The organism is Lederbergia sp. NSJ-179, assembly GCF_022867885.1.
Taxonomy (GTDB): domain Bacteria; phylum Bacillota; class Bacilli; order Bacillales; family Bacillaceae_C; genus Lederbergia.
On record NZ_JALIFP010000004.1, the window covers coordinates 57,672 to 115,342 of the forward strand.

The 57,671-nt window shown below is 38.9% G+C and carries 49 protein-coding genes, 1 tRNA gene and 1 pseudogene (2 of these 51 cut by a window edge); 48 read left to right on the forward strand and 3 right to left on the reverse strand.

The genetic code is table 11. The features are described 5' to 3' along the window. From pnpS to MUB24_RS04690, 22 genes are all read left to right on the forward strand, one after another. Positions 1–39: the 3' portion of a two-component system histidine kinase PnpS gene (gene pnpS / locus MUB24_RS04585; protein ID WP_244701855.1), read on the forward strand. The gene continues 1,743 nt to the left of window position 1, outside the view; 39 of the gene's 1,782 nt are visible here — the last part of the coding sequence; its start codon lies beyond the left edge, outside the window; its stop codon occupies positions 37–39. A gap of 515 nt (positions 40–554) precedes the next feature. Continuing rightward, positions 555–1,475 carry a phosphate ABC transporter substrate-binding protein gene (locus MUB24_RS04590; RefSeq protein WP_244701857.1) on the forward strand — a complete coding sequence of 307 codons (921 nt, stop codon included), beginning with the start codon at positions 555–557 and terminating at the stop codon, positions 1,473–1,475. 173 nt (positions 1,476–1,648) lie between these two features. Further along, on the forward strand, positions 1,649–2,512 hold the full coding sequence (gene pstC / locus MUB24_RS04595; RefSeq protein WP_244702075.1) for a phosphate ABC transporter permease subunit PstC: 864 nt from the start codon (positions 1,649–1,651) through the stop codon (positions 2,510–2,512). Continuing rightward, positions 2,509–3,393: a phosphate ABC transporter permease PstA gene (gene pstA / locus MUB24_RS04600; RefSeq protein ID WP_244701859.1), complete on the forward strand. Its 885-nt coding sequence runs from the start codon at positions 2,509–2,511 to the stop codon at positions 3,391–3,393. Before pstC ends, pstA begins: the two co-directional genes overlap by 4 nt. A gap of 14 nt (positions 3,394–3,407) precedes the next feature. After that, on the forward strand, positions 3,408–4,232 hold the full coding sequence (pstB, locus tag MUB24_RS04605; RefSeq protein WP_244701861.1) for a phosphate ABC transporter ATP-binding protein PstB: 825 nt from the start codon (positions 3,408–3,410) through the stop codon (positions 4,230–4,232). 35 nt (positions 4,233–4,267) lie between these two features. Beyond that, positions 4,268–5,032, forward strand: a complete 765-nt coding sequence (gene pstB, locus MUB24_RS04610; protein WP_313898424.1) for a phosphate ABC transporter ATP-binding protein PstB — start codon at positions 4,268–4,270, stop codon at positions 5,030–5,032. Between the two features lie 131 nt (positions 5,033–5,163). Continuing rightward, entirely contained in the window at positions 5,164–5,415 is a 252-nt protein-coding gene (locus tag MUB24_RS04615) for a CsbA family protein (RefSeq protein WP_244701865.1), read from the forward strand. Between the two features lie 167 nt (positions 5,416–5,582). Continuing rightward, a complete protein-coding gene (uvrB, locus tag MUB24_RS04620; protein WP_244701868.1) occupies positions 5,583–7,550 on the forward strand; it encodes an excinuclease ABC subunit UvrB in 1,968 nt (655 codons plus the stop codon). A 7-nt stretch (positions 7,551–7,557) separates the two neighbouring features. Continuing rightward, positions 7,558–10,437 (forward strand): excinuclease ABC subunit UvrA, encoded by a 2,880-nt coding sequence (gene uvrA, locus MUB24_RS04625; RefSeq protein ID WP_244701871.1) that lies wholly within the window; start codon positions 7,558–7,560, stop codon positions 10,435–10,437. Positions 10,438–10,536: 99 nt separating this feature from the next. Beyond that, a complete protein-coding gene (locus MUB24_RS04630) occupies positions 10,537–11,712 on the forward strand; it encodes a DUF4097 family beta strand repeat-containing protein (protein ID WP_244701874.1) in 1,176 nt (391 codons plus the stop codon). Between the two features lies 1 nt (position 11,713). Continuing rightward, positions 11,714–12,070 carry a phage holin family protein gene (locus MUB24_RS04635; RefSeq protein WP_244701876.1) on the forward strand — a complete coding sequence of 119 codons (357 nt, stop codon included), beginning with the start codon at positions 11,714–11,716 and terminating at the stop codon, positions 12,068–12,070. Positions 12,071–12,221: 151 nt separating this feature from the next. Then, complete coding sequence (hprK, locus tag MUB24_RS04640) at positions 12,222–13,163, forward strand: HPr(Ser) kinase/phosphatase (RefSeq protein WP_244701879.1); 942 nt, start codon at positions 12,222–12,224, stop codon at positions 13,161–13,163. Positions 13,164–13,213: 50 nt separating this feature from the next. Then, positions 13,214–14,020 carry a prolipoprotein diacylglyceryl transferase gene (gene lgt / locus MUB24_RS04645; protein ID WP_244701881.1) on the forward strand — a complete coding sequence of 269 codons (807 nt, stop codon included), beginning with the start codon at positions 13,214–13,216 and terminating at the stop codon, positions 14,018–14,020. Positions 14,021–14,051: 31 nt separating this feature from the next. Further along, positions 14,052–14,705 carry a pyrophosphatase PpaX gene (gene ppaX, locus MUB24_RS04650; RefSeq protein ID WP_244701884.1) on the forward strand — a complete coding sequence of 218 codons (654 nt, stop codon included), beginning with the start codon at positions 14,052–14,054 and terminating at the stop codon, positions 14,703–14,705. Next, positions 14,702–15,250 (forward strand): acyltransferase, encoded by a 549-nt coding sequence (locus MUB24_RS04655; RefSeq protein ID WP_244701886.1) that lies wholly within the window; start codon positions 14,702–14,704, stop codon positions 15,248–15,250. Before ppaX ends, MUB24_RS04655 begins: the two co-directional genes overlap by 4 nt. A 144-nt stretch (positions 15,251–15,394) precedes the next feature. After that, on the forward strand, positions 15,395–16,912 hold the full coding sequence (locus MUB24_RS04660; protein ID WP_244701889.1) for a tetratricopeptide repeat protein: 1,518 nt from the start codon (positions 15,395–15,397) through the stop codon (positions 16,910–16,912). Between the two features lie 102 nt (positions 16,913–17,014). Continuing rightward, positions 17,015–17,965: a thioredoxin-disulfide reductase gene (gene trxB / locus MUB24_RS04665; RefSeq protein ID WP_244701892.1), complete on the forward strand. Its 951-nt coding sequence runs from the start codon at positions 17,015–17,017 to the stop codon at positions 17,963–17,965. A 348-nt stretch (positions 17,966–18,313) separates the two neighbouring features. Further along, on the forward strand, positions 18,314–19,207 hold the full coding sequence (gene rapZ / locus MUB24_RS04670) for an RNase adapter RapZ (protein ID WP_244701894.1): 894 nt from the start codon (positions 18,314–18,316) through the stop codon (positions 19,205–19,207). Then, positions 19,204–20,181 (forward strand): gluconeogenesis factor YvcK family protein, encoded by a 978-nt coding sequence (locus MUB24_RS04675; RefSeq protein WP_244701897.1) that lies wholly within the window; start codon positions 19,204–19,206, stop codon positions 20,179–20,181. Before rapZ ends, MUB24_RS04675 begins: the two co-directional genes overlap by 4 nt. 34 nt (positions 20,182–20,215) lie before the next feature. Continuing rightward, positions 20,216–21,169 carry a DNA-binding protein WhiA gene (whiA, locus tag MUB24_RS04680; protein ID WP_244701898.1) on the forward strand — a complete coding sequence of 318 codons (954 nt, stop codon included), beginning with the start codon at positions 20,216–20,218 and terminating at the stop codon, positions 21,167–21,169. A gap of 19 nt (positions 21,170–21,188) precedes the next feature. Further along, positions 21,189–21,446, forward strand: a complete 258-nt coding sequence (locus MUB24_RS04685) for an HPr family phosphocarrier protein (protein WP_244701900.1) — start codon at positions 21,189–21,191, stop codon at positions 21,444–21,446. 120 nt (positions 21,447–21,566) lie between these two features. Further along, positions 21,567–23,285, forward strand: a complete 1,719-nt coding sequence (locus MUB24_RS04690) for an ABC transporter ATP-binding protein (protein ID WP_244701902.1) — start codon at positions 21,567–21,569, stop codon at positions 23,283–23,285. A 150-nt stretch (positions 23,286–23,435) separates the two neighbouring features. Here the strand turns inward: MUB24_RS04690 and clpP are convergent. After that, positions 23,436–24,050: pseudogene (gene clpP, locus MUB24_RS04695) on the reverse strand (ATP-dependent Clp endopeptidase proteolytic subunit ClpP); the annotation flags it as partial. A gap of 222 nt (positions 24,051–24,272) precedes the next feature. On the opposite strand from clpP, the gene MUB24_RS04700 reads away from it, so the two are divergent. Next, positions 24,273–24,344: transfer RNA gene (locus tag MUB24_RS04700), tRNA-Arg, on the forward strand. Between the two features lie 328 nt (positions 24,345–24,672). On the opposite strand, the gene MUB24_RS04705 is transcribed toward MUB24_RS04700, so the two are convergent. Continuing rightward, complete coding sequence (locus tag MUB24_RS04705) at positions 24,673–26,070, reverse strand: TcaA 3rd/4th domain-containing protein (RefSeq protein WP_244701908.1); 1,398 nt, start codon at positions 26,068–26,070, stop codon at positions 24,673–24,675. A 617-nt stretch (positions 26,071–26,687) separates the two neighbouring features. Between MUB24_RS04705 and MUB24_RS04710 the strand changes: the two genes are divergently transcribed. The 21 genes from MUB24_RS04710 to eno all read left to right on the forward strand — a co-directional run bounded on the left by MUB24_RS04710 (position 26,688) and on the right by eno (position 49,477). Then, a complete protein-coding gene (locus tag MUB24_RS04710; protein WP_244701911.1) occupies positions 26,688–27,812 on the forward strand; it encodes an AAA family ATPase in 1,125 nt (374 codons plus the stop codon). After that, a complete protein-coding gene (locus tag MUB24_RS04715) occupies positions 27,802–29,061 on the forward strand; it encodes a TadA family conjugal transfer-associated ATPase (RefSeq protein WP_244702077.1) in 1,260 nt (419 codons plus the stop codon). The genes MUB24_RS04710 and MUB24_RS04715 overlap by 11 nt, the downstream gene beginning before the upstream one ends. A gap of 12 nt (positions 29,062–29,073) precedes the next feature. Next, on the forward strand, positions 29,074–30,015 hold the full coding sequence (locus MUB24_RS04720) for a type II secretion system F family protein (protein WP_244701914.1): 942 nt from the start codon (positions 29,074–29,076) through the stop codon (positions 30,013–30,015). A gap of 6 nt (positions 30,016–30,021) precedes the next feature. Then, positions 30,022–30,885, forward strand: coding sequence for a type II secretion system F family protein (locus MUB24_RS04725; protein WP_244701917.1), 864 nt, complete (start codon positions 30,022–30,024; stop codon positions 30,883–30,885). Positions 30,886–30,930: 45 nt separating this feature from the next. Then, positions 30,931–31,119 carry a Flp1 family type IVb pilin gene (locus tag MUB24_RS04730; RefSeq protein WP_244701920.1) on the forward strand — a complete coding sequence of 63 codons (189 nt, stop codon included), beginning with the start codon at positions 30,931–30,933 and terminating at the stop codon, positions 31,117–31,119. Between the two features lie 18 nt (positions 31,120–31,137). Next, on the forward strand, positions 31,138–31,752 hold the full coding sequence (locus tag MUB24_RS04735) for a TadE/TadG family type IV pilus assembly protein (protein WP_244701922.1): 615 nt from the start codon (positions 31,138–31,140) through the stop codon (positions 31,750–31,752). Between the two features lie 45 nt (positions 31,753–31,797). Further along, positions 31,798–34,017, forward strand: a complete 2,220-nt coding sequence (locus MUB24_RS04740; protein ID WP_244701925.1) for a DUF5702 domain-containing protein — start codon at positions 31,798–31,800, stop codon at positions 34,015–34,017. An 18-nt stretch (positions 34,018–34,035) separates the two neighbouring features. Further along, positions 34,036–34,710 (forward strand): DUF4352 domain-containing protein, encoded by a 675-nt coding sequence (locus tag MUB24_RS04745; RefSeq protein WP_244701927.1) that lies wholly within the window; start codon positions 34,036–34,038, stop codon positions 34,708–34,710. Positions 34,711–34,861: 151 nt separating this feature from the next. After that, on the forward strand, positions 34,862–35,431 hold the full coding sequence (locus tag MUB24_RS04750) for a TadE/TadG family type IV pilus assembly protein (RefSeq protein ID WP_244701929.1): 570 nt from the start codon (positions 34,862–34,864) through the stop codon (positions 35,429–35,431). Positions 35,432–35,445: 14 nt separating this feature from the next. Further along, on the forward strand, positions 35,446–35,970 hold the full coding sequence (locus MUB24_RS04755; RefSeq protein ID WP_244701931.1) for an A24 family peptidase: 525 nt from the start codon (positions 35,446–35,448) through the stop codon (positions 35,968–35,970). A gap of 54 nt (positions 35,971–36,024) precedes the next feature. Further along, a complete protein-coding gene (locus MUB24_RS04760; RefSeq protein ID WP_244701933.1) occupies positions 36,025–37,701 on the forward strand; it encodes a DUF6382 domain-containing protein in 1,677 nt (558 codons plus the stop codon). A gap of 6 nt (positions 37,702–37,707) precedes the next feature. Further along, a complete protein-coding gene (locus MUB24_RS04765; protein WP_244701935.1) occupies positions 37,708–38,643 on the forward strand; it encodes a PP2C family protein-serine/threonine phosphatase in 936 nt (311 codons plus the stop codon). Positions 38,644–38,655: 12 nt separating this feature from the next. Beyond that, the gene (locus tag MUB24_RS04770; RefSeq protein WP_244701937.1) at positions 38,656–39,576 is read left to right on the forward strand and encodes a serine/threonine protein kinase; all 921 of its coding nucleotides are present in this window, start codon (positions 38,656–38,658) and stop codon (positions 39,574–39,576) included. Positions 39,577–39,610: 34 nt separating this feature from the next. Next, a complete protein-coding gene (locus MUB24_RS04775; RefSeq protein WP_244701940.1) occupies positions 39,611–41,095 on the forward strand; it encodes a type VII secretion protein EssB/YukC in 1,485 nt (494 codons plus the stop codon). Between the two features lie 149 nt (positions 41,096–41,244). Beyond that, positions 41,245–41,487 (forward strand): glutaredoxin family protein, encoded by a 243-nt coding sequence (locus MUB24_RS04780; RefSeq protein ID WP_244701943.1) that lies wholly within the window; start codon positions 41,245–41,247, stop codon positions 41,485–41,487. 202 nt (positions 41,488–41,689) lie between these two features. Next, positions 41,690–42,721 carry a sugar-binding transcriptional regulator gene (locus MUB24_RS04785; RefSeq protein WP_244701945.1) on the forward strand — a complete coding sequence of 344 codons (1,032 nt, stop codon included), beginning with the start codon at positions 41,690–41,692 and terminating at the stop codon, positions 42,719–42,721. A 281-nt stretch (positions 42,722–43,002) separates the two neighbouring features. Beyond that, complete coding sequence (gene gap / locus MUB24_RS04790; RefSeq protein ID WP_244701948.1) at positions 43,003–44,010, forward strand: type I glyceraldehyde-3-phosphate dehydrogenase; 1,008 nt, start codon at positions 43,003–43,005, stop codon at positions 44,008–44,010. A 312-nt stretch (positions 44,011–44,322) separates the two neighbouring features. Continuing rightward, positions 44,323–45,507 (forward strand): phosphoglycerate kinase, encoded by a 1,185-nt coding sequence (locus MUB24_RS04795; protein WP_244701951.1) that lies wholly within the window; start codon positions 44,323–44,325, stop codon positions 45,505–45,507. 348 nt (positions 45,508–45,855) lie between these two features. Further along, positions 45,856–46,617, forward strand: a complete 762-nt coding sequence (gene tpiA, locus MUB24_RS04800) for a triose-phosphate isomerase (RefSeq protein WP_244701953.1) — start codon at positions 45,856–45,858, stop codon at positions 46,615–46,617. Then, positions 46,610–48,151 (forward strand): 2,3-bisphosphoglycerate-independent phosphoglycerate mutase, encoded by a 1,542-nt coding sequence (gpmI, locus tag MUB24_RS04805; RefSeq protein ID WP_244701955.1) that lies wholly within the window; start codon positions 46,610–46,612, stop codon positions 48,149–48,151. The genes tpiA and gpmI overlap by 8 nt, the downstream gene beginning before the upstream one ends. Before the next feature lie 39 nt (positions 48,152–48,190). Next, a complete protein-coding gene (eno, locus tag MUB24_RS04810) occupies positions 48,191–49,477 on the forward strand; it encodes a phosphopyruvate hydratase (protein ID WP_244701957.1) in 1,287 nt (428 codons plus the stop codon). A gap of 859 nt (positions 49,478–50,336) precedes the next feature. On the opposite strand, the gene MUB24_RS04815 is transcribed toward eno, so the two are convergent. Then, complete coding sequence (locus MUB24_RS04815; RefSeq protein WP_244701959.1) at positions 50,337–50,993, reverse strand: class I SAM-dependent methyltransferase; 657 nt, start codon at positions 50,991–50,993, stop codon at positions 50,337–50,339. Positions 50,994–51,738: 745 nt separating this feature from the next. Between MUB24_RS04815 and MUB24_RS04820 the strand changes: the two genes are divergently transcribed. The 4 genes from MUB24_RS04820 to MUB24_RS04835 form a co-directional block, all read left to right on the forward strand. After that, positions 51,739–52,602 carry an ABC transporter permease gene (locus tag MUB24_RS04820; protein ID WP_244702079.1) on the forward strand — a complete coding sequence of 288 codons (864 nt, stop codon included), beginning with the start codon at positions 51,739–51,741 and terminating at the stop codon, positions 52,600–52,602. Continuing rightward, on the forward strand, positions 52,602–53,471 hold the full coding sequence (locus MUB24_RS04825) for a carbohydrate ABC transporter permease (protein WP_244701961.1): 870 nt from the start codon (positions 52,602–52,604) through the stop codon (positions 53,469–53,471). The genes MUB24_RS04820 and MUB24_RS04825 overlap by 1 nt, the downstream gene beginning before the upstream one ends. A 43-nt stretch (positions 53,472–53,514) precedes the next feature. Then, positions 53,515–55,044, forward strand: coding sequence for an extracellular solute-binding protein (locus tag MUB24_RS04830; protein ID WP_244702081.1), 1,530 nt, complete (start codon positions 53,515–53,517; stop codon positions 55,042–55,044). Positions 55,045–55,504: 460 nt separating this feature from the next. Continuing rightward, positions 55,505–57,671: the 5' portion of a fibronectin type III domain-containing protein gene (locus tag MUB24_RS04835; RefSeq protein ID WP_244701963.1), read on the forward strand. It continues 1,097 nt past the right edge of the window; 2,167 of the gene's 3,264 nt are visible here — the first part of the coding sequence; its start codon is at positions 55,505–55,507; its stop codon lies off the right edge, out of view.

Sequence of the window (57,671 nt, forward strand, 5' to 3'; positions counted from 1 at the left end):
TTTACCGTGACATTGCCGAAATATCAAGAGAAAAATTAATCGAAAAAACCCGCTCCCAAGAGGAAGCGGGTTTTTTGGCAATCTGTGTGTATCTTTTGCTGAACTTCCGAAGTGAATTGCTGAACTTCTGAGGTGAATTGCTGAACTTCCGAGGTGGATTGCTGAACTTCCGAAGTGAATTGCTGAACTTCTGAGGTGAATTGCTGAACTTCCGAGGTGGATTGCTGAACTTCCGAAGTGAATTGCTGAACTTCTGAGGTGAATTGCTGAACTTCCGAGGTGGATTGCTGAACTTCCGAAGTGAATTGCTGAACTTCTGAGGTGAATTGCTGAACTTCCGAAGTGAATTGCTGAACTTCCGAGGTGAATTGCTGAACTTCTGGGATGAATTGCTGAACCTCGCACTCTTACGCTGTCCCGACATTTTTCTTTACAAAGTTCAATCAAAGCTTTACATATTCTTCACATTCTTTTTATAGGGGCTTAAAATCAATCGTTTATTGTATAGATAAGCAATCGATGATTGCAATATAAAAAAAAGGTGGCTCATATTCATGAAAAAGAAGTGGTTGGCGATAACTGGATGTATGTTTTTATTCGCGCTCCTCTTAACAGCATGTGGTAATACACAGGCAGGTTCTAAAGAAGCAGGTAAAGAAGCGAATAAGGAAGTGTCTTCAAATAACGAGGAGCTAACAGGATCGATTACAGTTGTTGGTTCAAGTGCGATGCAACCTTTAATTGAAGCCGCTGCTCAACAATTTATGCAAAAACACCCCAAAGTTGTTGTGAATGTACAAGGGGGCGGGAGTGGCACAGGATTAAGTAAAATTAGTGAAGGCGCAGTGGATATCGGCAACTCTGATGTATTTGCGGAAGAAAAGGAAGGAATTCCGGCAGAGCAATTAGACGACTATAAAGTGGCCGTTGTCGGTATGGCCCCAGTTGTCCATGCAAAAGTTGGTGTTCAAGATATCACACAAGCTGAATTAATCGATATATTTACAGGAAAGATAAAGAATTGGAAAGAGCTTGGAGGAACGGATCAAGAAATTGTTGTTATCAACCGTCCAAAAGGTTCTGGAACGCGGGCAACTTTTGAAAAGTTTGCTTTAAATGGACAAGAAGCAATGGAAGCACAGGAACAAGATTCTTCCGGTACGGTACGAAATATCGTAAGTGAAACTCCTGGGGCAATTAGCTATCTAGCCTTTTCCTATATTGACGATTCCGTCACTGCTTTAAAAATCGATGGGGGAGAACCAACCGATAAACAAGTGGCGACAAATGATTGGAAAGTTTGGGCTTACCAACATATGTATACGAATGGAGAAGCAACAGGCGTTACAAAAGAGTTCATAGATTACATTCTTTCAAAAGAAGTCCAAACTACTTTACTACCAAAAATGGGTTATCTTCCTGTCACAAACATGAAAGTAGATCGAGGAGCAAACGGAGAATTAAGTGAATTGTAATGTTTAAAATAGAAAAGCATCGAGAGAGGGGTAAAAAACGACTAGGACATTACCTCTTTTTCATTGTTTGAGAGAATGGGTTTTATGATAAAGGAGTGTTCGACTTGTCACAACTAGAAAATGACGGACTAATCGACATCAGGCAACCGAACAAGAAACAGCGGTTGGAGAAAATGGGGAAGGGGCTTACCCTTTTAACAGTAGGACTTACCCTAATTCTTACCATTTTAATTCTATCGCTTGTCATCTCAAAAGGACTCGCTATCTTCTTATTTAACCAAGGGGGCATACTAGAGTTTTTATTCGGGAAAAAGTGGAACCCTGGTACAGTAAGTGAAATAGGGAGACCGATCATTGGCGCTTTGCCGATGATCACAGGATCATTTACAGTGACCATCTTATCAGCCTTCTTTTGTACACCGATTGCGGTTGGGGCCGCCGTTTTTATGACAGAAATTTCCCCGAAATGGGGTAAAAGAATCCTACAACCAGTTCTGGAGTTACTTGTGGGTATTCCATCGGTTGTCTATGGATTTATCGGTCTTTCGATTGTTGTGCCGTTTTTAAGAGAAACCTTTTCAGGCAGTGGATTTGGAATTGCGGCTGGAACGATCGTTTTATCCATCATGATTTTGCCAACGATGACAAGTTTGTCGGTTGACGCTCTCGCCTCTGTTCCAAAGTCCTTGCGGGAAGCCTCCTATGCATTAGGAGCAACACGCTGGCAAACGATTTATCGTGTACTTTTAAAAACAGCCAGAACAGGTTTATTAACAGCGATGATTTTTGGGATGGCGCGTGCTTTTGGAGAGGCATTAGCCGTTCAAATGGTGATCGGAAATTCACCTGTCATGCCTACCTCTCTTCTGGAGCCTGCCTCTACATTAACGAGCATTTTAACGATGGGAATGGGGTATACCGTATTAGGTCAAACAGAGAATAATGCCTTATGGTCCTTGGCTTTAGTACTCATGTTTATGTCTTTCCTATTTATTTTCATTATTCGGCGATTAGGAAGGAGGAATCCGTCAGTATGACAGCGAAACGAGCGGATCGAATCGCAACCATCCTATTTTATGGGATTGCCTTTTTCATTATAGGCCTGCTTCTCAGTATGATTGGTTATCTATTTTTCCAAGGAATTCCGAAACTTAGTTGGAATTTCATTACTTCCCCACCGCAGATCTTTCAAGCTGGTGGCGGGATTGGACCACAATTATTTAATTCTTTTTATCTTTTATTCTTAACAATGGTGATCACCATTCCAATCTCTTTAGGGGCGGGGATTTATCTATCGGAATATGCACCGACCAATAAGTTTACAGATATTCTACGAACAATGATTGAAGTACTTTCATCTCTTCCATCGATTGTAGTTGGTTTGTTCGGTTTTTTGTTCTTTGTAATCTATATGGGATGGGGTTTTTCCATTCTTTCAGGTGCTTTGGTCTTATCTGTCTTTAATTTGCCTTTGATGGTTCGAGTTGTGGAGGATTCACTCAAATCCGTGTCACAACAACAAAGGGAAGCTGGATTGGCTTTAGGTGTTTCTCGTTGGGAAACGATCACTATGGTTATTTTGCCAGCCGCTCTACCCGGGATGATCACAGGCGTTATTTTAGTAGCAGGCCGAGTGTTTGGTGAGGCAGCAGCGTTAATTTATACGGCAGGGATGAGTTCTCCCGCACTTGACTTTTCGAATTGGAATCCATTTTCACCTACTTCCCCCCTCCACCCATTAAGGCCAGCAGAAACATTGGCTGTTCATATTTGGAAAATAAATGGAGAAGGGATTATGCCAGATGCCGCAGCTATTTCTAGTGGAGCTTCAGCCCTATTATTAATTGCTATATTTGTATTTAACATACTAGCACGATGGGTCGGACATTTCGTCTATAAAAGAATGACAACAACATAGAAAGGAGTATTTACATGGCCATAGCAAAAGAAAGGGTGCATGTGGAACAACCGGCAACATCTAACCATCTCATTCTCTTTCCGGCTCGTTCGATTTTAGAAACAGAAGGGGTCCATGTTTCCTACGGCACGAAACCAGCTATTCAAAATATTAGTTTGACCTTTCCACATCAAGCGATCACGGCATTAATTGGTCCGTCAGGCTGCGGGAAATCAACCTTTTTACGTTCTCTCAATCGGATGAATGACGAAATCAATCATTGTCAAGTAAAGGGAAAGATTGCCTATCGGGGGATTGATATTTATGATCCTCAAGTGAATGTATTTGAATTACGAAAACAAATCGGGATGGTGTTTCAAAAACCAACCCCTTTTGTTAAATCCATCTACGATAATATTGCCTTTGGTCCTGCTCGTCACGGAGTGAAAAAGAAACGCTTGTTAGACGAAATCGTTGAAACCTCGTTACGAAAAGCGGCATTATGGGACGAGGTCAAAGATAAGCTTCATTCATCTGCCCTTAGCCTCTCTGGCGGACAACAACAACGTCTTTGTATTGCCCGGGCAATCGCGATGAAACCGCAAGTTCTATTGTTAGATGAACCTGCTTCCGCCCTTGATCCTATTTCGACAAGGAAAATTGAGGAGTTACTTAATGACTTAAAAAAGGAATATACAATGATCATCGTGACCCATAACATGCAGCAAGCAGCCCGAATTTCTGATTTTACGGCCTTTTTCTTAATGGGAGAAATGGTCGAATATGGACCAACCCAGCAGCTTTTTTCTCAGCCTAAAGATGAGCGTACAAAAGGTTATGTCACAGGAAATTTCGGTTAAAAAAGGGAGGGAATCTCATGATGAATATACATCCAATCAGTACTCAATCAGCAGCGATACAAACGAAAGATCTTCATTTTTATTATGGGGATTTTCACGCTTTAAAAAATGTGAATCTGGAAATCTCTAAAAATAAAATCACAGCGCTAATCGGTCCTTCAGGCTGTGGAAAATCAACCTTTCTCCGAACATTAAATCGTATGAATGATTTTATTCCCCATACAAGAACAGAAGGAGAAATTTTTATAGACGATTTGGCGATTACCTCTCCTTTGACAGATGTGGTAGAGTTAAGGAAAAGAGTAGGTATGGTTTTTCAACAAGCGAATCCCTTTCCGCTTTCCATTTACGATAATATTGCTTATGGTTTAAGAATACACGGAAAAAAGGATAAGCAGGCTATGAATCGGATCGTTGAATCGAGTTTACGTGCGGCTGCTTTATGGGAGGAGGTAAAAGATCAATTGGATCAACCGGCAACCCGTTTATCTGGGGGGCAACAACAACGTTTAGTCATTGCCCGGGCCTTAGCCGTTCAACCGGACATCCTTTTAATGGATGAACCAACCTCCGCATTAGATCCCATTTCAACGAAGAAGTTAGAGAAACTGATCATCTCTCTAAAAGAAAAGTATACGATCGTCATTGTCACTCATAATATGCAGCAAGCAGCTCGGATTTCCGACCATACGGCCTTTTTTTTGAATGGAGAAATCGTGGAATACTCGGATACTAAAGCCTTATTTTCCAATCCACAAAAGGAAAAAACAAAACAATATATTATGGGGGAATTTGGCTAAGGCGTATGCTTCATAAGCCAGTAACAAGACTTCATCGAGTTTTTTAAAATCTCCACCTAACATAAAACTTGCTTTTTCTTTGCAGATGAGAAAAACTAAAGGGGAAGTTTGAAAGTGGAGTGGATAAGCCAATGGATAAAATTCTGTCTGCTATTTTTTTTCCGGCCATATTGATGATCCTTTTTACAAGAGTGACATATAGACGAAGCGTTGGTTTTGTATTAACGTTAGCATTAATTATTGTTTCTGCCTATAAAGGCTATATTGACGGTTGGGGACTTATTGCAATTGAAGCGGCATCTTTAACAGTTGGACTGTATATAACAGATCGGATAGTAAAGAAGAAAAAGACGCAGCGCTCCTCCATAAAGGAAAAAGACTAGAAGCAGGCCCGAAAAAAGGTCCTGTTTTTCTTTTTTTAAAAAAAGTCGAAAATACGTTCTCTTTTCTCTGGTTATTCACTATACAGTTGTGGTAAAATGAAAAGCATGGAAAAAGAATCTACAACGAGTTGATATAGAGTAAGAATGCTAGTTGGGAGGCTGCTATGTTGGAGAATACATTTGAGCTCGTTTCAAAATATAAGCCATCAGGTGATCAACCTAAGGCAATCGAACAACTTGTCGAAGGAATTCATCGTCGAAAAAAATACCAAACATTACTAGGAGCGACAGGAACTGGGAAGACTTTTACTATATCCAATATGATTCAGCAGGTAAATAAGCCGACACTTGTGATTGCCCATAATAAAACACTTGCTGGACAATTGTATAGTGAGTTTAAAGAGTTTTTCCCGAATAATGCGGTCGAATATTTTGTTAGCTACTATGATTATTATCAACCAGAGGCCTATGTTCCCCAAACTGACACATACATCGAAAAAGATGCGAGTATTAATGATGAAATTGATAAGCTGCGTCACTCCGCTACATCGTCTTTATTTGAGCGAAAAGATGTTATTATCATTGCCAGTGTTTCCTGTATTTATGGTTTAGGATCGCCATCTGAATATCGTGACCATGTTTTGTCAATGCGGACAGGGATGGAGATTGAACGGAACCAGCTATTGCGTCGTTTAGTAGATATTCAATATGCGAGAAATGATATTGATTTTCACAGAGGGACTTTTCGTGTGCGCGGGGATGTTGTTGAAATTTTCCCCGTATCGCGTGATGAACATTGTATTCGCATCGAGTTTTTTGGGGACGAAATTGATCGGATTCGGGAAGTAGATGTATTAACGGGTGAGGTCCTTGGCGATCGTGAGCATGCCGCCGTTTTCCCGGCTTCTCACTTCGTTACTGGAGAAGACAAAATGAAGATAGCGATTGCCAATATTGAAAAAGAATTGGAAGAGCGGTTAGCTGAATTAAAGGAAAATGACCAATTATTGGAAGCCCAACGGTTAGAACAGCGGACAAGATATGATCTGGAAATGATGCGGGAAATGGGTTTTTGTTCTGGGATTGAAAATTACTCTCGCCATTTAACCTTACGACCTGCGGGAGCAACACCGTATACCTTACTTGATTATTTTCCTGATGATTTTCAAATTGTTGTCGATGAATCTCATGTGACACTTCCGCAAATTCGCGGGATGTATAACGGGGATAGGGCAAGAAAACAAGTGTTAGTCGATCATGGCTTTCGTTTGCCGTCTGCTTTGGATAATCGCCCTTTAACATTCGACGAATTTGAAGAGCATATTAACCAAATCGTATTTGTATCTGCCACTCCAGGACCATTTGAATTAGAACACACTCCAAAAATGGTCGAACAAATTATTCGTCCAACCGGGTTATTGGATCCAAAAATTGCTGTGCGGCCAATTGAGGGGCAAATCGATGACTTGATTAGCGAAATTAATTTACGGGTAGAACGTAATGAACGAGTGCTTGTCACAACATTAACGAAAAAAATGTCTGAGGATTTAACGGATTATCTGAAAGAAATCGGTATTAAAGTGCAGTATTTACATTCTGAAATTAAAACATTAGAGCGAATCGAAATTATCCGGGACTTACGGATGGGAACTTTTGATGTATTGGTAGGCATTAATCTACTAAGAGAAGGACTTGATATCCCAGAAGTTTCCCTAGTTGCGATATTAGATGCAGATAAAGAAGGTTTTTTGCGCTCAGAACGTTCGCTTATTCAGACGGTTGGGCGGGCAGCCAGAAATGCTGACGGCCATGTCATTATGTATGCCGATCGGATAACCGATTCAATGGAAAAGGCAATCCAAGAAACAGAACGGAGGCGCACGATTCAGGAGGAATATAATCAAAAGCATGGGATTACTCCAATGACGATTCAGAAGGATATTCGCGACGTGATTCGTGCGACGGTGGCAGCCGAAGATCCTACCGAATATACAGCTAAAAAAATGACCAAAAAGGAAAGAGAAGAATTTATCGATACAATGGAATTAGAAATGAAAGAAGCGGCTAAGGCACTTGATTTTGAACGAGCAGCTCAATTACGAGATGCCATATTGGAATTGAAAGCGGAAGGATGAGAGACTCATGGCACAAGATCAAATAATCATTCAAGGGGCAAGAGCCCATAACTTAAAAAACATCGATGTCACCATTCCTCGAGATAAGCTTGTTGTTGTGACGGGTCTGTCAGGTTCAGGGAAATCTTCCTTAGCCTTTGACACGATTTATGCGGAAGGACAACGAAGATATGTAGAGTCCCTTTCCGCTTATGCACGACAATTTTTAGGCCAAATGGATAAACCGGATGTCGATGCGATTGAGGGACTTTCTCCAGCTATTTCGATTGATCAAAAGACAACAAGTAGAAATCCCCGTTCAACAGTCGGTACGGTAACGGAAATTTATGATTATCTTCGCTTACTTTTTGCACGAGTGGGAAAACCGATTTGTCCTGTCCATGGGATTGAAATCAGTTCCCAAACAATTGAACAAATGGTGGACCGGATTATGAGCTATCCTGAACGAACAAGATTACAAGTTTTAGCTCCGCTCGTTTCTGGCCGTAAAGGGACACATGCGAAGGTGCTGGAAAATTGTAAGAAACAAGGATATGTCCGCGTTCGAGTAGATGGAGAAGTCGAGGACCTAGCAGACGAGATTAAACTTGAAAAAAATAAAAAGCACTCAATTGAAGTGATGATTGACCGGATCGTTGTGAAAGAAGGGGTTGAAACGAGGCTGGCGGATTCATTGGAGACCGCTCTTGGCTTAGGAGAAGGAAAAGTGATTATCGATGTAATCGGGGAAGAAGAATTGCTTTTCAGCGAAAACCATGCCTGTCCGGAATGTGGGTTTTCGATTGATAAATTGGAACCAAGGATGTTTTCTTTCAACAGCCCTTATGGCGCCTGTCCTGCCTGTGATGGGCTTGGCTCTACATTAGAGGTGGATCCTGAGCTTGTTATTCCAGATCAATCTTTAACCCTGAATGAGAATGCGATTGTCCCGTGGATCCCGGTTAGTTCCCAGTATTATCCACAGCTTTTAAAAACCGTGTGTCAGCATTTTCATATCGATATGGATACACCGATAAAAGATCTTCCAAAAGAAGATTTAAACATCATTCTCCACGGCTCTCCAGGAGAAGAGCTAGTTTTTCGCTATCAAAATGATTTTGGGCAAGTTCGGGAAAGTCGCGTTCGTTTTGAAGGTGTGCTGCGTAATGTGGAACGGCGCTATCGGGAAACAAGCTCCGATTATATCCGGGAACAAATGGAAAAATACATGGCCCAGCAACCATGTCCCCGTTGTAAAGGTCATCGGCTCAAGGATGAAAGCTTAGCCGTTAAAATTGCCGGCCATCATATTAGTGAAGTTACGGAACTATCCGTGAATGAAGCGGACCAATTTTTTCAGCAATTGGTTTTATCTGAAAAAGATATGCAAATTGCTAAATTAATTTTACGTGAAATCGGAGAAAGACTAGGCTTTCTCGTCAATGTCGGTTTAGAGTATTTAACTTTGAGTCGGGCGGCAGGGACATTATCGGGCGGTGAAGCGCAACGTATCCGCTTAGCCACCCAAATTGGCTCCAGACTGACAGGTGTTCTCTATATTTTAGATGAGCCTTCCATCGGTCTTCATCAACGAGATAATGATCGCTTGATTCATACATTAAAAAATATGAGGGATATTGGTAATACTTTAATCGTAGTGGAGCATGATGAAGATACGATGCTGGCGGCTGATTATTTGATCGATATCGGCCCGGGTGCTGGGGTACATGGAGGAGAAGTGGTTGCCTTAGGGACCCCTAAACAAGTAGCTGAAAATGAAGCTTCGTTAACAGGTCAATATTTATCAGGGAAAAAGTTTATTCCCTTACCAGTTGAACGCCGCAAGCCAGATGGCCGCTACCTTGAAATCAAGGGAGCGAAAGAAAATAATTTAAAAAATGTTCAGGTGAAGCTTCCCCTTGGTTTATTTATTGCCGTGACAGGTGTCTCAGGTTCTGGAAAAAGTACTTTAGTCAATGAAGTTCTTTATAAGACCTTGGCACAAAAACTCCATAGAGCAAAGACAAAACCAGGAGCTCACAAAGAGATCAAAGGGATCGAGCATTTGGAAAAAGTTATCGATATTGACCAATCACCGATTGGGAGAACACCTAGATCAAACCCGGCTACCTACACAGGGGTATTTGATGATATTCGCGATGTTTTTGCGACAACAAATGAAGCAAAGGTCCGTGGTTATAAAAAGGGACGTTTCAGCTTTAATGTAAAAGGTGGACGGTGTGAGGCTTGTAAAGGGGACGGCATTATTAAAATCGAAATGCATTTTCTTCCTGATGTCTATGTTCCTTGCGAAGTTTGTCATGGCAGCAGGTATAACAGGGAAACATTGGAAGTAAAATATAAAGGGAAAAACATTGCCGACATTTTGGACATGACAATTGAAGATGGACTGGATTTCTTTGCGAATATTCCTAAAATCAAACGTAAACTGCAAACGATTGTTGATGTGGGCCTCGGGTATATGAAATTGGGGCAGCCTGCCACGACCTTATCTGGAGGAGAAGCCCAACGTGTCAAGCTTGCCTCGGAGCTGCATCGTCGCTCAAATGGGCGTTCTTTATATATTTTAGATGAACCAACAACTGGCTTGCATGTAGATGATATTGCCCGTTTATTAGGAGTGCTGCAGAGGCTTGTGGATAATGGTGACACAGTTTTAGTCATTGAACATAATTTAGATGTGATTAAAACGGCCGATTATTTAATTGATTTAGGTCCAGAAGGCGGCGATAAAGGTGGAACAATTGTGACGAAAGGAACTCCAGAAAAGGTGGCAAAAACAGCCGATTCTTACACAGGACATTACTTAAAACCAATTTTAAAACGTGATAAGGAACGAATGAAACAGAAAATCGCGCGTCAGGAATTAGTAGAACAAGCTCAGTAAACAGACCTGTCATTTTTTCTTAGGGGATTTCGCCCTTTTTGAAACCTACGATGCCTCATATTCGTAAAACCTGTTAGAACTAAAAAGGAGGAAGCTGACGTGAACCAGGAAAAGAAACGAATACTTGAATTGGTACAAAATGGAAAGCTCTCAGCCCAAGAAGCGATTATTTTGCTAGAAGCCCTTGAGGAAGAGGCAGTGAAGGAGCCTTCACCGACTAAGCAAAAGTTGGAGGAGGAAAACACCCCAGTACAGTCCGAACAGCCTTTCCAATCAGATGGCAATAAGGATTCTGAACAGAAAAAGGATACAAATAAGACAGCGGATAAAGAATCGATGGATTCGGCGGATAGCATCTATTCTCAACTAGAAAATGCCGGTGAACGATTATTTGATTTTGTTCAAAACGCCTTTAATAAAATGAAGGATCTTGATTTTCAATTTAATCAAACGGTCGAAATTCCTCATACCTTTCAACAGTCCGGTGAACATATTGATCGTATCGATATAGATGTTGCGAATGGTCCAGTAAGAATAAAGACTTGGGATCAGCCAGAGATAAGGATTGAATGTCAGGCAAAGATTTACCGTACAGAGGATCGTGAAGAGGCAAGAAATTATTTCCTCGATCACAGCGTGTTTCAATATGAGAATGGTTTGCTGATCTTTAGCACGCGATCGAAAATGATGAAGGTCGATTCGGTTGTGTATATCCCGGAAAAAACGTATAAAAAACTTTCGATTCGCGTCTTCAATGGAGGAGTAAGGGGAACAAATCTACAAGCAGAAACTGTCATCATTAAAACGACGAATGGGAAAGTGGAGCTTACGAATGTTCATGGAGAAAAACTGGATTTGGATACAGTAAATGGTCAGGTTATTCTAGCTGAATCCAAAATTGAAAAAGTAGAGGCAGAAACAGTAAATGGCATCATTAAAGTAGATGGTACTTACAAAGATCTTGGGTTACAGTCTTTAAACGGGAATATTGATTGTATTTTAACAGATGAAGCCCCAGGTGTAATAGAAACAAAATCTGTAACAGGGAATATTCATATTACCTTACCTAGAGGAATAGCGATTGATGGCGACGTGCAATCCAATGTAGGGAACTACAACCTCCAATTAAATGATATTGATATCATGCATGAAAAGAATGAAATAATTCAAAAGCAAGTGAAGTTTAAACGTTCTGGTACAGGTGAGCGAAGGGTCCATTTATTTGCAAACACGAAAACAGGTTCCGTATATGTCAGAGAAGTAGCAGGTCAGTAAAATGAAATGGGGCATGGGGATTTTAGTCAACGCCCTTCTCTTCCTTGCTTTTGCAGGTTATTTTGAAGGCGTTGAAGTAACAAGTATATGGGCGGCCATTGGCGCAAGTGTGATTTTGTCTATATTGAATATGCTTGTCAGGCCGCTTTTGATCCTATTCACCTTACCTGTTACCATTCTTACTCTAGGGCTGTTCTTATTTGTGATTAATGCCTGTACCTTATTAATGACAGATGCTTTGATGGGAAGTTTGTTTGAAATTTCCGGGTTTGGATTGGCTTTACTTCTTGCTGTGATCATGGCTGTGATCAACCTCATTATCCAAAAAACGATTATAGAACCAAGAAAACAGCGGTAAAAATTTTTAGATGGACTCTGCGAATAAGAGTTCATCTTTTTTAATTTTAAATGGAATAGTGGTTTTTTTGCCGTTTGTAATGATAAAATAGTACAATGATGTCTAGAAAACTCAACATAGAATAATGACTTAATGGCAAGGAGTGATGGATTTGGCCAAAGTTCGGACAGAAGATATCTTAAGGCGTTTTGATTTGGAGCTAATTAGTGGAGAAGAAGGTGTTCATAAACCGATTACAACGACGGATATTTCACGTCCAGCCTTAGAATTAGCAGGATTTTTCAACTATTATCCTGCTGAACGTGTGCAGCTATTAGGAAGAACAGAAATTGACTTTAGTGGAAGATTATTAAAAAGTGAAAGAAAAGAGCGAATGGAGCTTTTATGTAATGATGTAACACCAGCGATTGTGATTTCACGGCAATTAGATATACCAAAAGAACTAATAGAGTCAGCGGAGCGAAATAGTGTCCCTTTGCTGCGGACTCCGATGAAAACGACCCAATTTTCCAGTAAGCTAACAAATTATTTAGAGAGTGAATTAGCTCCAACCACAGCGGTTCATGGGGTATTAGTCGATATTTATGGAATAGGTGTGTTAATAACCGGCCAAAGCGGTGTTGGTAAAAGCGAAACCGCCTTAGCCTTAATTAAACGAGGGCACCAGCTTGTCGCGGATGACTGCGTGGAAATTAGTGAGATTGAAGAAAATATGCTTGTGGGAAGTCCACCACCTTTGTTAAAGCAACTTTTAGAAATTCGTGGATTGGGCATTATTAATGTGATGACCTTATTTGGAGCAGGAGCGGTTCGATCAAGCAAAAAAATTACCCTATCCGTTCATTTAGAGCTTTGGGATGAACAAAAGCATTATGATCGTGTCGGCCTTGATGAGGATAAAGTAAAGATTATTCATACCGAACTACCTAAGCTAACAATTCCTGTAAGACCGGGACGAAATCTTGCTGTTATTATTGAAGTGGCAGCCATGAACTTCCGTTTGAAAAATATGGGGGTGAATGCAGCAAAGCAATTCACCGAAAGACTTGCAGAAGTGATTCAAAATGGAAGCGACAATGACATGATTACGTGAAGAGGGCTTCCTTAAAAGAACAGAAGAAATAGTATGGAGGAGGAGAGTGGATGAGTATAGAACCAATTAATCCGGTTGCGATCCAATTAGGGCCATTTTCGATTCGATGGTATGGAATCATTATTGGTGTAGGGATCGCACTGGCTCTTATTTTGGCGGTGCGCGAGGCAGATAAACGGGGACTGCCTAAAGATACGTTTACAGATTTGTTAGTTTGGGCGATTCCGATTTCAATCATTTGCGCAAGGATTTATTATGTCATCTTTGAATGGGATTTTTATTCGCAAAATCCGGGTCAAATCATTAAAATTTGGGAAGGCGGGATTGCGATTCACGGTGCTTTAATTGGTGCCGTTGTAACTGCGATCATCTTTTCTAGAAAAAAAGGAATATCTTTTTGGAAACTCGCAGATGTCGCGGCGCCCAGCCTTATCTTAGGACAAGCGATCGGACGCTGGGGAAATTTTATCAACCAAGAAGCACATGGGGAAGCTGTATCAAGAGCTTTTTTAGAGAACCTTCACCTTCCACAATTTATTATTGATCAAATGTACATAAATGGAGAATATTATCATCCTACATTTCTATACGAATCTGTGTGGAATATCATCGGCTTTATTATCCTGCTTGCTTTAAGAAAAAGCTCATTACGGCGTGGAGAACTCTTTTTAAGTTATATGATCTGGTATTCGATTGGGCGCTTTTTCATTGAAGGAATGCGTACAGATAGCTTAATGTTGGACTCCGTAAGAATGGCCCAGGTGATATCGCTTGTATTAATATTGCTTGCGATTGCCATATGGTTTTACCGTCGGTATACAGGTTTGGCAAAGCAAAAATATAAGGATTCAGACTAAGAACAACGAAAATAGCGGAAAGGGTATTGATATGCAACAAAAAATAACGAGCTTATTATTTGATCTTGATGGGACATTAATTGATACGAATGAATTGATCATCACTTCTTATTTGCACACGTTAGAGCAGTATTTCCCAGGCGAGTTTCAGCGTGAAGATGTACTTCCTTTTATGGGACCCTCCTTATTTGATGTCTTTCAAGGGCTAGATCCCGAAAAAGCAGAAGAAATGGTCGATGTGTATCGAAAACATAATATCGAGCATCATGATTTACTTGTAAAAGAATTTGATGGGGTGTTTGAAACGATTCGCACTTTACATGAAAATGGCTATAAATTGGCGATTGTTTCGACAAAGAAAAGAGATACGGTTCTGAAAGGACTTGAGTTGACAAATTTAAAGCCTTTTTTTGAAGCTATCATTACAATGGATGATGTAGAAAAGCTAAAGCCAGATCCTGAACCTTTGAATAAAGCAATGGCCTTACTAGACTCAAAGCCAGAAGAAACGATGATGATTGGGGATAATTATCATGATATTTTAGGAGGCAAAAATGCAGGGACTATAACTTGTGGGGTTGCTTGGTCATTAAAAGGGAAAGACCATTTACTAAGCTATCATCCCGATTACATGCTGGATAAAATGTCTGATTTACTCCCTATTATCGGAGTGCATCCTCAATGAGACGAACAGAACGCTTTCCGGTAAAGGGAGCAAATTCTCTTTGGCATGTATATAAAACGGTTCCCTTCTGGAAGGTTGTAAAAAATTTTATTATTATCCAGATGGCTCGATATACTCCTTTTTTGACGTTAAAAAATTGGATGTACCGACGTTTTTTGAAAATGAAAATCGGGACCAAAACATCTTTTGCATTGATGGTCATGTTGGATGTAATGTTTCCCGAAAAAATAACGATTGGAAAAAATACGGTCATTGGTTATAATACGACAATTCTAGCCCATGAATATTTAATTAAAGAATACCGCCTGGGTAAAGTGGAAATTGGGGATCATGTGATGATCGGAGCCAATACAACGATTTTACCGGGAATTAAAATCGGTGATCATGCGATTGTTTCAGCCGGTACGCTTGTCCATAAAGATGTAGCTGAAGGAACATTTGTAGGGGGAAACCCGATGAAAATAATTTATACGAAGGAAGAATGTGCAGAGCGTTGGAAAGATGATCCAATATATGGAAATTTTGATAAAACACCTAAAAAATAGGTGTTTTATTTTCCTTCATTAGCCATTTATATCTAAAAAATGATATAAATGTTAAAAATTTTCCAAGATTCGCAGAGTGTCAGCATGGGTGTCGTATGATATACTACAAAAAGCGACAAAGGAATACAGCAACGGAGGATCTTGATGTCTAACAACTCGAAAGGAAAACTAGAAAAAGCGAAAATATTCCCTTTCATCCCAACTGGCGAATACTATTTTAATAGAGGGATTAAGGCTTACGATCGTTTTGATATGCAACAAGCGAGGAAATATTTAAAAAGAGCCTTGGAATTAGAACCTTCGGAGCCGATTATAGCTTGTCAATTAGCCATCGTCCTTACGGAAATAGGAGAATATGAAGAATCAAATCATCTTTTAAAAAAAGTGTTGACGGAATTAGATGAACAGTTAACAGAATGCTATTATTTCATGGCGAATAATTTTGCTCACTTAGGCATGTTTACAGAAGCGTATAAAAATGCCTATCTCTATCTTGAGCTAGATCAAACCGGTGAATTTTCTGAAGAGGCAAAGGAGTTATTAGATTTAATTGGAATTGAGGACGAGGAAAATTTCACCGAACTTTTAGAGCAAGACGCAATGTTTGATAAGCTTGATCAAGCAAGAGAGTTATTACAAGAAGGCCATTTTTCGAAAGCGATTGAATTACTAGAAAAGACTGTGTCAGATTATCCTGAACTTTGGCCAGCTTATAATAATTTGGCACTTGCTTATTTTTATGAAGGGAAAACAAAAAAAGCATTTGAAGTTCTGAAAAATGTTTTAGAAAATAGTCCAGGTAATTTGCATGCTCTTTGTAATTTAGCTGTTTTCCTTTATTATGAGGAAAAAAATGAGGAACTAGAGGAACTACTTGATGCTCTTCACAAAGTTCAACCTATCCACTTTGAACATCGATATAAATTAGGGGCAACCTTTGCCCTTGCCGGTAAATATGAACAAGCTTACCATTGGCTGCGTCATCTTCAAAAATACGGTTATGAAGGGGATTATGCTTATTATTACTGGTTAGCAAAGGCGGCCTATTTTACCGGAAATCAAAAAGTGGCCGATGATGCTTGGTTAAAATTAATCGAGATAAATCCGTTACAGGCAGAAAGGGAGCCATGGAAGGTAGCTGAAAAGTCGATTACACATTTGGAAAATGATGAAGTGATTACGATCATGAAGTGGCTGCAAAATGAACATGTCGAAAATAGACTGTATGGTATTTTTTTAATATCGGTATCGACCTCGAAATCAGCGATTTATCAACAGTTGGAAAAAATGGATTTAAATGAATTTACATTATTTGAAAAAAGATATTTAACCTATATCTTACAAACAGAATTACATCATGATTTTTCTTTTAACGAACAAATAAAACAAGGACATGAATCAGCTATGGTTCTATTTGAAAAATATCAAGCGCAGGCATGGGAAAGACGAAGCGTACTCCTTTTATGGTTTCGAACTTTTTTGAATATGTTTCAGAGGCAAGTTCCTATGCGGAATCCGTTAGCGATGGCCGGGGCAATTGAGTATATTTGGTCAAAAAATCGACATAATAAAAAAACACAATTAGAAATTGCAACGGAGTATTCGATTTCCACTTCCACCTTGAGAAAATACGTTCGCTTGCTTCAGGATCATTTGGATTGAGCATATATATAGACGGAATTCATCTTGTTTAATATTCTATAAAGAGAATGCTTTACTACAAAAATTTTAGCTTCTTTGAATATGACAAAGGGAGTGTGCAACATGTCAGATGAAAAAATATATGATGTGATTATTATCGGAGCAGGACCGGCGGGAATGACGGCGGCTGTATATACATCGAGAGCAAATCTCTCCACTTTGATGATTGAACGCGGTGTGCCAGGTGGTCAAATGGCAAACACAGAGGATGTAGAAAATTATCCAGGATTTGATCATATTCTTGGTCCTGAATTGTCTACAAAAATGATGGACCACGCGAAAAAGTTCGGGGCTGAATATGCGTATGGGGATATAAAAGAAGTGATTGATAGAGATTCCTATAAAGTAGTGAAGGCTGGTAAGAAAGAATATAAAGCACGTGCCGTGATCATTACGACAGGTGCCGAGTACCGTAAAATTGGCATCCCGGGCGAAACCGAATTAACAGGCCGTGGTGTTTCTTATTGTGCGGTTTGTGATGGTGCCTTTTTCAAAAACAAAGAATTGGTGGTTGTTGGTGGTGGAGATTCGGCTGTTGAGGAAGGGGTTTACCTCACTCGTTTTGCAAGTAAAGTAACGATTGTCCACCGGCGAGATGAATTACGTGCCCAAAAGATTCTTCAAGATCGTGCCTTTGCAAATGAAAAAGTTGAATTTATTTGGAATCATACCGTTAAAGAAGTAAACGAAGAAAATGGCAAAGTTGGTTCTGTTACACTTGTTTCAACAGAGACCGGCGAAGAACGAAATTTTAAAACAGATGGTGTCTTTATTTATATTGGGATGGATCCTCTAACAAAGCCATTTGAAAACTTAGGGATTACAAACTCGCAAGGATATATCGAAACAAATGAGGAGATGGAAACAAAGATCCCCGGAATTTTTGCAGCAGGCGATGTACGTGATAAACTGCTTCGTCAAATCGTAACAGCCACAGGGGACGGCAGTATTGCCGCGCAAAGTGCGCAAATTTACATTGAAACCTTAAAAGATAAATTGGCGACTGTCAATTAAACGAGCCGTCATTTAAAAAGTTACACTGAATTAATGTGTTTGTAACAGTAGTGAAATGATTTTCAGGTAAAGTATAAACATGAGATATTGACCCCCTTTTTTATACAATATCCCTTTTTTGAAAGCATAGGTCATTGAACCTGTGCTTCTTTTTTTGGGTATAAGTTCATTGGTATGACTGAACTTCGTTAGAGAAATGCTGAACTTTCATTAATATTCCGGATCATCACTCGAATGGTTGAACTTCCTATGAATGACTTTAAGTACTGTCAATTACATAAAGTAAATAGTATAATAATAAGAACGTGAACAAAATGGACAGTGAAGCAGAAAACAGGAGTGGAATGAATGAATGCAGTAGGTTCAGATGAAATACAATTAGTGATTATTACCGGCATGTCTGGGGCAGGGAAAACCGTTGCGGTCCATAGCTTCGAGGACTTAGGTTTCTTTTGTGTGGACAATTTACCTCCGGCGTTAATGCCTAAATTTCTGGAATTAATGAAGGAATCGGGAAATAAGATGAATAAAGTAGCCCTTGTCATGGATTTGCGAGGACGAGAATTTTTTGATACATTGCTACGTGTTTTGGATGAACTTTCTGATTCCACATGGATGACACCACAAATTCTCTTTTTAGACGCAAATGATGCCGCGCTTGTAAGAAGGTATAAAGAAACACGTCGCTCTCATCCACTTGCGACAGAGGGCTTACCTCTTGAAGGAATCAGACGAGAACGCCATATTTTAGATGAATTAAAAGGTCGAGCCCAGTTAATTTATGATACTTCGAATATGCAGCCAAAAGAATTGCGGGAAAAAATTATTGAAGAATTCTCCGCTAATAAAAAAACGGTGTTTACTGTCAATGTTATGTCTTTTGGTTTTAAACATGGGATTCCCATTGATGCCGACTTGGTGTTTGATGTACGCTTCTTACCAAATCCTCATTATATTGATCATATGAGACCAAAAACGGGGATGGAAGAAGAGGTGTATCATTATGTTCTAAAATGGAGTGATACCCAGAAGTTTCTTGCGAAAACAACGGATTTATTAACATTTATATTGCCCCTTTACAAACGAGAAGGGAAAAGCCAACTTGTGATTGCGATTGGCTGTACAGGTGGTCAACATCGTTCTGTTGCCCTTGCCGAATATATTGGGGAATTTTATGAAAATGATTATCATGTTTCGATTACACATCGAGATATTCAAAAGAGAAAGAGAAAAACATTATGACACAAACATCTAGGCCGAAGATTGCCGTAGTAGGGGGAGGAACGGGGTTACCAGTTCTTTTGCGCGGTTTGAAAAATCTACCTGTTGAATTGTCTGCTATTGTGACCGTTGCGGATGATGGTGGCAGCTCAGGCCGCTTAAGAAAGGAAATGGAAATTCCACCACCAGGGGATGTCAGAAATGTCATTGCCGCCTTATCTGAACAAGAACCTTTGATTATTGAAATGTTTCAGCATCGCTTCAACTCAAATAGTGAGCTATCAGGACATTCTTTAGGAAATCTAATTCTTGCTGCTCTTACCTCGATCACAGGTGATTTTATGCATGCGATCCAGGAAATGAGTAAGGTACTGAATGTCCGCGGACAGGTGATCCCTGCAGCCAATCAACGTGTTGTATTAAATGCTGAGATGGATGATGGTTCGATCATTAGTGGGGAATCAAAAATCCCTGAATCGGGGAAAAAAATCAAGCGTGTTTTTTTAACACCCGATTTAATCCAACCATTGCATGAGCCGATACAGGTGATACGTGAAGCTGATCTTATTGTGATCGGACCAGGCAGCCTTTATACAAGCATCTTACCTAATCTATTAGTCCCTGGAATCGGTGAAGAAATATGTAAGGCTAAGGCGAAAAAAGTATATATTTGTAATTTAATGACACAGCCCGGTGAAACACTTGATTTTACGGCCAGCGATCATATTGAAGCTTTATATGCCCATATGGATCGTTCTTTTATTGATCTTGTGCTTGTGAACAATGAACCGGTTCCCTCACATTTAAAATACCGTTACCAAGAAGAACAAGCGAGACCGGTTGTTTTTGATGTGGATAATCTTGAAATGTTGGGAATTGAAGTCATTGCCGAGGAAATTATTAGTTTAGAGAAAGGGTTTGTTCGGCATGATACGAATAAAGTCGCTCAGATTCTTTATTCGCTCTTACCACAGACAACAAGGCCATTTGTATAGATATGAAATAGATCCGTTTTGGGAGGTGGCAGATGTGTCATTTGCTTCAGCGACAAAAAAAGAATTGACAACTTTAGATTCCGCAGACTGCTGTGCCAAAGCTGAACTATCTGCTCTGATCAGAATGAATGGCTCACTCTCCTTTTCCAACCGTATACTCGTTGTGAATGTCCAAACGGAAAATGCGGCGATTGCGAGAAGGATTTATGTATTAATAAAGAGGATTTATGACGCCGAGGTAGAATTATTAGTTAGGAAGAAAATGCGCCTGAAAAAGAATAATGTTTATATTGTACGCTTGAAAAAAAATGCCGAGTTCATTTTGCGTGACATGAAAATTCTAGGGGAAGGTTTTACTTTAGTGCATGATATTGCAAAAGAATTAGTGGCCAAAGATTGCTGCAAACGCTCATATTTGCGCGGGGCTTTTCTGGCAGGCGGTTCTGTTAATAATCCAGAAACCTCTTCCTATCATCTTGAAATTTTTTCTTTGTATAAAGAGCATAATCTTTCCCTCTGTGAACTGGTGAACCATTTTTCGTTGAATAGTAAAATTTTAGAACGGAAAAATGGCTATATCACGTATTTAAAAGAGGCTGAAAAAATTGCTGATTTTCTAGGCGTGATTGGAGCTCATAATGCGTTACTAAAATTTGAAGATGTCCGCATTGTTCGTGACATGCGTAACTCAGTGAATCGTCTTGTGAATTGTGAAACAGCTAATCTGAATAAAACGATTGGGGCTGCCTTAAGACAAGTAGAGAATATCCGATATATTCAGGAAACAGAAGGTTTGGAAATTTTGCCTGAAAAATTAAGAGAAATAGCGGTATTACGAATGGAGCATCAGGATCTCACATTGAAAGAATTAGGGGAGAGGGTTTCTGGCAGTCCCATTAGTAAATCGGGCATCAATCATCGATTAAGAAAAATTGATGAAATTGCAGAAAAATTACGCAAGGGAGAAACAAGCAGTACATATAAATAAGTAAAGGGGTGATGGAGCTATGGTGGTAAAAGAAATAGAAGTTAAGTTACCGGCTGGATTGCAATCCCGCTATGCAGCAGAATTTGTCCAAGAAGCAAGCAGCTTTACGGCAGATGTTTATCTTGAAAAGGGTGGCCGAAAAGTAAACGCAAAAAGTATCATGGGGTTAATGAGCCTTGCGATCGGACCAAATGAACTTGTAACCCTTTCTGCGGATGGTGCGGATGAAGAAGAGGCAGTTGCGGGGTTAGCCGGGTTTATTGAAAACAACAAATAATGACTAGGAAAAGAGTGGTAAATGTAAATTTATCGCTCTTTTCCAATCATAAAATGATAGTATATCTTTATGATTACTTATTTTAGTTCAGATCGTGTTTGAAGTTGAAGGAGTATCATTATGCTTAAAAAGTTTTTTTCTTATTATAAACCTCATAGACGCTTATTTATCATTGACTTTTCCAGTGCAGTTATTGTCGCTATTCTAGAATTGGCATTCCCGGTGGCGGTGCAATGGTTCATTGATAAGCTTTTGCCAGAAGGCAATTGGAATAAAATAGTTACAATCGGTACTCTTCTGCTTATTGTCTATCTTTTGAGTACAGCTCTTCAATATATTGTTAGTTACCTAGGACATATGCTAGGAATCAATATCGAGACAGATATGCGGGAACAATTATTTACTCATGTTCAGCGCCAGTCATTTAAATTTTTTGATAACACGAAAACGGGACATATTATGAGTCGGATTTCGAATGATTTATTTGATATTGGGGAATTGGCTCATCACGGTCCAGAGGATTTCTTTATTGCGATTATGACCTTTGTCGGGGCTTTTGCAATCATGTTTCATATCAATCCGAACTTAGCTATTATTACAGTTATTATGGTGCCTTTTTTAATTTGGTTAGTCACCTACTGCAATATTAAAATGAATCATGCTTGGAAGAATATGTATAGTCGAATTGCGGATGTGAACGCAAGAGTAGAAGATAGCGTATCTGGTGTACGAGTTGTTCAGTCTTTTACCAATGAGCAATTCGAAATTGCTCGTTTTCAAAAAGATAATGGTTTATTTCGTTTGGCTAAGCTTAGCGCTTATAAGGTGATGGCCGGTACACATTCTAGTATTTATATGATGACTCGACTTGTCACTTTGCTTGTTCTTATTGTCGGGGCATGGTTTAGTTTTAATGGAAAGCTAACCTATGGGGAACTCGTCAGTTTTGTTCTTTATGTCAATGTATTGGTCAAGCCTGTTGATAAAATCAGTGCCTTACTCGAATTGTATCCAAAAGGAATGGCTGGATTTAAACGATTCTTGGACCTTATCAATCAAGAACCAGAAATTAAGGATCACCCAAATGCGGAAGAAGTCAATAACCTAATGGGAAATATCTGTTTTGATGACGTTCATTTTCAATATGATCCTCATAAAGAAGTATTGAAGGGGATTAACTTGAATATAAGGGCAGGAGAGACGGTTGCCTTTGTTGGCCCTTCTGGAGCGGGGAAAACAACGATTTGTTCCTTAATCCCGCGTTTTTATGATGTGGACAAGGGAGCGATTATGATTGATGGAATCGATATCCGTGATATGACGAAACATTCTTTGCGCTCGCAAATTGGCATTGTCCAGCAAGATGTCTTTTTATTTACGGGCACGATTCGCGAAAATATTGCTTATGGGAAACAGGATGCGAGTGAGGAAGAAATCCGCGAGGCGGCAAAAAAAGCTCACTTAGAAGACTTTATTGCTTCCCTTCCTGATGGATATGAGACGCAAATTGGGGAACGTGGACTAAAGCTTTCCGGTGGTCAGAAACAACGCCTAGCCATTGCGCGCATGTTTTTAAAAAATCCTCCGATTCTCATATTGGATGAAGCAACATCTGCGCTTGATACGGAAACAGAGAAAATCATTCAATCGGCTTTAAATGAACTTGCTGAGAATCGTACCACCCTTGTGATTGCCCACCGTCTAGCGACAATTCGGGATGCGGATCGCGTGTTAGTGGTCACAGAAAATGGAATTGAGGAAGATGGGACGTATACTCAATTGGTTCAACAAAACGGTCTATTTGCCAAATTGCATCATATTCAGTTTCAGGAAATTTGAAGCCAACAGGGAGTTGGTCACAAAGGCGTGGCGATTGTTGTCGCGAATTTAGCCTTTGATCCTCTATTACACGTCCCATAGGACCAGGCCTCCTCTCACTTGATTAAAAAAAGGTTGCTCTATTTGTATACAGAGCAACCTTTTACTTTATTATTTCTTATTGTCTATTTCTTCTTTCCGCTCAATGATTCGGTCAATCAATCCATATTCTTTTGCTTTTTCAGCTGTCATGAAGTTATCACGATCTGTATCACGTTGAATCACTTCAAGTGGTTGACCTGTGCGATCAGAAAGAATTTGATTGAGTTTTTCACGCAAGAATAGAATCCGTTTAGCGGCAATTTCAATTTCAGTTGCCTGTCCTTGAGCTCCTCCGAGTGGTTGATGAATCATCACTTCACTATTAGGTAGAGCAAATCGTTTCCCTTTTTTCCCTGCTGCAAGTAGGAAAGCACCCATAGAAGCAGCCATTCCTGTACAAATGGTGGAAACATCAGGTTTGATATATTGCATCGTATCATAGATCGCCATTCCCGCTGTGATACTTCCGCCGGGACTGTTAATGAAGATTGTAATATCTTTTTCTGGATTTTCTGCTTCTAAGAACAAAAGCTGTGCGACAATGGAGTTGGCGACATTGTCATCAATAGCACTTCCAAGCATAATAATACGGTCCTTTAATAAACGAGAATAAATGTCATAAGCTCGCTCGCCTCGGCTTGTTTGTTCAATAACTGTAGGAATTAAATTCATTTGTTTCTCCTCCTTTTTTTCATGCTCGCTTTCCTTAAAGTGTTGAAAACTTTATATATTTACTATCATACACCTTTGGTCAGTAAAGGTCAAATAATCAAATTGCAAATAAGATTTTTTTGAAAAACTCTCCTCTACCATACCATATTCTCCATTTGCCATGTTTTTAAACAAAATATTGCTTGCATTCTATAGAAACTTGTTCTATAATTTCATATCGTACGCTTCCTTTTTGCCCTCGTAGTGTAACGGATAACACGTAAGATTCCGGTTCTTAAAATGTGGGTTCGATTCCTGCCGAGGGCGTTTTCCAGCATAATATCATATGTCGTATAATGTTTTATAGTGGCTATATTGTTGAACAAAGTAATTTTCATGTTATAATAAACATAGAAAGGTTACAATTGCATACAATAATAAAGACCGTCCATGCGGGAACATGGAACGGTCGCCAATAGACCGTCCCCGTCAAGAGGGGTTGGTAGCGAGAGAATAATAATCCCTCACGTACCTGCTAAAGCGCATGAGGGATTATTTTTTATGGTTATTATTAGAAACGATAAGGATCAAAGGCTAAATACGCGACATCATGTCTTTTACAGGATAATTCACCCATAAAACGGGTGCTTGCACTTTACTTAATATCAAATGTTTTAATTTCATTTGTGCTTGTTAGGAAGAAACTCCCTGTTTTATAATGATCGATTTTCCATTCTTTGGACTCTTCATCGAAAAATACGGTCATATAATAGGTTACTGTCGCATTGTCTCCTTCCCTCAATAAGGAATATCCATGCAATTCCGGTTCATTTAGGGTATATTCCGCTTCAACTTGCAATTCATAACGGTCTTTTTCCTCGTTATATACAGGCCTTTTTAAAGATTCAACATCATAACGAGATTGAATAAAGGTAGCGACGTATTTCTTTCTCTTTCCTTGCAATTGAGAAGCTTGTTTTTCAACAGCTTTTTTATATTCTTCCGGCACATCCATTTTTGAAGCATCTCCCGAAACTAAAGCTTCTGTATGTAGCTTCCAATTTTCGTTTAGCATCTCCATTATTTTATTGCGATCTGTTTCCGACAATGCAGAAACTTTGCTTAAATCCATTCTTTGATCGTCAATGACATATTCCTCTGACCTCATAGTACCCCAGGGGAATTCTTTTTCTAGAGTGATTGTTGCACTTCCGTCCATTGGTAACAGTCCGAACTTTTCAAACTGACGACCGATTTCGATGTCGGTTTTTTCTCCATTAAGTAAAACAGAAGTATGATCATAAGCCGTCGCTAGATTTACTTCTCCTGCGTTAATCGTTAATTTTTCTGAGATGGGTGGAGTATCTATTTCAAATGCCTCTACTATTCTGGACTCAGTTGCGTCGAAATGACTACCAGTTGCTACCGCCTTTAATTCATAAGTCCCGATGGAATATGGACCATATGAATTTACATCATTTTTAGGTGGATTTTCATCTACAAGCTCGTCATTTATATAGAGCTTTACATGATCACGGTTGACAGAAATATCGATATATACAGGAGTTAGAAAAAAGGAATAATTTTTGAACAAAAGCCATTTCCTTCCGCTTTCCTTCATTGAGATGCTAGCGTAAGTTTCTTCAAGATGGGGATCAGGCTTTGTTTGACCTTCTAATATTTTAGCCCATGTTGTTAAATGATTAAAAAGTGTATCGGCGTCTTCTGGATGTTCATTTAAATAATGCAGCAATAAGTCTGCATCTTTTTTTTCGAATGTCCAGCCTTCTTTATTTGATTGAATAAGAGAATGAATTCTGTCTGCATCCTTTTTTTGGACTGCTTCTTTTAAAGCTGCAACAGCTTGATGGGGCGAGGTTAAATCCTTAAGTGAAGGGTAACCAATAAGGCCTATTAATAATAATAAAATGAAAAGAGATCCAAAACCAATCCACTTTTTCATTTGAGGCGATTTTGCCTTCCCTTTTAAATCAGCGCCACATTTCGGGCAAAACTCTGAATTTCCTTCTGTGCCACATTTTTTACATTTCATAACAAAATCCTCACTTTATATAAGATTAATCGATGTTCGATTGAAATGTCCCTATGTTTATACGATTTTACTGATAATAATGAAACTTTTCTACCAACAAAAGTAATAGGAAATTCGAGAGATTTTTTGAGAAGGATGTTTTGTTATTATATAAGGTGGAAATAAAAGGATCGAGGTTAGGGAACGTGGGTTCGCGGGATGAAACAGTTTTATTAGAGACTGAAAGAGTGGCGGAATGTAAAAAAGAGCATAAGCAAGAAAGTGAAATAATAAAGAAAAGTCTCCCTAGATATAGAATGTTTTTTTCTAAAGGGAGTGCCATTTACTTATTACCTTTCATTCTTTATTTCTTTTCCTTGCTGATTTTGCTTATTTATCTATTCTTCGTTAAATCTTAGACATTAGGACGCAATCACTAATAGATATCGTTTTTTTTTGTTATTTTGGTTAAAAATATCTAGTTTTTATACGCGTCTATTGGATTATTTTTAGCTAAATTTTGACATAACTCTACAATTGAACGGACATTTCATGTATCTTTTGTATATGAAATTATAGAAAAACTATGATTAAGTTCGTCTGTAAGATCGTGAGAATGAAGGTTGGTGTACGGTTAAATGAAAAAAATACAGCTTATTATTGGGGATACAGATGCACTATTCCTACAGTCATTTAGTGAATATATCATGGCTTCAAATTTGAAATCTAAATTTGATTTGAAACTTTTTTCTAGTTCATCACGTATAAAGAAGTATATCGAAACGGAGCAAGTTTATGATATTTTATTAATTCAACCAGAGCTATACAATCCTAATATGGTTCTAAGTGAAAAAAATACGGTGTTCTTTTTACAAGAAAGTATGAATGATGCGAATCAATCTCAATCAGTCTATAAATACCAACCGTTGAATAAGATTCTATCTGATATGCTTTCAGTCTATTATGAACATTACTCAACGTTTCAAGGAGTGGCACGTGAAGGAATTAAGACAAAGGTACTTTCTGTTTATTCACCGAATGGGGGAACAGGGAAAACAACCTTCACAATAAACTTGAGTAAACAAATGGCTTTAAAGGGAAATAAGGTATTTTATTTAAATCTTGAATTTTTAAATACGAGCTCACTTTTTTTCCAATCAGCGGACGATCATCCCTCCTTACAAGTTTTCTATTATTTAAAAGCAAGACCAGAACAGTTCTTGTCAAAGATTGAATCTTTGAAGAAAACCGATGAAACAATGAATGTCGATTATTTTCAATTACCGATCTGCCCGGATGAAATGATTGCGATCAAACGGGAAGAAATCAAATATCTTATTCAAGCAATCATTGAAACAGAACATTACGATTATATTTTGATTGATTTGGATTCATCTGTGCACGAAAGAGTTGGAGCCGCGATTGAAGAAAGCCATCAGGTGATTTGGCTGTTGAATAATGATATCCAAAGCTTTTATAAAACGGTTGGCATGTTAGATCGAATGGATGATGTGTTTGGGAATGAACATCACTTAGAGGAAAAGGTAACGTTTATTATGAATCGTTTTACGGGGTATTTTCCAGAAGCTTATTTGAAATTTAATCTTCCTATCAGGGGTTATTTACCTAATATCACGGAATGGTTACAAAATAATGATGTGAAACAAGTTCTATACCACCCTTTATATACAAAAGAATTACTTGCTATTACGGAGGATTTAATTGTGAAGCGTGAGGCAGGTGTCGAGATTGATCAAGGATGAACAGGTGAAGGAAATTATTCAAAAATTAAGAGAATCCTTGGATTTGATGCATTCCATCCCGAACGAGGAATTACTCGAGTATGTAGAGGCAGCAGTTTTTGAATATGCCCAAACGAATCGTGTGAATTCAAAGGAAATTCAATGGCTTGTGAACAGAACCTTTAATGCGTTTCGTGGGTATGACATTTTGCAACCATTGATAGATGATAAAACGATTACTGAAATTATGGTGAACAATCATAAGGAAATTTTCATTGAACGCTTTGGTGAAGTAACGAAAGTGGATATTGAATTTGAAAATCAACAAAAGCTAGAGGATATTATTCAATCGATTGTGTCCAAGGTTAATCGGGTGGTGAATGAATCTTCACCAATTGTTGATGCCAGATTACATGATGGGTCAAGGGTCAACGTTGTATTGCCTCCCCTCGCATTAAAGGGTCCGGTGATGACGATTCGGAAATTTCCTGAAAAAGCTTTGACAATGGAGGATTTACTTGATTTTGATGCAATCAGTGAAGAGGCAGCAAGGTTTTTAAAGGATTTAGTTATTGCAAAATATAATATTTTCATTGGCGGCGGAACAGGCTCAGGTAAAACAACCTTTTTAAATGTTTTATCAAACTTTATTCCACAACAAGAACGTATTATTACGATTGAAGACTCTGCGGAGCTACAAATTAAAAATGTACCCAATCTTGTTGCATTAGAAACACGTAATGCAAATACAGAGGGGAAGGGTGAAGTTTCGATACGCGAACTGATTAAAACATCATTGCGGATGCGACCCAATCGAATTATTGTTGGAGAGGTTCGGGGCGCTGAAGCCTTGGATATGTTGCAAGCAATGAATACTGGTCACGATGGTTCACTTTCTACAGGTCATGCGAATTCATCCTTAGATATGTTAAGCCGGTTAGAGACGATGGTTTTAAGTGGGGCTAATCTGCCTGTACAAGTCATTCGCCAACAAATAAACTCAGCGATTGATATTCTCATCCATTTAACGAGATTAAGAGATAACTCGCGAAAGGTTGTTTCAATAAGTGAATTAGTTGGTATAGAAGGTGGCGAAATTCAATTAAATCCTTTATTTGAATTTGTCGAGGAAGGAGAAACTGAGGAAGGCAAGGTGATCGGTCAATTAAATCCAACAGGAAATAAACTGCAATCTGTTTCGAAATTAAGGCAAGCAGGAATAGATCCTGAGGAAATCCTCCTTATGAAAAGGGAAAATATGATCAGTTAAGGTGATGAGTAAATGAATCAAGATATGTGGATCCTGTTGCTTCTTCCTGTTTTATTAGTCATTTACATTGTAATGAATCGCAAATCAAAGCAAAAGCAAGGCCAGCAAACCTCGAAACAGGCTGCCAACCAAAGTGTCTCAGTGAAGAAAGTAGTAGAAGAGAAAAAAGAAGCGGCCCTAAAACGTACTAGAAAAGTAGAAGGTCACTTAATCGATTATTCAAAATATCAGCTTAGTATCAAGGAGTTTTTGTTCTATAGCATCATGGCAATGATTGCTTTGTTTTTGATCGGTTTTTTGTTTTACGAAAGTGTCATTTTTTCACTCATATTAGCTGTAGCTGGACTGCTATTTCCAAGAATGCAAAGAAAGAGATTACTGTTAAAGAGAAAGGAAAAATTGGCTGTTCAGTTCAAGGAAGCCATTGCCTCCTTATCCTCATCGTTGGCGGCTGGAAGATCGATTGAAAATAGCTTTCGTGAAACGGTTCATGATTTGAAATTCTTATACCCTGACCCAAACACTTATATTATCCGTGAATTTGAAATTATTAATCGAAGAGTTGAAAATGGGGAGACGATTGAACGAGCTATTCAAGATTTTGCCTTACGTTCAGATTTAGAGGATGTCATTAATTTTTCCGATATTTTTATAACATGTAAACGTACAGGTGGAAATTTGGTAGAGGTTATTAGAAGAACCGCCGATGTGATTAGTGAAAAGATAGACATTCAGCAAGAGGTACAAGTCATGCTAGCCCAAAAAAAATTCGAATCAAAAATCCTGTCAATCATGCCAGTAGGAATGATTGCATTATTAAAATATAGTTCTGGAGACTACTTGGCACCTTTATATGATTGGGCAAAATTAGGCCCGTTAATTATGACGTTTTGTTTAGCTTTGTTGTGTTTGTCTTATTGGCTCAGTCAAAGAATTATGAATATTAAGGTGTGATCCATATTGGTCATCTATGGAATACTTTTAGCGGTTTTACTTGTGATGATGTTGATTTTATATATTGCCTCACGTCATAAATATGACGAAACGATAGAAGAATTCGAGGGGGTGTATCCACTTCTGTTTCTTGCTCCGGTTTCACTTCTTCTGATGAATAAACTGAAAATATTAGAACGGATGCATACACAAGTGGCCTATATACAACAAAAAATGATTAGTTTGCATGGGAGCCGAGATGCTTTAAAGCACACAAGAATGTTCCTTGCACAATTGATCTCCGTTATTTTTCTTTGTTTACTTGGTGCTTGTTTATTAGGACTATTAACATCTGGAGATCATCTATTATTTGGAATTGGCCTTATGTTTACAGTGATGATTCCAACATTCCTTATTAACCAATTATCTACATTGGAAAAGGAAAGAAAGCATAAGATTTTATTGGAATTACCTGAATTTGTAAATAAGGTTATTCTACTTGTCAATGCAGGAGAAACGGTACAACAAGCGATTATTCGCTGTGTAGAAATGAATACGAATGATGATTCACCGCTTTATAAGGAGCTAAAGGAAACAGTTAACCGCATGACAAGTAATGAGCCCTTTCCGCAAGCATTAAATGAGTTAAGTAAGCAATGTGCGATTCAGGAAGTAGCTATCTTCACAACGACAGTATTATTAAACTACCGAAAAGGTGGACAAGATTTAATTTTATCACTGCGAGAGCTGTCACACGATTTATGGGAAAAGAGAAAAAATATTTCGAGAACAAAAGGAGAAGAGGCATCTTCTAAACTCGTTTTCCCTTTAATTATTATCTTTGTTGCAATCATGATTATTGTTGGCTATCCAGCAATAAGCATTATGTAAATAAAAGAGGATGTTGAAAAAGCATAAAAAATGGAGGAATGAATGATGAATACACTAACGACGTGGTTTAAAAATTTTTGGAATGATGAGGAAGGGATGCAAACACTAGAAATTATGTTGATTATTGCCGTGATTGTTGTGATTGCTTTAGCCTTTAGAAAGCAAATTACTGGTTGGGTAACAAGTTTATTACAATTTGGAGATTCTAAAATAATGGAGTTCCAGCAAGATTAATAGTCAGGAGCGATTCTGATGAAGAAACAGATATATTCATTTCTTAAAAATGATAAAGGGGTCTTTACAATTGAAGCATCAATGATTTTTCCGATGCTTCTCATTATTACTCTATCTTTGATCTTCTTTAGTCTTGTGATCTATTACAAATCTGTATTGCAATTTGATGCAAATCGCATCGCAGATCAGGTTTCATATGTATGGAATAATAGCTCTAAAGATGTGAAAACAGGTGAATTTGATACGTATACGAATGATTTAGATGATGGCTTATATTGGAGATTAACAAGTAATAATATTTTAGAACAATTTGGTTTACCAAATATTGGGGATTCTAGTTTAGTGGCGAAAAAGGAGCATGCTGAACTGATTGAGGAAATACCGGGGCCTATTACAGGTAGCGTTGAATTTCAAAATGGCTTAGCTGGAAGCAGAATTAATGTCACTTTGCAACAACCCCTTTATTTACCATCAGCGGTGAAAACCATGTTTGGGATTGATTTGATGCGTGCACAAGCATCCCGGCCCATCACTGAACCAGTCGAATTTATTCGCAATGTTGATTTTATTCTATATTTTGTGAATGATATTTCAAAATATAGCGGCTATATTAGTCAGTTCAGATCAAGATAGAAAGCGAAATGGATTCCAATATAATAAAAGACGAAAGAGGGGAGAATGATCGGCTTTTTAAAAAAAATCTATCATAAGTTTATCGTAGATGAAAATGGAGCAGTTTCCATTTATGCCATTATCATTACTCTTCTCCTCTTTATTTTTAATGCCGTTTTAATTGACTTTATTCGAATTATGGCCGCAGAGCGTGAAACCGATACAGCAATGAAAACAGCGATACGTTCCACGATGTCTGCCTATAATCAAGATGTTAAAGGCTATGGGTTATTTGGTTTTGAGGGTGGAGAAAGTGAAGCAAAGGAAATTTTTGATAAGGTGTTAAGGGAAAATTTAAAACAGGAGGAAGGCGATTATTTTAGTTTTATTGATACAAAGCTTGAGGATGATGTAAATATCATTGTGAGCGATAGGAGAATGCTTTCCAATAAAACAACCTTCGAATATCAGGTGCTGGAAGAAATGAAGTATAGCGCACCAATGGAAATTGGTAAAACAATTATTGAAGGTTTCCTACAAGTGTCTAAAGCAATGCAAGAAGCATCTACATATGTAGAGATCGCGACAAGTATTCAGGATGATGTGGAGGATCGAGAAGAAAAACTTGACAAAATTAAATCTAAGCTTGAAATTGCGCAACAAAGAAGTACAGAATTAGGAAAAGTTGTTCACTCTGAATCGACCAAAAAATTCCCTACAGTGGCGAATCTCCAAGATTTATTAAAGCATTTAAAGAAATACCAAGAGATTAAAGAGAGGGACCCGCTTTCAGAACCTGGCGAAGATGAAAAAGAGGAGGAGAAGAAAGAAAGGGAAGAGGAAGAGGAAAAACGGGAGCAGGATGATAAAGACATTATTACGTTTGAAAGACAAGCGAAAGAATTAATGGACACATTCAAGGTGAAATCATATGGGATGCGCGGAGAATTAGAGGATGCTCTAACTTTGATTGAAGAAGCAAAAGAGCTTAATGAAAAAATAAAAAAAACGATTGATGATAAACGAGCGGAAGCGAATGAAAGCTATGGAAATGCCAATCAAGCTGCTGATATGAATCAAAATGAGACTGGGAATGCAGATGGTACAATATCGGAAATTCGGGAGGCCAATCGCAAATTAGATGACTATATCATTGATCCCGAATTTTTTACGAACTTGGAAAATAAAACGTCTCTAGCAAAAGCAGAGGTGGATTTAAATAATGATTCTAATTTAGAAGGACAGATTAGTCTTTTACAATCCATCATTGATGCAGGCGATTTTTATCGTGATTCGGATAAAAACAGGATTGCATCGTTTGCTGGTCAGATTAAAAATCATCAAGATACGGCTAACACTTTAATTGATGAAGCCTATGAAATTATTACAGGTGACCGACCTCCAATTAAGGATGAAGGTGTAGAGGAAAAAGAAGAAGAAGCAGAGGAAGAGCTTGAGAGTGCAAATGAGGATTTAGATAAATTACTGAACGAGGCAGAGGCGATGTTAGGGGATCAGGAGCTTATTAAGCAAATTGCTGATCTCGCTGCAAAGTATGAAGGGTCGATTGAAGATAGCAAAAATGAATTTAATCGTGAAAACCCAGACGATGTGGCAAAGGATTCAATGAATTTTGTTGACATGGTTTTTAGTGCGATTGGAGATGCCTTGATCAACTCAAGAGATAAGCTTTATATGAATGAGTTTATTATGACGAAATTTAAGGCACATGATTTTAAGGTTAAGGGGGCGGAGGGATTTTCCCTGCCAAACAATGAAGTTGAATATATTATGTATGGACTTGAGTCAACTGGAGCTAACTATGCAGCCGCCTTAACGGAAATATTTGCCTTTCGTTTTGCAGTTAATTTTGTCGAATCATTTACTGATGCAAAGGTAAGAGCATTTGGACCATATATGTGGGCCGCAGCGTTAGTCTATGCCCTAACTCATACGATTGCAGATATGTCTAAAATATCTAGCGGGGAAAAGCCCCGTTTCTTTAAAAGCATTCGTTATAAAGCGGGATACCATGATTATTTAAAAATCTTTTTGTTTATGCATCCAGAGGGGAATAAAATTGCTCGTACCATGGCATTAATTGAAAATAATTCAGATGCAGATCTAACGACATTGCCAACCTATATTAGTGCAGAGGCATCTACTTCTGTAAAACTTTGGTTTTTGCCTGGAGTGGCCAATATGCTAGGACAGGCAGGTGTTATTTCTGGGCGTGTTGAAAATAATAGATATTTTATTGATAAAAAGATCGATTATTCCTATTGATTTCATGGAGGTAAAAAAATGAAACGTATATTATATTTGTTTGTAGTCGCGTTATTAAGCTTAGGTATTGTAACAGCTTGTTCTTCAGACAAGGAATCTAACAATGGGACGAATGATGATGCAAAGAATAGTGAAAAACAACAACCACCGGATAAAAGTAATAATAAGGAAGAGGACACTACCGATGAATCCGTCGAGAAACCAACTTCTGGAGACAATGATGAAAAAAAGGGAGATACATCTGCTGGAGATTTTGACGATCAAAAGGATTTAAAGCTTGGTGATACAGCAAAAATAGAAGATACGCTCGGTAAATCAGAAATTACTATTTCAGCGATAAAAGAAAAACCAGAAATAGATGGTGAATCATCATTATTAGACAAATTTTTAGTCGCAGAGGTTACTGTAAAAAATATTGGAGAAAGTCCAATTAAGGCGGAGGACGTGATTGATTCCCTTCGACTAGCTGAGGAGTTAGAAACATCAGGTTCACCAGATGATTCTGAATTCTTTAAGAGTATTGATCGAATTGAAGGCACATTAGAACCAGGAAAAAAGATTGAAGGGCAGGCAGTGTTCGATGCTAGCGAATCTGATATACATTATATTTTCATGGATATTGGATTAGTTGCTTCCGGAGCCGTGAAAAACCAAGCAATTTGGAGTATACAAAGTGATGAAGTAGAAAAATAATCGATTACAGTAAGGTGGAAATTTCCACCTTACTGTAACTCAATCATTTATTCATGTAAGCACATAAGGCCTTAGTTGCTTATATGAATAAATGATTGATCGGAATGTAAGGTAATATACCAAAGTGTTACTAGAGTAGGAGGTATGGTTCATGAAAATGCAAAGATTTGCCAAAAAAGAGGATGGAAGCTTAACTTTGGAGGCTGCCATGGTCATGCCATTCTTCTTATTATTCATTGTATTTTTGGCGACGATTATTCGAATTTCCGTTGTTGACATGGCATTAAGAACGGCGGTGAATGATACGACCGAAATGATCGCTACTCATGTTTATCCTGTTACACTTTTGGAGAATACGGCACGATCGGCATTAGATGAGAAAGTAAAGACCTATACAAAGGATACGGTTAATTTAGATCAGGTCACAGATTTGGCCAGCCGTTTATTATCCGAATTTGGGATTAATATAATGGATCATGTCAATGCAGTGGCAGGTACTGCATTAACTCCAATGGTCCGATCTAATTTTGATAAGTCTATGGAAGATGGATTCTTTGATAAGGATCGATTAACAGTGGAGGTAGATGCCCCTTCTTCCTTTCGTCCGGGTGCATATATTGGAGTTACTGCTACCTATGAAGTCGGGATTACTGCTCCCTTTGTAAATAAAAAGATCAAACTACGAAAGAAAGCTTATGAAAGGCTTTGGTCCGGGGCATAAGGAGAGGTTAAATTGTGGCACTAGAAATGTATGATTATGTTTTGTTTGTTTTTTTGCTCATCGCCTTTTTTTTTGATGTGAAATATAACCGACTACCAAATTGGTTAACAGTGTCTGGAATGACATTTGGGCTTCTTTATCATCTTATCACAAATGGTATGGATGGATTAATATTTTCAGTTGTTGGTTTATTAGTAGCGGGTATTATTTTTATTCTTTTATATATATTTCGAGCAATTGGAGCGGGGGACGCAAAGCTATTCGCTGCGATTGGTGCAATCGTTGGAGTAGAAATCACCTTATATTTAACGATGTATTCTATTGTTTATGCAGCACTCATTGGTATTGTTATTTTATTATTCACAAAAACATTTTTGCGGAGACTGACGGATGCTTTTTTCACTTTAGTAAGTACGATCCTGTCAAAGGAATTGCAAATGCTAGAGGATTATAAAGTAACAAGAAGTACAAGATTCCCATTTATGTATGCGGTCATTCCGGCGGTGATCACAACGTATTATTATTATTTTCTTGCTTAAGACGTTAGAGGGAATGGCTGGATCATAAAAAGAATTATTCTAGGAGGAAAGCAAATGCAAGAGATTTACGGAATCGAATACGATTTTCATAGTAAAAATGGCCATTATTTAAAATTTTTTAGAAAACAAGGAGAACAATTATCAGAGGAACAATTAATTCCTTTACATATAAGAATGATGGAATCGAATCAAATTCCTCATTTACTTTCTTTATCTGTAGAAGAATTGGATTTCCAGGTTCGATTATTTTATGATATTACCTCCAAGCGAAATATCACGACTTACTTAAAAAATCATCGTATCACTTCATTTGATTTTTATCAGCTATTTATTCAAATCATTACGACACTAGAGCAAAGTAAACTATATATGCTTAATGAAGAGCATTATATTTTACAAGAGGATTTTATATACATTGGAAAGGAAATTAGAGATCTATCTCTAACATATTTACCGATTAAAATGATTGACAAACAAGCTTCAACGCTCGAAGAATTAAAGAAATTAATCGCCCGTATTGTCAATCAAGTTGAGAGTCTTCAAGGTAGCGAGAAAAAGCATATTGAGCAATATATTGCTGATCCAGCTTTCAGCTTAGTTGGTTTAAAAGAATTACTATTGGAATTACAGCAATTACGTCCGTATCCACAACAACAAGGAAATTATGGACAGCCTTATCAGGATCAAATGTTTGTGGGAAATCAACAACCCTATCCGTCCATTCATTCTAATGACCCACAACAAATGAATAGCCAAGAGCAGCAAACGCAGGCTCAGGTGCAGACGAATCAAGTCGTTTCGGAATCCGTGAAGAAGAAATCGAAAAAGAAGTCCAAGACGAAAAAAAAGCAAAACTTTTTGGATACATTAAACCTTACACAAAGACAAAAAGTTTATATTTTTGTGCTTGGTTTATTATCCTTGGTGATTGTATGGAAGGTCTTCGAAGCGATACCGAATCAAATTATGCTTATTGTGAGTGGGATTTTAACAGTTTTAATAGTTACAGTTATGCTGATCTTCATCCTATATCGTCCGAAACAGCTAGTAGACAACTCAGGGGAGGAAGAAGCAGCGGCAGCAAGGGATGCTCAAGGGTCGATGAATGGGAATCCTTTTCAACAACAAATGGCCTATGGAACTCAGCAGCAGCCAGTGTACGGAACACAACAAAATCAAAGGTATACCACCACATATGGGCAGTCTCAAGAGACGGCAATGCCAAAGTCGCAATCTCCTGTTCAAGGAACAGCAAGCAAATTTGACCCTCAAGAAAAAGCTATCGATGGAGGGACAACCGTTGTCCAAAAGGCTGTAGAAGATTTTCCAGCACAACCTTCATTTTCATTAGATACGAATCTCTTAGTGGATAATGATGATACGGTTTTATTAGAGGAAGAGGATAACAGTGATTCTTATGAGCAGCAACAACAGAAGGCTCTATTAGAAATTGAACGCAATGGGATAACAGAAACCATTCCCCTTTCTGGGACTCATTTCACGATTGGCAGAAATGAATCAACGGTTACATATGTAGAGGAAAGTGTTGGCGTTTCTAGGGTGCATCTAGAAATAGTCAAAATGGATGATCATTATGGTGTGAAAGATTTAGGTTCAAGAAATGGTACGAAGTTAAATGGAGAGTCACTCGTCCCTTATAAAATTTATGCCCTAAATCACGAGGACATTCTCTCTATAGGTAAAGTCGAATATCATTTCAAGTGGGAGTAAAGATCGATGACTTCTAAGCAAAATTGGCAAATAGGCATCTCGACTGACACAGGTCCGATTAAAAAGCGAAATGAAGATTCCTATTATATGAAACTCATTGAAGATCTAGAAGGACATGAATTAATGCTTGTCGCCATTGCAGATGGTATGGGAGGCTATAAAGCAGGTGATATGGCCAGCCGAATAGTCATCAGTATGCTAGATCAGTGGTGGGAGAAAAGTATAAGAAAGCTTTTGAAGAAAAAGGATTGCTTGCAAAGAATTATTAAAGATATGAATCGAATTTTCGTTCGGGCAAATGAAAGATTAGTACAAATGGACCGCAAAGTTGGTACAACCCTTTCTGTTTTATTTTTATATAAAGGCCGTTATGCCATCTGCCATGTTGGCGATAGTCGAATTTATCAAATAAAAGGCGGCCAAATTGGTTTTCAAAACTTTTTTCGGGCGAAGGAGCTAGAAAAAGGGTTGGATTTTTTACATGAACAGCATACAGAAGCACTAGAGATGGATGTGGAAATGGTGCAATTAACAGAGGACCACTCATGGGTTGAGCAACAAATTAAGAGAGGGAATCTGACCATCGAAGAAGCAAGGAAACATCGAAAGCGTAATGTCCTCACGCAATGTTTAGGGATTGAAAATGGTGTCCAACCTTCGGTACAAATGGGTTTTTACCAATCAAGCGATTTATTTTTATTATGTAGTGATGGTTTTTATTCTATGTTCTCTAATGAGGAAATTACAGAAACCATTCTCGGGTTAGAGAAGGAAAATAGGAATTTGCAAACATTATCGGAGTATTTAGTCAAACTCGCTAAGTATTCTGGAACTCGAGATAATATTACGGTCATTTTATTAAGGAATATTATGAAAGAGGATTTACAAGCGAAAGAGCGGGAAAAGGGCAAGCTTTTATCCCTGTTTAAAAAAAAACGGTGAGGCGTATAAAATATGGCCAGGCATAATATTCGTTTGGAAAGTGGCGATATTGTAAGGGGAAAATATGAAATTGTTCATGAAATAGGTTCTGGTGGGATGTCTGTCGTCTATTTAGCGAAGGAATTGGCAAATGAAAAGCAGTTATGGGCGATTAAAGTAGCTGATATGGAAAATAAAATTTCAAAACGATTATTTTCAGAGGCAAAAATTCTCAGTGAGTTGGATCATCCATCCTTGCCACAGATTGCTGATTTCTTTTCCTCCAGTGATAGCCAGTATTTCTTTCTTGTCATGGAATATGTGAATGGTAAGTCACTTTACGAAATCTTCGAACATAATCAAAAATATTTAGACCAATCAACCATTATTGAAATTGGGATCCAAATTTGCGATGTGTTGCATTATTTACACACATTACATCCAGCACCGGTTGTTTATCGTGATCTAAAGCCAGCTAATATTATGATTGCAGGTGATGGACAGATCAAGTTGATTGATTTTGGGATTGCACGCAGATTTGTTCACGATCAAGTGAAGGATACACTGCAAATTGGCACAGTCGGTTTTGCGGCGCCGGAGCAGTTTGAAAGAAAACAATCTGATACAAGAACAGATCTATTCTCATTAGGTGCTTTATTATATTATTTATTGACTGGTGGTAAGTATGTTTATATTACACAAGAGCCTGTCCAAGTTTATCGAAAGTCTATCTCAAGAAAGCTAAGAAAATGTGTGCAACTATTAGTGGAAAAATCACCAGAGAAACGAATTCAATCTGCTGAGGAAGTCAAGCAATATTTAATGATGGCACAAGAGGAGATTGCGAAAACTGCTAAAGCACCTTTTCGTAAAATAAATGTACGAATTCATTATGTCGTTTCAATTCTTGTTTTTATAGGAGTAATCGTTTATATCATCCTTGATCAACTGTAAGTATAGATAAAATGATAGAGTGGGAGGTAAGGTGATGACAGATAGGGTCGATTTACCTTATGGTGTTTTAAAGGAAAATGATGAGGAGATTATCATTGAAATTCCTTTAACATTTACGAAGGCACAAGAAGAAGAACAGTTAAGTGAACTATCGAAAAAGGATCCGTTGTTTTTCGACTGTGAGCGCCAAGAAATTAGAGGAGAGCACATTTATTTATATTATCCGTTGCCAGAAGGTTTTAAAAAACTTCATGTATATAAAGATGCCAATCTAGCTTTACAAAAAAGAATCTCCAAAAATATTATAAAAATACAAAGAATTCAAGGGACACAATTTACAACCTATCTAGATCCTAATAATATTTATTGTAACCAGGCTGGCGAAGTGAAATTTGTCTATCGCGGAATTCGTTCTGTTTTGCCGCCGGAGCAAGAGGATGGGAAGGAATTTGTCTTTAGAATAAAATGCTTGATTTTGTCCATTTTTACCGGTATCTCGTTTAATGAGTTAATCAATAAAACATTACCCAATATTCCGATTGATCAACCATGGATTGAAGAGATTGGAAAGGCTAAGTCATTAGCGGAAATTGATCAGGTGTTATCCGTCGAGGGAGATGAGCCTCGGGAAAAACAAATTCACGCACGAACGAATCATTCAGGGCAGAGTAAGTCAAAAAATCAACAGGGAAAACGGACATCCCCGTTGTCAACCAATCAGGAAAAGTCAAAAAACCTGGAATCACAGGGCAACAAAAAGCAACGTACGGAAGTCTTTTATAAACGGAAATGGTTTGTCGCTTTAGGGTTTTTAATCATTGGTTTGCTAATGGGTGCGACCATTATTCAATATATGAAGGTAAAGCCTTATGAGCATGCACTCATGTCCAATCATCAAAATAAGCTTACGTTAAAAAAGGAATTGGAAGAATCGAAACAGGCTTATGCAGAGCAGTCCAAGTTGTTATCAGCCTATCAGCATTTAGCTATCGGCGAGGTAGACGAGGCGATGAAATATTTCAAAGACAAAAATCAATTATCCCCAGATGAATTGAAAGTAGTTACGAACTATTATATAAAGCAAAATACACCAGCAAGCTTGAAAAAGGCAGCCGAACTTGATTCGGAATCGCATCCAACCGTTGCCGAAAAACTTGCGGCCTTAAAATCAGAAGAAGCAAATAAAGTTCTTGCTTCCCTTCAATCTGAATCAGCGAATGTGAAAATCGAACAGGCATGGCTAAAAAAAGAATACGAGCAAGTCATTAATCTTTATAATGAGTCATTAAAAGATCAACCGCGGGCAAAAACCTTAGCAGCTAATAGTTATTATCATTTGAAGAAATTGGCAGATGCGATGAAATTGGCTAAGGAAACAAAAGATATTCCTTTACAAATATCCATTAAGACGGAGGAGAAAAAGGCGACTGAAGCGAATAAAAAATTAGATAAAAAGAAAAAGGAAGAACAGGTAAAGGCGATCGATAAAGAAATTGCCGCATTGAAGAAGGCACAATAGAAAATATATAATTATCAGAAACGATAAACGCTAAGGATCAAAGGCTAATACGCGACAACAGTCGCCACGCCTTTGTGACCTGCGTTCAGCAGACCTCCATTGGTATACAGGTATTAAATAAATGTAACAATAAGGAAGATGAATCAATCATGGACATTATTTTTTACACAAGAAAGCAATGCGGACTTTGTCTGGATGCGAAAAATATTCTACTTTTACTACAACACGAATATCCCATACATATAATTGAAAGGGATATAGATACAAATGAGGAATGGACAGAAAAATATGGGTTAATGATTCCTGTTATCGAAATGGATGGAGAAATACTCCAATATGGGTCAATCGATTTACTTCAATTGGAAGAAAAAATAAAATTTGAATTGCTATAGGTTTAGGGGAGTGGTAAAATAAAAATGTGGTTGTTGGGTCTTTATATATCCAAGTGGGACAAAAAGGGTCCGTCGTTAAAATTGATTCACAACCGACACAATGCTACAATAAAATTACTGCTAATCCTATTTTTGTATTAAGATTGGGACGTAATATGTCTTTGTGGGACAATTGGCGACCTTCTGGTAAAGGAGCAAAAACATGCACAATCTCTTAAAGCTTCAATCTAAACTCGTGCCAGAGATGCTTTCTGTTATGCAGAATCGTTATCAGATCCTTCGCTCCATCAGTCTAACAGAACCTGTTGGGCGGCGCACGCTTGCCCAGATGTTAGGGACAACCGAAAGGATATTGAGAAGTGAGGCTGAGTTTCTAAAGTCTGCCCAGTTAATTCAAATTAATACGACTGGCATGACCATCACAGCAAAAGGAAAAAAATTGCTGTTAGGGTTAGATGACATGATAAGGGAATTAACAGGCATCAGTCAGGTTGAACAAGATTTAAAAAATAAGCTAGGGATCAAGGAAGCTGTGATCGTACCTGGTGATAGTGATGATTCCTTGATTGTAAAAGAAGAATTAGGGAAAGCTTGTGCAGAGGTGCTAAATCGCTGTCTGAAAAATGCTCAAATCATTGCGGTAACAGGTGGAACCACAATGGCGTGTACCGCAGAAATGCTCACAGCAGAGATGGGGCAAGGAAAACAGTTGCTGTTTGTTCCGGCGCGAGGTGGTCTTGGTGAAGAGCTAAAAAATCAAGCCAACGTAATCTGTGCCACAATGGCAGAAAAGACAAATGGGCAGCACCGTGTATTATATGTTCCAGACCAAGTTAGCCAAGAAGTACAGGAGTCTCTTCTTAAAGAACCCGCCATTATGGAGGTCGTCACGAAAATAAAATCGGCCGATATTGTTGTTCATGGTATTGGTGATGCCATTACAATGGCGAAAAGAAGAGGAACCAGTCAAAACGCCATGAAAAAAATAATAGGAGAAAATGCAGTTGGAGAAGCTTTTGGCTATTATTTTAATGAAAAAGGGGAAATAGTACATAAAGTACCCACCATTGGCTTACGAATCTCTGATCTTTACGATAAATCACATGTGATCGCGGCAGCCGGTGGAAAATCAAAAGCCAAAGCGATTGAATCTTATTTTAAAAGTGCTCCAAAATCTACTATTTTAATTACGGATGAAGGGGCCGCAAAGTCGATTTTAAAAGAAGTATCTTAAAGTGCGTGTTCAAAAAGGAGGATAATAAGGACCAAGAAGTTCGAGGCGGCGCAGCTTTGAGCAGCGGACTTGTACAGGATGTACTGACTTCCGCGTTGCCCACAGGACGTGGGCGGTTTTAGCGGAAGATCCTTATCCTAATACGTGAGCAGCGGAAAAGCAAGCCAACGAAGAAATTCGCAGTGTCATTTTTACCGGACTTTTTGAACAACCTCTTAAATAGATATTTCTTTTAAAGATAAATTTTCATTATATTACCCATTTAAAGGAGGATGTTTGATATGTCAGTAAAAGTTGGGATTAATGGTTTCGGACGTATCGGAAGAAATGTTTTTCGTGCTGCACTTGATAATCCAGAAGTAGAGGTTGTAGCCGTAAATGACTTAACAGATGCCAATATGTTGGCCCATCTCTTGCAATACGATAGTGTCCATGGAAAATTAGCTGAAAATGTAACCGTGGATGGTGACACAATTGTTGTTGGCGATCATCGTGTCAAAGTTCTTGCTGAGCGTGATCCTGCCCAATTAGGTTGGGGGGATCTAGGCGTTGATATTGTTGTGGAATCAACAGGCCGCTTTACAAAACGTGATGATGCAGCGAAACATCTAGAAGCGGGTGCTAAAAAAGTGATCATTTCCGCCCCGGCGAATGGAGAAGACCTTACGATTGTAATGGGTGTGAATGAAGATAAATATGATGCAGCCAATCATCATGTTCTTTCAAATGCATCTTGTACAACAAACTGTCTAGCACCGTTTGCCAAAGTGCTTCATGACAAATTTGGTATTGTCCGTGGGATGATGACAACTGTTCACTCTTATACAAATGATCAGCAAATCTTGGATCTTCCACATAAAGATTATCGTCGTGCCCGTGCGGCTGCTGAGAATATTATTCCAACCTCCACAGGTGCCGCAAAAGCTGTTGCGCTTGTTCTTCCTGAATTAAAAGGAAAATTAAACGGTATGGCCATGCGTGTGCCTACACCAAACGTATCTGTGGTTGACCTAGTAGCAGAGCTTGAAAAAGACGTAACAGCTGAAGAAGTGAATGCAGCATTGAAGGCAGCGGCTGAAGGAGAACTAAAAGGAATTATGGCTTACACAGAAGAGCCACTTGTATCAAAGGATTATAACGGTGATACACATTCCTCTACTATTGATGCTCTATCGACAATGGTGATTGAAGGAAATATGGTAAAAGTCCTTTCTTGGTATGACAACGAAATTGGTTATTCTAACCGCGTTGTTGACCTTGCTGCTTATATTGCAAAAAAAGGCCTATAAATTAAAAAAATGTTTATGATTGAAACACCTTGTTTGGGGGAGCGGGCATTAGACCCCTTCCCCTTTTTATCCCGAATTAACTGGCAGTAAGACCCCCACTTCGAGAATTCGAGGGAAAACAAGAATTGCAAGTGGGGGATCAACTGAAAGTCAAATCCCCGATTCGTTCGGACCAACAGGATGTTGGTCACAAAGGCGTTGCGACAGGACGTCGCGAATTTAGCCTTTGATCTACCCATCAGTGGGGGATGAAAAAAACCCCCACTGAATGAAGTTTCACTTTATCTTTTTTTGAAAAAAGGAGGGTCCAAAATGGAAAAGAAGTCAATCAAGGATCTCGATGTAAAAGGGAAAAAGGTTTTTTGTCGAGTCGATTTTAATGTTCCGATGGCGGAAGGAAAAGTGACAGATGACACACGGATTCGTGCCGCTTTGCCAACGATTCAATATTTAGCTGACCAAGGGGCCATTGTCATTCTAGCAAGCCATTTAGGCAGACCTAAGGGAGAGGTAAAGGAAGAGTTACGACTTACGCCAGTTGCCAAGCGTTTAAGTGAATTGCTTGGTAAACAAGTAGCGAAAGCGGATGAAGCTTATGGAGAAGCTGTGAAGGAACAGATTTCTCATCTTCAAGAGGGGGATATTCTTTTACTTGAAAATGTACGCTTCTATCCTGGAGAAGAAAAAAACGATCCCGATTTAGCAAAAGCATTTGCAGAATTAGCGGATGTTTATGTGAATGATGCATTTGGTGCCGCTCACCGTGCCCATGCTTCCACTGAAGGGATTGCGAAATTTTTACCGTCTGCAGCCGGTTTTCTAATGGATAAAGAACTTGCTGTATTAGGGAAAGCATTGTCCAATCCGGAACGTCCTTTTACAGCGATTATCGGTGGAGCGAAAGTGAAAGATAAAATTGGTGTCATCGATCATCTTCTAGATAAAGTGGATAATCTGATTATTGGTGGTGGACTTGCTTATACCTTTGTGAAAGCACAAGGCTATGAAGTGGGTAAATCGCTTCTAGAAGAAGATAAACTCGATCTTGCCCGTCAATTTATGGAAAAAGCGAAGGAAAAAGGTGTTCACTTTTATATGCCTGAAGATGCAGTTGTAGCGGACGATTTTTCCGAAGAAGCCAAAAAAAAAGTAGTCTCTATTAAAGAAATTCCAGCGGATTGGGAAGCCTTGGATATTGGTCCGAAAACAAGGGAAACTTATCAACATGTGATTCAAGAATCGAAATTGGTGATTTGGAATGGACCAATGGGCGTTTTTGAAATGGATGCATTTGCTGGCGGTACAAAGAGCGTAGCGGAGGCACTTGCAGAAGCCACAGATACATATTCTGTTATTGGTGGCGGAGATTCAGCAGCGGCGGTGGAAAAATTTGGCTTTGCTGATCGGATGAGCCATATTTCGACCGGTGGCGGAGCTTCCCTTGAGTTTATGGAAGGAAAAGTATTGCCAGGCGTTGCAGCCCTTAATGATAAATAGTAAGATTCAAGAGGAAGGGATTTGGTACAAGCGACCAATTCTTTTTTGAATCTATGCTAGAATCTTTTAAAGAGGATGTTCAAAAAGTCCGGTAAAAATGACACTGCGAATTTCTTCGTTGGCTTGTTTCTCCGCTCCTCGGAAAAGAAAACCACTTTTCCTTCGTGCGATGCGGATTCAGGGAAGCTTTCCTTGTGCTCATGTATTTAAAAGCATACATTCCGCTGCTCGAAACTGCGCCGCCTCGAACTTCTTGGTCCTTTTTATCCTCCTTTTTGAACACGCACTTAAAGAGCACTAGAGACAACTTGTCTGGTACGCTCATTTAGACATGAAAGGGTGGTTGAATTGCGGAAACCGATTATAGCAGGAAATTGGAAAATGAATAAAACACTTCAGGAAGCTGTGGATTTTTCTCATCAGGTGAAAGGGCAGGTGCCTGCTACTGATCAAGCGGATGCGGTAATTTGTGCTCCGGCTCTATTCTTAGGTCAATTAGTAGAAGCTGTCAAAGGAACAGATGTAAAAATAGGAGCACAAAATATGCACTTTGAGGAAAGTGGTGCTTTTACAGGGGAAATTAGTCCTGTTGCCTTAAAGGATATTGGTGTTACCTATGTCATCCTTGGTCATTCTGAGCGTAGAGAGATGTTTAATGAAACAGATGAAGGTGTAAATAAAAAGGTACTTGCAGCTTTTAAACATGGTTTGATCCCAATCATTTGTGTGGGTGAAACATTGGAACAAAGAGAAAATAATGAAACCAAACAGCTTGTTGAAGGACAAGTGGTCAAAGCCTTACACGGATTGTCAGAAGATCAAGTGAAGCAAACGATTATCGCTTATGAACCGATTTGGGCGATTGGTACAGGGAAATCATCGACAGCTGAAGACGCGAATGAGGTTTGTGCCCATATCCGCCAAGTGGTAAAAGATAACGTTTCTGCGGACGCAGCAGAAGCGCTCAGAATTCAATATGGCGGCAGTGTCAAACCAGGTAATATTAAAGAATATATGAATCAAGCAGATATTGACGGAGCACTTGTAGGCGGTGCAAGCCTTGAAGTAGCATCATTCCTTCAATTATTGGAGGCGGCAGCAAATGAGTAAAACGGCACCCGTAGCACTGATCATTCTTGATGGATTTGGTATACGTGAGGAAGAAAAAGGGAACGCAGTGAAACAGGCAAAAAAACCAAATTTCGATCGTTATTGGAATTCTTTTCCTCATAATCAATTAACGGCCTGTGGGGAGGCAGTTGGATTACCTGAAGGTCAAATGGGGAATTCTGAAGTCGGTCATTTAAATATTGGTGCTGGAAGAATCGTTTATCAAAGTTTAACCCGTGTCAATGTTGCCATTCGCAATGGCGAATTTTTTAAAAACGATACCTTCCAGCAAGCAATTGATCATGTGAAGAAAAAGGGTAAAAAGCTACATTTAATGGGACTTCTTTCTGATGGTGGTGTTCATAGCCATATCAATCATCTATTCGCTTTGTTGAAGCTGGCGGCTGATGAAGGGGTAGAAGAAGTCTATGTTCATGGAATTTTGGACGGACGTGATGTAGGACCGAAAACAGCCGAGAAATATATAAAAGAAACCCAGGCGAAAATGGAAGAATACGGGGTCGGGAAGTTTGCTACGATTTCCGGTCGCTTTTATTCCATGGATCGGGACAAGCGTTGGGATCGTGTGGAGAAAGCTTATCGGGCGATGGCTTACGGAGACGGACCTGTTTATAAGAATCCGATAGAAATGCTGGAGGATGCTTATGATCATGGAATCTTTGATGAGTTTGTTATTCCATCGGTTATGATAGATGCAGATGGAAAGCCTGTGGCAACAATCGATGATGAGGATTCGGTTATTTTCTATAATTTCCGTCCGGATCGTGCGATTCAAATCTCCAATGTTTTTACAAATAATGAATTTTCTGGATTTGATCGGGGGGAAGATCGCCCCAAAAATTTAGACTTTGTTTGTATGACTCATTTTTCCGAAACGGTCAAAGGCTATGTTGCTTTTAAATCCGTTAATTTGGATCAAACCATTGGAGAAGTGATTGCAGACCATGGTTTCACACAACTACGTATTGCTGAAACCGAAAAATATCCACATGTCACATTCTTTATGAGTGGCGGCAGGGAAGAAAAGTTCCCTGGTGAAGAGCGAATTCTAATAAACTCACCGAAAGTGGCGACCTATGATTTACAGCCTGAAATGAGTGCCTATGAGGTGACAGATGCTTTACTAGAAGCGATCAAGGCGGATAAATTTGATGCGATCATTTTAAACTTTGCCAATCCTGATATGGTCGGGCATTCTGGCATGTTGGAACCTACTGTAAAAGCCATTGAAGCAGTGGATGAATGTCTGGGTAAAATCGTTGACTTGATTATAGAAAAAGGCGGAAAAGCCATTATTACGGCAGATCATGGGAATTCTGATGAAGTGGTTACACTTGAAGGCAAGCCAATGACTGCCCATACAACGAATCCTGTACCGATTATTGTGACGGAAGAAGGAATTACCGTAAAAGATGGAGGCATTCTAGCCGATTTGGCCCCAACCATGTTAGATCTTTTAGGGATTGAAAAACCGGAAGAAATGACGGGAAATTCATTAATTGATAGAGGATAAAACAGTTATACTAAAAATTTTTCTCAAGGAGAGATCGTTATGCCATTTATTACACATGTTTATGCACGCGAAGTACTTGATTCTCGCGGTAACCCAACAGTTGAAGTGGAAGTTTACACTGAATCTGGTGCTTTTGGACGAGCATTAGTTCCAAGTGGCGCTTCTACAGGTGAATATGAAGCTGTTGAACTTCGTGATGGAGACAAAGACCGTTACCTAGGTAAAGGTGTTGAAAAAGCTGTTCATAACGTGAATGAAATTATTGCAGATGAAATCATCGGTTTTGATGTGACAGATCAAGTAGGCATTGACCAAACGATGATTGAATTAGATGGAACAGAAAACAAAGGGAAGCTTGGGGCCAATGCGATTCTAGGTGTGTCGATGGCAGCCGCACGTGCAGCCGCTGATTTCCTTGGACTTGAATTATATGAATACCTTGGCGGCTTTAATTCCAAACAACTCCCTGTTCCAATGATGAATATCTTGAATGGTGGCGAACATGCCGATAACAATGTCGATATTCAAGAATTCATGATCATGCCTGTGGGTGCACCTAATTTTAAAGAGGCCCTTCGCATGGGAGCGGAAATTTTCCATCATTTGAAATCTGTTTTAAAAGAAAAAGGTTATAATACGGCTGTTGGAGATGAGGGTGGTTTTGCGCCAAACCTAAAATCCAATGAAGAAGCACTAGAAACTATCGTGGAAGCTATTGAAAAAGCCGGCTACAAACCAGGTGAGCAGGTAAAATTAGCGATGGATGTTGCTTCCTCCGAAATTTATGAAGATGGTAAATATAATCTGAAGGGCGAAGGCATCGTTCGGACATCCGCAGAAATGGTGGATTGGTATGAAGAATTAGTTCAGAAATACCCAATCATATCCATTGAAGATGGCCTAGATGAAAACGACTGGGAAGGCCATAAATTGCTAACAGACCGGATCGGTAAGAGCGTCCAACTTGTTGGGGACGATCTCTTCGTAACCAATACAAAAAAACTAGCGCGTGGCATTGAAGAAGGTGTAGGGAACTCCATCCTTGTTAAAGTAAACCAGATCGGGACACTAACCGAAACCTTTGATGCGATCGAAATGGCAAAACGTGCCGGCTACACAGCGGTCATTTCCCACCGTTCCGGTGAAACAGAAGACAGCACCATTGCAGACATTGCTGTAGCCACGAACGCTGGCCAAATCAAAACAGGGGCCCCTTCTCGTACAGACCGTGTGGCCAAATACAACCAATTGCTTCGTATCGAAGACAACTTGGGTGAAACCGCACAATACTTGGGTGCAAAGACATTTTATAATATTAATAAATAAGTGATGACCATTAACAAATCATCACTTGGATATAAAAACACAAGGGATCGTAAAGAAATCTTTACTTTCTCTTGTGTTTTATTATGTATTGCAGCTTGTGAAAAAGCCTTCATATTGATCATTACACAATTCTTAGGGGCAAGCTCAAGAAAGGGTCTTAAAGATGAAAAAAAACTTTGGTTAAAACTGTCACATAAATGCGTTTTATGGGCCCGAAATGATGGTAAGTGGAAAAGTGGTCTTCATAACCGGATAGAGTTTGTAAAACGGTAACGGCGAAGTAGTTGGCTGTGCCCGAAATTGGAATCCGAGGCGAAAGAGGTAACAGCGGATTGGTTGGGCGTGCCCGAAATCGCGAACCGCGTCGAAAGAGGTAACAGCGGATTGGTTGGGCGTGCCCGAAATCGCGAACCGCGTCGAAAGAGGTAACAGCGGATTGGTTGGCTGTGCCCGAAATCGCGAACCGCGTCGAAAGGGGTAACAGCGGAGCGGTTGGCTGTGCCCGGAATAGCGAACCGAGATGAAAAGGGTAACAGCGAAGCGGTTGGCTGTGCCCGAAATTGGAATCCGAGGCGAAAGAGGTAACAGCGGAGCGGTTGGCTGTGCCCGAAATGGCGATCCGCGTCGAAAGAGGTAACAGCGGATTGGTTGGCTGTGCCCGAAATTGGAATCCGCGTCGAAAGGGGTAACGGCGGATTGGTTGGCCGCGCCCGAAATAGCGAACCGAGATGAAAAGGGTAACAGCGAAGTGTTTGCTCTTGGTACTACATTATTATTGTTCCTTTTTGTCGAATAAAAACATCCTACCATGAACCCGCACGCTGGCCTTCATGCCCTTCAGTTATTCATACAAAAGAAACTATAGTTTCTTTGCTACAATAAACCTTAGTATTAAATTTTCCTGATGACCATCAGGATCGGTCTCAGTTTGAATATGTAGTTTTTGTTCTTGAATTTGATAGGTTGGACAAAGAATTTCCTGAATTTCATCTGATGTATAGAAATGTAATGTTTTCCCGTGATAAACAAAGGTATTTGGCTCTACTTCCTTACCTATACCAAAGTTCTTCGTATCCGTTGTTGAAATACAGGTAAAAATCAATAGACCATTCGGTTTTAATAATGAGCTCATTTTGTTTAAAAGCTCTTTTCTTTCTCTTTCAAGAAATAAATGAATCACGTTAGAAAGATAGATGGCGTCAAATTTTTGTTCATGTGGTAAAAACGGTTCGAATAAATCATTTGAAAAATATTTTAATTTATCTTCTTTAAATCTTTTTGCTTTATATTTGGCATGATCGATTGCCACATTAGAAATATCAGTAGCTATAACTTCAAAACCCTTCTGAGCAAAATATAGACTATTTCTACCATAACCACATCCAGGTACAAAAATATTCGTGACATTACTTTCTTCAAGGTGACGAATAGACATAATGGCAGATGGACAAGGATCATTGCCCCAAATGTCACCAACTTTAAATCGTTCATTCCAATATTTTTTCTGCTGATTCATATTTCTCCGCTCCAATGCTCCTATCAATTTTACTTTCTATATTTTAGCATACAGAAGGCGAGCATTATTGGAGATGAGGAATAAAAATAATAAGAGAACTTCTTATGGTGACTGAACACTTCAGCAAAATAGGGAAAAGGTCGTTATAAATCGTTCATGATACCCCAAATTCATGCAATCCCCGAAATACGGTCGACATAAGGCGTTCATGGCTCCCCATATTAGAAGTTTGTTCCATTCATGTTCCTTTTGAAAACGAATGGGATATTTCTACAATAGATATTTTCAAAAGAGATAAAATTCTTGAATATCACGAACAGTGGTTAAATTATTGAGATATTGGAATGAGTTGCTTGCAGGGTATAAAAAAATTAGATAGGAAGTCAGCGTTCGCAAGCGTTTTAGAAATAGGGACAAGGTATCGATCATCCTTATTCCTATTTTGTTTTTTTACATAACTTTTATTCCCATTTTCTTATCTTACGAATGAACAGATCTTTCACCCAATGCACAATTCTAATTTTTTAATAAAAATAGGATAAATGTGCATGAATTGGAAGATTAAGCGATTGTTAGCTTCGAAGGCCCATCGGTATAATGGCAGTGCACGTTACTTCAAAACAAAGGAGGCATTGGAAGAATGGCGGAGCCAATAGTACAGAATTATGTAGATGCAGATTTAAAAAGAGAGAGAAGGCTCCAAAAGAAAAGAAATCGGTATGTAGAAAATTTTAAAAAACATTGGATGCTGTATGTGATGATCCTGCCGGGAATCGTTTTTTATATTGTGTTTAAATATATTCCCTTATTCGGAAGTGTGATCGCTTTCCAAGATTATCAAATATTTAAGGGCATATGGAATAGTCCATGGGTAGGCTTGGATAATTTTCGGTTTTTATTTTCCTATCAAGATTTTTTCCTTATATTAAGAAATACGGCCATCATTGCTTTGTACAAATTAATATTAAGTTTTCCTGCACCGATTATTCTCGCTTTATTATTTAATGAAGTTCGAGTACTTATCGCTAAAAAGATATTCCAAAGTCTATTCTATTTGCCGCATTTCCTTTCTTGGGTTGTGGTTGGCGGTATTGTGTTTGAACTATTATCCAGTCAAGGAATTGTAAACGCTGTACTCGGATTTTTTCATGTAGAACCCATTCTTTTTATGCAAGAAGAAAAATATTTTCGTTCAATTGTTGTAATCTCTAGTATATGGAAGGAGATTGGTTGGGGGACCATCATTTATTTAGCTGCGATTGCAGGAATAAATCCAAACTTATATGAAGCCGCCGTAGTAGACGGAGCAAGCAAATGGAAGCAAACGATTTATATTACGATTCCCATGTTATTCCCTACTATATTGGTTTTGTTCCTACTGAATATTGGCAACTTCCTTGAGCTTGGATTTGACCAAATTTTCAATTTGCTAACTCCGATGACCTATTCAGTAGGAGATATTATTGAGACGTATGTGTATCGGGCTGGGGTGTTACAAGGTCAATATAGTACAACCACAGCCATTGGACTATTCCAATCCGTTATTGGCTTTGCCCTACTATGGATATTTAATCGATTAGCAAGAAAAACAGATCAGGGGTTGTGGTAATGAAACGATCAACAGGAGAAAAAACATTTCAGATCTTCAACTATATTATTCTTATATTGGCCGCTTCAACGATGATTGCTCCTTTACTACAATTATTGGCGGTTTCCTTTAGTTCACCGATCGCGGCGGATTCTAAGAAGGTATTTCTTTGGCCGGTCGAATTTACAACAGGTACTTGGGAGCATATTCTTCAAAATACGGTATTATGGAGATCATTTGGGGTAACCGTCTTTATTACGGTTGTAGGTACCTTGCTCAGTATGCTATTTTCGATTTTGACAGCCTTCCCATTATCACGGAGAGAATTTTTACCTAAAAAACCGATTATGCTGGGAATTGTTATTACGATGATATTTAATGCACCCATGATTCCGTTTTTCTTAACCGTCAGAGAGTTAGGTATGATGGATTCAATATGGGCGCTCATTATTCCTGGTTTAATCAGCACGTTCAATATGGTGATTATTCGGACGTTTTTCATGGGGATTCCGAGTGATCTCGATGATGCGGCAAGAATCGATGGCTGTCATGATTTTCGCCTATTATTTCAAATTTATTTGCCTCTTTCTAAGCCTGTGTTGGCGACAGTTAGCTTATTTTATGCTGTAGGGTACTGGAATACATTCCAAACAGCCATTCTCTTTTTACGTGATCCAAAACTGTGGCCATTGCAACTCAGACTGAGGGAATATTTTACAGCACCAGAGGAATTGGCAGCAGTAAACCTCATTATGGGGGATTTTGACTTTAATACAACAACACTTAAAGCGGCAACGGTAATCTTTGCGACGATCCCGATTTTGTTATTTTATCCTTATTTACAAAAATACTTTGTAAAAGGAGCCGTATTAGGATCCCTTAAGGAATAATAGAAAATAAAAATATTGGTGGGAGGAAGGAATCATGCGGAGAATGAAGAGAAATTTATTTATTTTGCTAGTGTTTATGCTGTTTGTGTCCTTAACAATGGCTGCATGCAGCAGTAATAACGAAGTGAATCAATCTAAACAGGATGAAAATAATGAGAACGATTTGGAAAAAGTAACTGTTTTCAAAAGCCATTTACAGAAAGGAACAATACCGGATAGTGATGATCCGCATGTCCAATATATCGCTGAAAAGACAGGTGTTGAGTATGAATTAATGACCACACCTGCTGGTTCTGATGCGACGGAGCAAATAAATTATATGATTGCCTCAGAGGATTTGCCAGATATTTTTCGGCCGATCGGTGGAGTTGAACAGACATTGATCAAACAAGGTGGCGCGTTGGCCTTAGATGAATTATTGCCAAAATATGCCCCACATGTATGGGAAAAAATTCCAGAAGAAGCTTGGGATGTTGTGCGCACAGCCTCTGATGATGGGAAGATTTACTATATTCCAAAGGTATTTTTAGTCCCTGAAAGAGCTCCGTTAATTCGTCAAGATTGGCTGGACGCTGTTGGGTTAGAAATGCCTAAAACAGTGGAGGACTATAAAGATGTACTCATTGCCTTTCGTGACAAAGACCCAAATGGGAATGGAGATAAGGATGAGCTGCCTACATCAGGAAGGGAGTATGGTGAGTGGATGGACCATCTTTTCGCTATGTTTGGTGTCGCGATGTGGGAAGGAAGTCCTGACTGGGATATTTATGATGGAAAGATCAATTACGCCGGTACTTCTGAAAATATGAGAGCGGCAATCGAGTTTATTCGTGATTTATATAAAGAAAAACTATTAGATAATGAAACATTCTTGAACAAAGGTGAGGTTTGGACAGCCAAAATAAATAATAACTTAGTAGGTAGCTGGTATCATTTACCTGCAAATTTACATGATCGTTATGCCGCCATGAAGGTAGGTGCACCTGACGCTTATGTAGCAGGGATGCCTTTGCCAAAAGTGGAAGGGTATAAAGGATTTGTCACACAAAAGAGCATGGGGGAAGCGGAATGGATGATTCCCGCTACATCTGAGGAAAAAGCGGCTTCAGCTCTGAAATTATTAGATTTCTTTTATGATGATGAGAATGAGGAATTCGTTCGTTTCGGAATAGAGGGAGCCCAGCATAAGGTCGAGGACGGTAAAAAGGTGTTAATTCCACCTACAGATGAAACACCCATTGCCTTGGGAATGAAAAACTTTACAACAGAAGAAGATATGAATAAACGAATTGAGGAAACATTTCCAGAGGACGAGCAACGAATGGTGAAAGATATCTTTGCCGTTAGTACGAAAGATGCTAGAAGAATTGCTGGAGATGGTCTTCCAGCTACCGTATATGACGGGTTCCCAGATATTCAATCCCATAAATTATTCCAGGAATACCTAACAAAAATTGTCATTGGCGAATGGCCGCTCGAAAAGTTTGATGAATTTGTGAAGAGGTGGAAGGAATCCGGTGGTGATACTGTAACAGAACGGGTTCAGGAATGGTATGACAAAGTGAATCAATAATTTGTAAATCCTTTCATGAGTTGGGGATAGGAATAGAGTGATTCCTAACTCCTAATGATACCTATCTTGGCGTTTTTGTTGGAAGCCTTGAAAGAGGTTTCCTTACTTTATCTCAAATTAACGGACCTATATCCTGCGGCCTAATCCTCCACTGAATGAAGCTTTCACTGTATTGTGAAGTAAACGAGATACATCAGCAAAATATGTTGTGTTTTCGCCATTTGCACAAATAAAGAGGGGAAAACAAGGTAGATATGGTTTACTCTGACTATTACGATACCTATGGATGAAGGTGCATAGGAGATACGTTGCAAAAGCTGATAACGGATACACATTGTAACCGACTACTCCTATAGACCAGAACTTGACGATGTTTCTGTCCGTCCGTTGCCAATTGTTTGCCTATTTGTAAGATTGCCAACTTGTCAGGAAACTATATTTTTTGTGGGAGGTATAATGGATGAGAATCTTGTCACTCATGTTATCTGTTTTTCTGTGCTTTTCTATTTTTCCGTTGTCAAGTACGAAAGCAAAAGCCGATCATGATCCGTTGCCAGCCTTCCCAGGAGCAGAGGGATTTGGATATGCTTCAGTAGGGGGGCGTGGTGGAGAGGTCTATCATGTTACGAGCCGTGAGCTTACGGGTCCCGGTACTTTTCATCATGCCCTTACTACTGCTGGAGATGTTCCCCGTACGATTGTGTTCGATATATCGGGCGAAATTACCATCCCAAAAACGGTTGTGCAGAATAAATCAAATATCACGATTGCGGGGCAAACGGCACCTGGAGATGGAATTACCATTCGTGGACAAACGATCCGCTTCATTAATTCTCGCGATATTATTATCAGATTTGTCCGTTTTCGGATGGGCGCACAAGAGGATTTTAGCGATGATGCGATGTATTTAGAAGATAACCAGAATGTGATGATTGATCATTGTACGTTCTCTTGGGGAACGGATGAGGTATTATCGATCAAAAGTAAAAATTATGAAGATCCTAAATCAAAAAATATTACCGTGCAATGGTCGATTATGTCAGAAGGACTTCTTACTCATTCCATGGGTGGATTAGTTGAAATGAACACGATTACAATGCATCATAATCTGTATGCCCATAATAATGATCGGAATCCAAAAACAAAAGGACAAATGGATTTTGTCAACAATATTGTCTACAATTGGGGCCAATACCCGTATGTAGCAGGTGGAGAATCTGGCACCAAAGGATATGGAAATGTTGTAGGGAATTATTTTATAGCTGGCTTAAATTCTAAAAATCCTGAATATGCAATTGTAAGGGGAAATGAAAATTATCAAGTATTTCTTGAAAATAATCGGATCGATCCTAATCAAAATGGCATTCTTGATGGGACGGATACAGGTACCAATATGATCGAGGTTGAAAGACCAAGTGTTGTTGTTCCAGAACGGTTTGAATATCCATTAGTGCATACCCAAGAACCAGAGGTGGCCTATGATTATGTACTAGATTATGCTGGTGCATCACTCGTTCGTGATGATGCTGACAAACGTGTGGTTGATAGTGTAAGGGATCAAACGGGTGTGATCATTGGACATGAGAATGATGTTGGCGGCTATCCGCAACTTAAGGAAGGCACCCCGCTACTTGATTCAGATGGAGATGGGATGCCTGATGAATGGGAAATTGCGAATGGTCTTGATCCGTTTGATCCAGAAGATCGCAATAACGATATGCGCGGAGAAGGCTATACAAATCTCGAATATTATCTAAATGAATTAGCCGAAGCAACTTTTCCAACAGATTATCCTACTTCACCACCAGAGTGGGCAGGACCACCGTTTACACCGCCAACAGATCCTGATCCAGAGCCTGAAGAACCGGCATCAGAACCGATTGTAGGGATGGATGGGGAAGTGATTAGAAATGCAATCATTCACGATAATAGTGGAAACGGGATAGAAAATGCGAAGAAATGGTCAGTAGAAAAAAATCTGCAGGTTGGAGATTTCGTCGCTGGAGACCGAATGACAGGAAGCAGTGTTTACAAATTCACCTCGATACCTGATAAGTTAAAGGGGTTGGAATGGATTCGGTCTGCGGTTGCTTCAAGAAGTGCATCGAATGATGATCTAGTTTCCTTTTATTTAGTGGCAGATGCGGATGTATATGTCGCCCATGATTCGCGAATTGGCTCACTACCGGAATGGTTGAAAGCTTATGAAGATACGGGAGAAATCATAGAAGATGATCAACCAGTCAAGTTTAAACTGTATAAAAAGCATTACCCTGCCGGTTCGTTTGTGGTGATGGGAAAGAATAACAATACGAAGCAAATGAATTATTTTGTTATTCTTAAACCGACAAACGTACAAGGTCAACCGCCTGAAAAACCTGCAGACTTGGAAGGAGAAATGACGAAGAAAGCCGCTGTTTCTTTAAAATGGTCACCGGTCCGTGATGCGGATAGCTATTTAATTTATCGTTCCTCATCACCAGATCAGTTGAAAGCGATCGCCACCTCTGACACAGCAGAGTATGTGGACGACACGATTGAATTAGGCCACACTTATTATTATAAGGTATCTGCCCTAAATGCTAGTGGGGAGTCTTCACAATCAAATGAAGTGGAACTTGCTGCTT

Excerpts from the sequence above, each read along its gene's own strand:
- MUB24_RS04660 (WP_244701889.1), top strand. The coding sequence starts at position 15,395 with ATGTCTAACAACTCGAAAGGAAAACTAGAAAAAGCGAAAATATTCCCT.
- MUB24_RS04730 (WP_244701920.1), top strand. The coding sequence starts at position 30,931 with ATGAATACACTAACGACGTGGTTTAAAAATTTTTGGAATGATGAGGAA.
- MUB24_RS04735 (WP_244701922.1), top strand. The coding sequence starts at position 31,138 with ATGAAGAAACAGATATATTCATTTCTTAAAAATGATAAAGGGGTCTTT.
- pstA (WP_244701859.1), top strand. The coding sequence starts at position 2,509 with ATGACAGCGAAACGAGCGGATCGAATCGCAACCATCCTATTTTATGGG.
- MUB24_RS04710 (WP_244701911.1), top strand. The coding sequence starts at position 26,688 with ATGAAAAAAATACAGCTTATTATTGGGGATACAGATGCACTATTCCTA.
- uvrA (WP_244701871.1), top strand. The coding sequence starts at position 7,558 with ATGGCACAAGATCAAATAATCATTCAAGGGGCAAGAGCCCATAACTTA.
- MUB24_RS04795 (WP_244701951.1), top strand. The coding sequence starts at position 44,323 with ATGGAAAAGAAGTCAATCAAGGATCTCGATGTAAAAGGGAAAAAGGTT.
- lgt (WP_244701881.1), top strand. The coding sequence starts at position 13,214 with ATGAGTATAGAACCAATTAATCCGGTTGCGATCCAATTAGGGCCATTT.
- MUB24_RS04655 (WP_244701886.1), top strand. The coding sequence starts at position 14,702 with ATGAGACGAACAGAACGCTTTCCGGTAAAGGGAGCAAATTCTCTTTGG.
- gap (WP_244701948.1), top strand. The coding sequence starts at position 43,003 with ATGTCAGTAAAAGTTGGGATTAATGGTTTCGGACGTATCGGAAGAAAT.
- pstB (WP_244701861.1), top strand. The coding sequence starts at position 3,408 with ATGGCCATAGCAAAAGAAAGGGTGCATGTGGAACAACCGGCAACATCT.
- MUB24_RS04705 (WP_244701908.1), bottom strand. The coding sequence starts at position 26,070 with ATGAAATGTAAAAAATGTGGCACAGAAGGAAATTCAGAGTTTTGCCCG.
- MUB24_RS04750 (WP_244701929.1), top strand. The coding sequence starts at position 34,862 with ATGAAAATGCAAAGATTTGCCAAAAAAGAGGATGGAAGCTTAACTTTG.
- MUB24_RS04740 (WP_244701925.1), top strand. The coding sequence starts at position 31,798 with ATGATCGGCTTTTTAAAAAAAATCTATCATAAGTTTATCGTAGATGAA.
- gpmI (WP_244701955.1), top strand. The coding sequence starts at position 46,610 with ATGAGTAAAACGGCACCCGTAGCACTGATCATTCTTGATGGATTTGGT.
- eno (WP_244701957.1), top strand. The coding sequence starts at position 48,191 with ATGCCATTTATTACACATGTTTATGCACGCGAAGTACTTGATTCTCGC.
- MUB24_RS04635 (WP_244701876.1), top strand. The coding sequence starts at position 11,714 with ATGAAATGGGGCATGGGGATTTTAGTCAACGCCCTTCTCTTCCTTGCT.
- trxB (WP_244701892.1), top strand. The coding sequence starts at position 17,015 with ATGTCAGATGAAAAAATATATGATGTGATTATTATCGGAGCAGGACCG.
- MUB24_RS04685 (WP_244701900.1), top strand. The coding sequence starts at position 21,189 with ATGGTGGTAAAAGAAATAGAAGTTAAGTTACCGGCTGGATTGCAATCC.
- MUB24_RS04780 (WP_244701943.1), top strand. The coding sequence starts at position 41,245 with ATGGACATTATTTTTTACACAAGAAAGCAATGCGGACTTTGTCTGGAT.
- MUB24_RS04745 (WP_244701927.1), top strand. The coding sequence starts at position 34,036 with ATGAAACGTATATTATATTTGTTTGTAGTCGCGTTATTAAGCTTAGGT.
- MUB24_RS04675 (WP_244701897.1), top strand. The coding sequence starts at position 19,204 with ATGACACAAACATCTAGGCCGAAGATTGCCGTAGTAGGGGGAGGAACG.
- pstC (WP_244702075.1), top strand. The coding sequence starts at position 1,649 with ATGGGGAAGGGGCTTACCCTTTTAACAGTAGGACTTACCCTAATTCTT.
- MUB24_RS04720 (WP_244701914.1), top strand. The coding sequence starts at position 29,074 with ATGAATCAAGATATGTGGATCCTGTTGCTTCTTCCTGTTTTATTAGTC.
- MUB24_RS04815 (WP_244701959.1), bottom strand. The coding sequence starts at position 50,993 with ATGAATCAGCAGAAAAAATATTGGAATGAACGATTTAAAGTTGGTGAC.
- ppaX (WP_244701884.1), top strand. The coding sequence starts at position 14,052 with ATGCAACAAAAAATAACGAGCTTATTATTTGATCTTGATGGGACATTA.
- MUB24_RS04820 (WP_244702079.1), top strand. The coding sequence starts at position 51,739 with ATGCTGTATGTGATGATCCTGCCGGGAATCGTTTTTTATATTGTGTTT.
- MUB24_RS04765 (WP_244701935.1), top strand. The coding sequence starts at position 37,708 with ATGACTTCTAAGCAAAATTGGCAAATAGGCATCTCGACTGACACAGGT.
- MUB24_RS04830 (WP_244702081.1), top strand. The coding sequence starts at position 53,515 with ATGAAGAGAAATTTATTTATTTTGCTAGTGTTTATGCTGTTTGTGTCC.
- MUB24_RS04770 (WP_244701937.1), top strand. The coding sequence starts at position 38,656 with ATGGCCAGGCATAATATTCGTTTGGAAAGTGGCGATATTGTAAGGGGA.
- MUB24_RS04690 (WP_244701902.1), top strand. The coding sequence starts at position 21,567 with ATGCTTAAAAAGTTTTTTTCTTATTATAAACCTCATAGACGCTTATTT.
- MUB24_RS04775 (WP_244701940.1), top strand. The coding sequence starts at position 39,611 with ATGACAGATAGGGTCGATTTACCTTATGGTGTTTTAAAGGAAAATGAT.
- MUB24_RS04590 (WP_244701857.1), top strand. The coding sequence starts at position 555 with ATGAAAAAGAAGTGGTTGGCGATAACTGGATGTATGTTTTTATTCGCG.
- MUB24_RS04785 (WP_244701945.1), top strand. The coding sequence starts at position 41,690 with ATGCACAATCTCTTAAAGCTTCAATCTAAACTCGTGCCAGAGATGCTT.
- rapZ (WP_244701894.1), top strand. The coding sequence starts at position 18,314 with ATGAATGCAGTAGGTTCAGATGAAATACAATTAGTGATTATTACCGGC.
- MUB24_RS04615 (WP_244701865.1), top strand. The coding sequence starts at position 5,164 with ATGGATAAAATTCTGTCTGCTATTTTTTTTCCGGCCATATTGATGATC.
- MUB24_RS04760 (WP_244701933.1), top strand. The coding sequence starts at position 36,025 with ATGCAAGAGATTTACGGAATCGAATACGATTTTCATAGTAAAAATGGC.
- MUB24_RS04825 (WP_244701961.1), top strand. The coding sequence starts at position 52,602 with ATGAAACGATCAACAGGAGAAAAAACATTTCAGATCTTCAACTATATT.